Raw genomic sequence first — 57,671 nt, forward strand, 5'->3', positions numbered from 1 at the left:
GACCGGGTGGGCTGCGGGTCGCTGCAGTTCAGGCGGAAACCATCACGGCAAGGACCGGTTCGCCGGTCAAGCCGCTATCACGCGAGGGTTGCTCGATGCGGAGTGGCCCAAGGGACGAAGCCTGGCACGCATGAGCCGGGCGGGAGCAAGGAAGGGGGTGCAGGTGATCCGGCCGCCGACTGAGCTGCCATCGTTCCCGCGATGCGGCAGGGGATGCGCCCCGGCACTGGTGGCATAGGCCCAAAATCCCGGCCGGCCGGCGAGGCGTGAGCCTCATTCATTTGCGGACTACCGCTACGGGGCAAACGCCTCGCCGGTCCCGCTTCGTCTTCCTCGATCACGGGGAAGAGCTCTTTGAAACCTCCGAAGCCCTTGGGGCTGTCGGATGCATCAGTGTGCCTCAGTCACTCCACCGCACCAGCCGTCATCTCGGCAAAAGCCGGGACCCACTGCTCAGACGGCTGTGTTGGTACGGGCCGCGCCGGTCTTTCGCGGCGAGGTGGCAAGGTCGGCGAGTTCCGAGCAATTGGAACGTGCTGTAACTGGGTCCCGGCTTTCGCCGGGATGACGGCCGGTGAGGGTGGAGCTTATGCAAGCGCCCGCAGTCTTCTACCCGCGCCCGCCCTCTTTCATGATGCGCGACTTATCGCGGTTCCAATCCCGATTGCGCTCGGTCTCGCGCTTGTCGAAGCTCTTCTTGCCCTTGCCGACGCCGATCAGCAGCTTCGCCCGGCCCTGCTCGTTGAAATAGAGCTTCATCGGCACGATGGTGTTGCCCGCACGCTCGACGTCCTGGCTCAGTCGGGCCAGGTCCTTCTTCTTCACCAGCAGTTTCCGCGGCCGCTTCTCCTCATGGTTGAAGCGGTTGGCCTGCAGGTATTCCGGGATATGCGCGTTGATCAGCCACAACTCGCCGCGCTCCGGCGAGGCGTAGGCCTCGGTGATCTGGGCCTTGCCGATGCGCAGCGACTTCACCTCGGTGCCGGTCAGGACGATACCGGCCTCGAGCGTGTCGGTGATCTCATAGTCATACCGGGCCCTGCGGTTCTCCGCGATCGGGCCGGTGACGATCATCGCCGGTTTGTTGGGTGTCTTTGCCATAGGGAGTTAGTTGGGGAGCAACCCCGCATGCGACAAGGCGAGATCGATCGCCTTCTCGTTGTCCCTCGACACCGGCACCACTGGCAGGCGGAACTCGTTCTGGCAGAGCCCGAGCTTGAAGGCCGCGTACTTCACGCCGCCGGGATTGTTCTCGAGGAACAGCGCGCGGTGCAGCGGCACCAGCTTGTCCTGGAGCGCCAGCGCCTCGGCGAAGTTGCCCTGCTGGCAGGCATTCTGGAACAACGCGCTGAGCCGCGGCGCGACGTTCGACGTCACCGAAATGCAGCCGTGCCCGCCATGCGCGTTAAAGCCGAGCGCCGTCATGTCCTCGCCCGAGAGCAGGATGAAATCGGCGCCGAGCCGCATTCGCTGCATGCTGGCGCGTTCCATGTTCGCCGTGGCGTCCTTCACCCCGATGATGTTGGGATGAGCTTCGCGCAGGCGGACGATGGTGTCGACGCTCAGGTCGACCACGGTCCGGCCGGGGACGGAGTAGAGAACGATCGGCAGCGAGGTCGCCGAAGCCACGGCGGAGAAGTGCTGGAACATCCCCTCCTGGGTCGGCTTGTTGTAGTACGGCACGACCGAGAGCACCGCATCGGCGCCGACTTCCTCGGCAAAGCGGGCGAGCGACACTGCCTCCGCCGTCGAGTTCGAGCCCGCGCCGGCGATCACCGGAACGCGCTTGGCCGTCACTTCGACGCAGATTTCGATGACCCGGCGGTGCTCCTCGTGACTCACGGTCGGGCTCTCGCCGGTGGTGCCGACCGGCACAAGGCCGTGCGAACCCTCGTTGATTTGCCAGTCGACGAAATGGCTGAAGGCTTTCTCGTCCAGCGCCCCGTTCGCGAACGGAGTGATGAGCGCTGTGATCGAGCCTCGCAACATTTCAGGCAATTCCTCGTCGGTATGGGCGCCGCCCCTGGCGGTCGCGGCTGTGATGAACGGCCAATCGACTACATCGCTGGCCAGAATGTGGCCACATCCCGATCATCGGGGAGCCACAGTCGCGCACCATAGTTTTTCTCGTGCGGCGCGACAAGCAAGCTGTCGACAGAGGGCGCGACGCACACCCACAAGGACCGAGTGGCTAACCAAAAGTTCACGGGCACCGTGCGAACCTATGGCTGCTGCAAGGGTGGGGGCACCTTGTTGGACGTGTACCGAGGACCAACAGGACGGTTACCATGGTCGTTGCGCGGGGCGCTCGTCGCCTAGCCGCCGCAGGTATTCTCGCCGTAGGCGTGATCGGCGCTGCATTGCTGCCGATCCTGTTGTCACGCGCCAACGACAAGCCCACTGCCGACATCGTCGTGCCGGTTGCGCGCCATGCCCTGCAGCCCGCCGTTGAAGCGTCGCTGCTCGACCCCGTCACCACCGGCTCGATCGAAGCCAAGGTGCCCGCCGCCACCACCGACAGCTCGACCCCGTTCAAGCAGGCCCTCGAACTCCTCGCCGACGGCAAGCATGCCGACGCCTATGAGCTCGCCCGCAGCTTCACCAACACGGCCGAGCGTCACGCCATCCAGTGGGCCGCGATCTATAACGGCGAAGGCGATGTTCCCGCCGCCGCAGTTCAGAGCTTCATTGCCGACGCACCGGATTTCGCCACCGCCCCCGTGTTCAAGACCCGTCTCGAGCAGGCGCTGATCAGGGAAAAGGCCGACAACGCGACGCTAATCAAGCAGCTCGGCGGCGCCATGCCCACCACGCTGTCCGCGCAGATCGCTCTTGCCCAGGCCTATGTCGCCGATGGCCAGAAGGACCGCGCGGCGCGCATCGCCCGCGCCATCTGGACCGAGAACTTCCTCGACAAGGCCACCGAGGCCCGGGTGCTCGACAAGCTCGGCAGCCTCATCGATCGCGATGCGCACTGGGCCCGTGCCGTCCACCTGATGATGCACGACCGCGCCACCGGCGTCGAACGCCTGCTCAAGTTCATGACCCCGGCGCAGAAGTCGCTGGCCCTCGCCCGCAACGCCGTTTCCCGCAACGCCAAGACCGCCAAGAAGCTGCTCGACGCGGTCGATCCGTCGATGCACTCGAACCCGGTCTACCTGTTCAGCCGCGCCCAGCGCGCCCGGCAATTCGAACTGTGGGACGACGCCATCAAGTGGCTCGACAAGGCCAAGGGCGTCCCACCCGATTCCGAGGAATTCTGGTACGAACGCCGCACCCTGAGCCGCCAGCTGCTGGCGCTGGGCGAAGTGAAGCGGGCCTATCGCGCCGCCGACGGATATCGCGAAGGTCCGGACGGCCGGCTGGTGGAAGCGCATTTCCATGCCGGCTGGATCGCCCTGTCGTTCCTCCGCGACGCCAAGGCCGCCGCCCCGCACTTCGCGGCGATGGCCGAAAATGCCACCCTGCCCGACTCCGTCACCCAGGCCAACTACTGGCTGGGCCGTGCCCTGACGGCGCTCGGCGACGACAAAGGCGCCAAGGCCGCCTACGGCAGAGCCGCCGCCTACGGCACCATCTACTACGGCCAGCTGGCCCGCTCCGCGCTCGGCCTCAAGCCCGTCGAGATCCGCGACATGCCAGCCTGGAAGGAAGCCGAGGCCGGCTTCGAGAGCCGCGAGCTGGTGCGCGCGGTCCGCCTCCTTGCCGATAACGGCCACAAGGACATGGCGATCCCGCTGCTCGACAGCTTTGCCCCCGGTCTCGAGGACGGCGCCAGCATGCTGCTCGCCGCCCGCCTGGCGCAGGCACTCGGCTCGCATCACGTGGCCATCGCCATCGCGGACGCTGCCGAACGCCGCGGCACGCCGCTGGATCTGTTCAACTTCCCCAAGGACGGCTTGCCCAGCACCAAGCTCGCCTCGATGGACCATGCCGCCATCTACGCGATCACCCGCCAGGAAAGCCGCTTCCAGGTCGACGCCATATCGTCAGCTGGCGCCCGCGGCCTCATGCAGCTGATGCCCGCTACCGCCAAGGAAACCGCAGGCAAGCTGGGGGTCAAATACTCAGCGAGCCGCCTCACCAGCGACGGCGAATACAATGCCCTGCTCGGCTCGACCTATCTCAAGGCGCAGCTCGAGCGCTTCGACGGCTCGCTCCTCCTCGCCGCGGCCGCCTACAACGCCGGCGCCGGCAATGCCCGCAAGTGGATCGCCACCTTCGGCGACCCGCGCTCGGATGCCATCGACCCGGTAGTCTGGGTGGAACTGATCCCGGTGCAGGAAACCCGCAAATACGTGCAGCGGGTGCTCGGCAACTACCTGGTCTACCGCGCCCGATTGGGCAAGGACGACCTCGGCATCGATAGCGCGCTCCGGAAGATCCCGGGCTAGCCACACAGCAAGACGTGGAAGAGCTCACAGCCCTGCTTGGGGTGCCTCGAAAGTCTGCTATCTCTCTGTCGATGATGTTCTCCAGCCCGCGCACCACGCCCGAAGACTACCTCAGCTTCGCCACCCTGCCGGTGACACGCTACGCGGTCGGGCCGGCCGATGAGCTGATGGCGGTGCACGTCTCGGGTCGCCTCGCGACGGGACGCATCCCGCTGGTCTGCGTGCCCGGCTACCAGCGCAACATGACGGACTTCAGCGATTTCGCGAACCATTTCCACCGCGTATTCGGCGACGACTGGCCGGTGGTCTTGGTCGACCTCAAGGGGCGCGGCCGCTCCAGCGATCGCACGGACAAGTCGCGTTACATCTCGACCGTCGATGCGCTCGATCTGATCCAGGTCATGGCTGCCCTCGCCGTCGACGGAGGCATCTTTGTCGGCCAGGGCTATGGCGGCCAGGTGGTGATGGCGCTCGCTGCGGAGCGCCCCAACCTGGTCGCAGGCGCCGTGCTGATCGACGCCGGCCCGGTCTCCGATCCGCGCGGCCTGGTTCGACTGCGCAACAACCTCAAGGATTTGCAGGGCAACCGCTCCGAGGCGGGTTTCCGCGCCATGTCCCGCCGAATGCTGGCGCCAGACTACCCGGCCGCTACGGAAGGGCTGCTGGATGTGCTGGCGGCTCGGACCCACTATCTCGACAAGCGCAACCGGGTCCACGCGCTCTTCGATCCGCACCTGATGGGCCTGCTCGAGGCGTTCGAGCACGACGATATCCTCGTGCCGCAGTGGAAGCTCTACGATGCCCTGGGAAGTGCGCCGCTGATGCTGATGCGCACGCAGCTGACGGAGCAGGTACGGCGTGAGACGTTCGAAGAAATGCTGCGCCGCCGCCGTGATGCCGCGGGCTATGTGATTGAGGGGTCGGGGTCCCCTGCCCTGCTCAACACGCCCGAGGATGTCGGGCCGATCGCCGAATTCGTGCGCCGGCTGGTCAAGCGGCGAGCGAAGGCGCCTTGATCCTACCGCCCCGCGGCCTTCTTTGAGGTGGCCGCGGCCGCAGCAAGCTCCCGTGACTGCTCGCGCCAGTGCTCGCGGCCTATCCGCCCGGCAATGCCAAGATGCACCTCGATCCAGCCGGCGTTCTCATCGGTCAACTCCGCCACCTGATCGAAGTGGTACAGCCCCAGCCGATTCAGCGCCGTCTCGATGATCGGCAGGATACCGATGACATGAGTCAAATCGTCCTTCACGCCGTGTCGGGGAGCGGCGAGGCCGATTGGCTTGCCCGGCATCTCTTCCGGCTCGGATATGATCGTCGCGCTTACCGCCAGAGTGGCTGCGTCAACGGCAACGCCGGATGCAGCAACCGCTTCATCGCCGGACGTTTCCGGAAGCGCGGCTTTGCGTGCCCTGCCGGCGGTGCTCCGACGTGGCGACCAGTTGCCCTCGATAGCCCGCATAGCCGCCGCCTCATCATCCTCCGCAGCGGCATCCGGCGCGGCAGGCTCAGGGACTGGTTGTTCAACGGAAATGGGCGCAGCAGCCACCAGCTCGGGCTCGGACGGCTCGGCGGCAATCGGCGCAACAATCGTAGGCGCTGGCTCCGCCGTAGTCTCCGGGATCGCGGCGACGACGGCCTGTGCTTGCGTGCCCGGAATCTCAGGGACATCGGTAAGATCTTGGGCGACCACCACCTCCGGTTCCGCGACGGCATGGACCTGCTCGACCGGAGCTTCGACTTGAGGCTCCGGCTCCGCAGCCACCGAAGCGGACGGCTCTTCTGCCTTCTCGCCGACCTGCTTCTCAACCGGGAACGGGATCACGTCCGCCCCGGCACCGCTGGCTGTCTCCGTGCGCGCAGGCTCAGCCGCCACGTGCGGATGCGCAATCAGACGTCCGGACGTCGTGGCGCCAGCGGCACGCGCCGGCGCCATCTCTGCTACCGGCTTGGCAGCCTCGGTGCCGGGCAACGGTGCGAGGGTCGGCATCCTGATCGCCCGCAGAGGGGCCGCGCTACCGGGTTTGTCTCCGGCCAAGGCCAGCAACGCCTCGGTGAAATCGACCGCCGGGGTGTCAGCTGGTGCGGCCGGGGCTGCTGGCTTCGACATCGGCTCGATCACGGGAGTAGCGACCAGTGCGGGTGCCGCCGCCTCGACGGGGGCGACGCCCACCACCGGCGATGGCACTGTCACCTTGGGGTGGGTCAGCCGCAGAACAGCCAATCGCGCAACGGAGCCGATGCTGGCGCCGAGCAGGAAGGCGACCAGCAGAAGCAACGCGATTTCAAGGATGTGGGCCGGATTCAGCATGCAGCTCAGCCCTTCCGTCCGCCGACAGACAGCCAGCCGGTACCCAGGCCGATCGCCCCCGCCCCGAGGACGAACGGCCAATACACTTCGAGCAGATAGATCAGCGAATCGAGGGTCATCGTGCGGTCGTTACTCGTCAGCGAGAGTGAAGGCGATGCGGCGGTTGGCCTGCTTGCCGGCGCGCGTCTCATTGCTGGCAATCGGCAGGCTCTCGCCATAGCCGATGGCATACAAGCGCTCGGGGCCAATACCGCGCAGGATCAGCGCATCGACCACTGCCTCGGCGCGCGAGACGGAGAGCGCCAGGTTCGCCTCGTCATCGCCGTCGGCGTCAGTGTGTCCTTCGACGTTCACGGTCGCCTTCGGGCAGATGGCCAGATAGCCCGCCAGCTCATCGACAGCCGGCAGCGATTGATCGGCGATCCGGGCGCTGCCCGACTGGAACAGGATGGCGTTGCGAGCGGCAAACGCTCCGACCTTTTCCTGGCAGACGGCGAGCGCCGGTAGCAGCGTCACGTTGGTCTCCCACTGGTCCAGCGTCGGCACGGCAGCCAGGGCACTGAGAGCAGCCTGCCGGTCCGCTTCGGTCTCGGCGCGTCCTGCGAACACCCACTTATCACCGTCCAGCCCGAACTCGCCGTCTGCGAGCAGCGCCAGTGCGCGGCTGCCGGCATCGGCGCTGCCGACGAAATCGGCGGGCAAGCCGCTACCGATAGTGAGAGCCTCAGACGGCTCCCCACCGGTGATCACCGCAAGGTGCCGGCGCATCGGCTCGGCCGGCACGGATCCGGTGAAGGTGATCGGCCCGCCGAGCGGCTTCTTGGCGTCGAATACGAAGTTGCGAACCGTCGGCGCAACCTCGGGCGTGGCCGGAACTGGCTCGGCTGCGGCGACGTCGGTCTCCGCCGGCGCCGCTTCGGGCTCCGGCTCTGCTGCGGGCGCTTGCTCAGCGGGAGCCGCTGCAATTTCGGCCTCGGGCACCGGCTCTACCGCGACCTCGGGTTCCGCGGACTGCTCGGCCTCAGCAGGCGTCTCAGCGACCGCAGGCACCGGCTCGGCCACGGCGGGCTCGGGCTCGGGCAAAGCGGGCTGGGTCGGCTCGGCAAACGCCTGCTTCCATCCGGCACCACCGTTCGAGGTCGTCGCCAGGGCAGCCTTGGCAGCTTCAAGGGCAGCAGTCGTCACCGGCTGGCCCGAAATCGACCACGTGCTCCCGTCGTATTTGACCTCGCCGCTTTCGAGGCTCAGCAACGCGTCGAGCCCCGCCAATGCATCGGCGATGAACCCTTCCGGCTCGCCCGAACCGACCAGCGTGGTGTCCTTGCTGACCTTGCCCGCGCGCACCGTCGCGAAGCTGCGCAGCTGCTCGGTTGGCACATAGCCGGACAGGGTGAAGCTGCCGTCGGCTGCCTTGACCGCCGACCAGACAAACGGCGCGACAACGGGAGCCGCATCCGCGGCCTGGATAGCCACGTGCCAAGCCGAGATATCTGCTGCGCCACGGAGCGACTTCTCGACGCCGTGACGGTCGGCGGTGGTCGGCACTTTGCCGGTCAGCGACCAGTTGCCCGCAGAAAGCGCGAATGTGCCCTCGTCCATCGCCAGCAGGGCATCGAGCCCGCCTATCGCTGCGGGAATGAAACCTTCCGGCGCGCCGGCCCCAAGCGCCGTCCCATCGACGACGCTCGTGCCGGCATGGCCGGCGAGGTAGCGCTTCAGTTGTTCGGTCGGCACGAACCCTGCAAATGTGATGCTGCCGTTGGCCGACTTCTGGGCACGCCAGATGTAAGGATCCACAACCGGAAGCGCGGCAACATCCGCGGCCCCTGGCAGGTTGACGGTGTAGGTCCAGCCTGCGGCGCGCAGTCCGGTGTCGGCAAAGGCCGACTCAGCCGCGAAGGCCTTCTGCGGCGTATCCACTGCGCCGGTCAGGCTCCAGCTTGCCCCGTCGTAGCTGACCTTGCCGCTATCGAGCAGCGGCAGGACGCTGAGCGCCTTGATCGCCGCCGCCTCGAAATCGGCGGGGTTGCCGTCGGCGATGATCGTCGCATCTTTCGCCGCGGGCAATTTGCCGAGCAGCACCTTGCGAACAGCCGTGCTCGGGACATAACCCGTCAAGGACAGCTGGCCATCGGCCGATTTCTCGGCAGCGAACGTGAAGGGCGTTGCGAGCGGCGGCTTGACGGTCGCGGTGGCCAGGATCAGGCCTTGCGGCGCTCCGAGCTCGAGCGTGGTTTCGATCGCCGTGAAATCCGCCACGGTCGCAGCCCGGCCTTCGAGCGTGATGATCGTACCCTGGATCGCGGCATGACCCTCGCTCATTTGCCGAAGCGCATTGATGACGAAATCGACGCCGGACTCGAACCGCTCGGGTGCTCCCCGTCCGAACTCGAGGCCAGCCGCATCGATGCCGTCCAGCGCCTCGAGCCGGTCCCGCATGGCGGCGTCCGGGACAAACCCATCCAGCACGATGCCATCGGCACCGCGCTCGGCGCTGAGCCAATACTCCCCGACATGCGGCGGCCCCAGGTTGACCGTGGCGCCCGAGGGGGTCATGGCCACACGCACCGCCTCCGCCGTAGCGGGGTCCGCCGGGGAGCCCGACAGCGTTGACGTAGTATCGGAGATTGTGGCGCTACCACTCTCCAGCTTCAGCAGATTCTCCAACAGCACCTTCGCCGATGGCGCGAACTCGGCCGGCGCCCCGGAGGCCAGGACGAGGCTGGTTGAGACGCCCGTGCCCGACGGAACAAGCGCTTCGAGCTCCGCAACGAGCTGCTCGCTGGGTGTGGCACCCGACAGGGTGACCCGCCGCCCGTCATATTCCGCGCGCCACTCGAATGGCGACTGCAGTGCCGGCTGTACATCGCGGAACGACACGTTCACGGCGGGCGGCGCCGCCTTCGCGCCAACTTTCATGAGCGCGTCGTAGGCTTCGGCAGACTTCGCACGTCCAGTAATCGTAAGATCGAGGTCGGCCAGTGCCACCTCGCCTTCGTCGAGCTGCGTGGCATAGCCCAGTGCGTAGTCGACCGCGGCGATCCAACTCGCACGATTGGGCGCTCCCGACATCAGCCGGGTCTTGTCGCGAGCACCCTCTCCCGCTGCGGCCAGGAGTTCGGTGCGCGCCTCTTCGTCGGGCAGACCGCCGGACAGGGTAATCGTGCCGCCTTCTACCGTGGCGATGAAGGGAAATGGGCTAACATACTCAGCCAACACGACATTCGATGTGACCGCTCGGACGCCATGCACAGCCGCGACCCTCGCAACCACCTCATCTATCATAGCCTGGGTGGTCGCTGTGCCGGTGACCGTCGCATCGCGCATGTCGAAACTGAGCTTGGCCCAGTCGTATTCGGGTGCGGCGATGACGGCTGCAGCGCGTGTGGCGAGATCCGGCGGGATGGCGCTGCCGCTCGTCGCGATGGCGGCGACCGTGCCGCCGATCACCGTGACGAAAGCTGGAACACCCCAGCGCAGAAAGATGCCGCTCATGCCGCCCCCGGAAGAAGAATTGCGTCGGCGCCATGCCGACGATGAGCCATAGCGTCAATCAGTGAATCGGAGAAGTGCGACAACGCCACTGACGATTTCAGAATGCTCAGATGAACGGATAATTGAGGCCAGATGAACGGGGGCTGACCACATTGTGAACGTCTCAAAAAGCAGAAAGGCCCGGCTGACGCCGGGCCTTTCCATTCCGATTTGGGCCGTAAGGCTTACTCGAAGGTCTTCTTGAACTCGGACTCGATCTTGTAGCCCTCTTCCGAAGTGACCGTGCCCTTGATCGAGGAGGTGTAACCACCACCCGGAGCCCAAGCCAGCTTGGCCGAACCGTAGAACAGGTCCTCAACTGCACCTTCGTCGTCGTTGACGTAGCCAACTTCGCCGGTGACGGTGATCGTCTCGGTGACAGCAGCCGCGACCGAAGCAGCGACCTGGTAGTTGTCGTCGTCACCGAAGTCTTCGTGGTACCAGCGAGCGCCGAGGTTCAGGGTCACGCCGTCGGTAACAGCGGCGCTAAGGGAGGCGCCAGCGCCGTAATCGGTGTACACGCCGTCGTCGACCGCCTCGAACGAGGCCGCGATCGTGAACATGTCGAACGTTGCCGAAGCCGAAGCCAGGACGTTCCAGTAGTCGCCGGTAGAGTCACCGACAGCGCCAGTGAACTGGTCATCGTGACCGTAGGCACCAGCAAGAACGACCTTGAACATGTCAAAGGTACCGGCGAAGCCAGCGTGGAGTCCCCAAGCTTCGACATCGCCATCGAGCACGCCGGCCGCCGCGAACGTGGCGTGAGCCGAGATGCCTTCACCAGCGTACGAGATCACGCCAACAGCGGTACCAGCTTCGTCGGTGGTGTTGTCCTCGTCGAGCTTCTCAAGACCAGCACCGATCGAGATGCCGTTACCAAGGTCGGAAACGACCTGGATAACGTGACCGCCATCAGGAAGATTGGTAGCGTCACCCCAGTTAACACCAGTGTCGACAGCTTCAGAGTTGAACAGGCCGAGCCAGTTCAGGGGCTCGTCGTCGCCCTTCTTCATGATCGAGCCCTTCTTGCCCGCCATGATGACAGTGGTGTCGCCAATGGAGACATAGGCTTCGTCCAGGATGACGGCGCCACCTGCAGTGTCGTCGTCACCGTTCGTGGTGGAGCCACCGTAGTAGCGAACGCCCTCGTCGTCGACGCGAGCGTCGTCAACTTCCTTGAGCTTCAGGACGGCCTTGGCCGGACCGAAGTCGGAGTCAGCGGTAGCAACGAACTTGATCCAAGCATCGAAGCGCGAGCGCCAATCATTGGCACCGTCGCCCGAGATGAAACCAACCGGACCCGGATCCAGGGTCTCTACGTCAACGAGGAAGTCGTTGTCGAAGTCACCCCAGGTGAACTTGTACTTCACTTCGCCGGTGATCTGCAGGCAGTTGGTGTCGGACGAGATCGTCAGACCCGACAGGCCCAGAGCGTCGCAAACGTCAAGCGACGTCAGAACGCCGAGATCGGCCGCGTAGGCACCGCCGGTCGAGAGACCCGCAACCGCCAAAGAACCCAGAAGAAGGCTCCTGATTTTCATTATTGACCTCCAAAGTCAGTCATTCGTTTTTGCCAGTTGCCCGGCGGTTTGTCGAAACGCGACCACACTCTTGTGTGTGTTGTCGTCGCGTTTGCGACCGACAAACGATCCCATGCATGGATTCGCATTACCCACTCTACGCAGGAGTTGGGGAGGCGCAATCGCAGAATGGCTGAATTGGGGCAGCGCCAAGGTGGTTGCAGATCGGCTGTTGCAGATTCAGCACAGGTTTGGAAACCAACCCTTAACTGTTGTGAACGACCCGTACGCTGACTCGGGCCGGTTTAGTCCCAAAGCTGCGGATGAACCCGACGCCAAGCAGCCAGGTGCTCGGTGCGATTGGCCGCGACGCGTTCGGGGGACCATTCTTGATACTGGGGTTCGGACTGCACGTTCGAGACGTTGGCGGCGTCGGGCTCAATGCCGCAGAAATCCAGCAGTCTTTTGGTGGCGCTCCAGTCGCCATCCCTAAGACCAGCCACGTCGACGTCGCAGATGGCTCCCGGGAAGCGTGAGTGCCACTCGCCCATCATTCGACGATAGGCAGAGAAGTACGCCGACAGATCGTCCAGATCGTTCGAGTACTCAAAGCCGGTCCCTGTGAGGTACTTCTCGAATATGGCAATGCAGTGCTCAGCCCGAGGCCTTACGCAGTGGACGATGCGGGCGTTTGGCAGGGCCATCCGAATGAAGCCAATGTGGTGATAGTTCGACGGCATCGTGTCGATCACTCGTTTGCCCGGGGGAGCAAGCCTTTCGGCCTCACGCATGTAGGCTCTTCCCATTTCGGCGAAGCGAGCGGGGGAAATCTCAGACAGCGGCAAGCCGTTGGCGTCGCGGACCAGTTGCCGTGCCAGTCTTCCCATGGTCGGAAGTTCGCCGGAGGCTGCGAGTGAGGGATGAACCGAGAGTATCCGCTCCAGAGTGCTCTTGCCGCCACGAGGCAAGCCTACGACGAAAATGGGGCCAGCGTCTCCCGAGCCCGCTATCCTTGGGTCATCGTCGACGTCTCGAAATCGATCTACATCCGCCCGCATGTAGCCAACCTCGTCAGCGAGCGAGAAGGGCACACGCTGCCTCTGCATCTTATTGGCTTCAACAAACGTCATGACGGAGCCTTGGTGGTCCCCGACATCAGCCAGCGCCTTGCCCAGCCCAAATCCGGCAAATATCCGATCGCTGACGGTCGCACTCTCCGACCTGAACAATTCCTCCATCGCGTCTATTGATCCATCGCGCTTGTGATGCCGCACCGTGGTGGATCGATAGAGGTGAGCCTCGCCGTAGGTGGGCCTTAAGGCAATAGCTTGATCAAAACCGGCGACGGCTTCGTCGAGCTTTGCCAATGCGTAGAGTGCACGCGAACGTTGGAGGTGAAGCTCAGCATCGTGAGGGAGAAGCACCAACGCTTGATCCAGCAATTCAAGCGCTTCAGCGGCTCGGCCTTGGTCGATCAGCATGAAAGCTAGGCGAACATATGCCTGCCCATAGCTGGGACGCAGCTCTAGTGCTGCACGATAGGCCGACTCCGCCTCTATTGGGTCCCCTGCCAGTCGCAAGGCATTCGCGAGATGGTAGCGAAAGACAGCTTCCCCAGGCTTCAGCGCAGCCGCTTGGCGGTAGGCGCTCACAGCATCATCAAAGCGGCCAAGCAGTCGATTTGTCATTCCGAGGTTTGAGTACGCCTCAGCAAACCGCGGATCGAGTGAGACGGACCGCTTCAGGACACCTAGCGCTTCCAAATTGCGCCCTGCGTTGGTCAGCGCGACTCCCATATTGGCCAGGTACTGTGGATCGGCGGGCCTCGCCTCCAGCGCGATGGCGATGTGTCTCACTGCTGCTTCGGCGTGACCCTGATGCAGTTGCACGAGGCCAAACAAGTGGTTAGCCGCCGGGTGATCCCGGTCGATTTGCATTGCTCGGGAATAGAATTCTGCAGCCTCGCTGCCACGGCCGGATTGATGCAGTTCCAGGCCGCGTCGCACCAACTCCTCGACGGTCCGAGCTTGCGCGCCTTTGGGCGGGGCTTGATTAGATGGTGGCATGGATCTCTGCCAATGGACTGCCTTGCCTATGCCGCAAGTCGTCGTCCATATGACGGCAAAACAGGGCGGGAAAGCGAAAAATGACAGACGGCAAGGTGGCGGTGGTGACCGGCGCGACCTCGGGGATTGGGCGCGCGACGGCGATCGGGTTGGGGAAAGCCGGGTATCGGGTGGCGATTCTGGGGCGGCGCGAGGTGGAGCTGGCCGAGACAGCGCGGCTCAGCGGCGCCCGGTATAGCGGCACTTGCGACGTCACTGACCCGGCGGCGGTGCACCGCTACTTCACTGATCTCAAAGCGAAATTGGGTCGCGTCGATGTGGTGTTCAACAATGCCGGGCGGTTTGCGCCGCAAGCCAGCTTTGGGGATACTGACATCGGGACCTGGCAGGGCATGGTGGATGTGAACCTCAACGGGGCGTTCTATGTGGCCCGGGAGGCGTTCCGGGCGATGCGGGACCAGACGCCGCAGGGCGGGCGGATCATCAATAACGGCTCGATCTCAGCCTATGTGCCGCGACCGGGGGCGGCGGCCTACAGCGCCACCAAGCATGCGATCACCGGGCTGACAAAGGCGATTTCGCTGGACGGACGGGCCTTTAGCATCGCTTGCGGGCAGATAGATATCGGCAATACGGCCACCGACATGACGGCCAGGATGACCACCGGATCGCTGCAGGCCAACGGCACGATGGAGCCGGAGCCGACGTTCGACGTGCAGCATGTGGTGGATGCGATTCTCTATATGGCCGGGCTGCCGCTCGAGGCGAATGTGCAGTTCATGACGGTGATGGCAACGACGATGCCTTACATAGGCCGCGGGTAAGCCACGCCGATGAACGGAAAGTGAACCGCCGTTGTGTGGATTGCATGTGCGGCGTGGACGGTCGCGCGCGGAAGCAATGTGGCTTTCACCGTCACGTGATAGGCGGATGCCTAGGTGATTGATTTCGGCGAGCCACTTGCTACGCACTATTGCGCTGTGTGGCAGTCACGCACCAGCCCGTGACAATTGATCCGTCGATATTGCTGTGTTTGTCGTGGTCGACGATATTGTCCTCAGCAATTTGAGGGGGACAACAATGAAAATTACTAGCGCACTACTGGTTGCCGTTTCGACGCTTGCCTTGGCGGGGGCCGCACACGCAGCCGACCTGGTCGTGATCGATGAGCCCGTGGCGGTAGCGCCGGCGGCGCACGACTGGAGCGGCGCCTATGTAGGCGGCTCGCTCGGCTTTGGCACCGGCACGGTCGACTGGACTGGAGACTTTTACGACGCCGGCACCGACGCCTTCCTTTTCGGTACTGACGGCAGCTTCGATATCAGCGGCTGGACCGTGGGCGTCCAAGCGGGCGCCAATGTTCAGCTCGATATGTTCGTCCTGGGCGTCGAAGGAGACATCTCGTGGGCAAACATTGCAGGCGAGGGCGCTGAAATTGACCCGCAGAACGCGCCCTTCGCGTCTGTCCCGAGTTCCCAGCTTGACTGGCTCGGCACGCTGCGTGGTCGCGCAGGCGTGGCGGTGGACCAGGTGCTGCTCTACGGCACCGCCGGTTTCGCGTTCGCGGGCGGCAGCATGGCGATTACCAATCTCGATGGCCCAGGCGACGACGTGAGCGCCGATATCACGGCGACGGGCTGGACGGCTGGTGTTGGCGCCGAAGTAGCGCTCGACGACAACATCTCGGTAAAGGCGGAGTATCTCTACTCGTCGCTCACCTCCGACGAGCAGCGGTTCGATATCCCGGCCGATACTCAGTACCTCCTGACGAACTCGGATATCGCTCTGCACACCTTCAAGGTCGGCCTGAACTTTTCGTTCTAGTGGCCGCCCAACCTGACTGCGAACCGGCTGTCCACTGGGCGGCCGGTTTCGTTTCGCTACGCGCCGAACACCTTCTCACCGGCGATCCAGGTGGAGCGGACTTTGAGGTCGTCGGTCAGCACAGCGAAGTCGCCGCGGGCGCCCTTGGTCAGATGGCCGCGGTCGGATTCGGCGTGGATGGCGCGGGCGGGGTAGAGGCTCGCCATGCGCAACGTCTCGTCGAGCGGGACGCCGATGGTCTGGTGGACGTAGCGGATGGCGTCGATCATCGCGAGGTCAGCGCCGGCGAGGGTGCCGTCGGCGAGGCGGAGGGCGCCGTCCTTGCGATAGACGGTGCGGCCGGTGAGCTCGAACTGGGTCCAGTCGGTGCCGGTGATCGACATGGCGTCGGAGACGAGGAAGATCTGGCCCGGGCCGCGCTTTGAACGGAGCGCGATGCCGATCGATGTCGGGTGGACGTGGATGCCGTCGGCGATGAGGCCGGCATCGAGCCCGGGCAGGTCGAGCACGGCGCCGACGACGCCCGGCTCGCGGTTGCCGATCTGGCTCTGGGCGTTGAACAGGTGCGTTGCCATCGACGCGCCGGCTTCGGCAGCGGCCGCGACCTGCACGTAGGAGGCGTCGGAATGGCCGACGCTGACGATGATGCCGGCTGCCGCGAGGCGGGAAATCTGCTCCGGACCAACGGTTTCGGCGGCGACGGTAATTAGGAGAGTCGGGAGCGCGCGCTTTGCGGCGAGCAGCCGCTGCAGGTCCGACTCGTCCATCGGGCGGATCAGGTTGGGATCGTGGGCGCCCTTGCGCGCCACCGACAGGTGCGGGCCCTCGAGGTGGAGGCCGAGGAAGCCGGGGATGTGCTGCTCGGTGGCGGCGGCGCCGGCGGCGATGACCGCCTCGTTCTTGGGCACGGTGTCGGTGATCAGCGTCGGCAGGCTGGCGGTGCAGCCGAACTGCGTCAGCGTCGCGCAGATGGTGCGGATGGCATCGAGCGTCGGCGTATCGTTGAGCAGCGCGCCGCCGGCGCCGTTGACCTGCAGGTCGAGAAAGCCCGGGACGAGCATGGCCCCATCGACGGGGACGCGGATGGCATCGGTGGGCGAGTCGGCGGCGATCAGGCCCTCGACCTTGCCGTCGGCGACAACCAGCGCCATGTGGTCGTGCCACTCGGCGCCGTCGAAGATGCGGGCTCCGGTGAAGGCTTGTTTGGTGGTCATTGGGCGATTCCTGCTCGGCAATTGACGATGGGCTGGTGCGGGAAGTGTACCCCCTCCCCTGTCCCCTCCCCGCAAGGGGGAGGGAGACGCTCTCATTCAGGCTCTGCCCGGTTTGGGCAGGAGTTGGGGCCTCGGTGGCTCCGCACCCCCTCTCTTGTGAAAACCAAGGACTTAGCTGCGCCAAGCCCAAGTTTTCACTTTCTCCCCCGCCAGTGGGGAGATGTGCTGTGGCGCGGCCTGCGCCAACCAACCCTAGATCGTCTCCGTCACCTTCTTCAGGTGCGGCGGGCGGTCGGGGTCGAAGCCGCGGCGACGGCTTAGGGCTTCGACGAAGCCGTAGAAGCTGACGATCAGGGCCAGGGCGTCGGTGATGGCGTGGCCGGACGCGGCGAACGGGAGGCGTTCGGCGTTGCGGGCGTTGATCGAGGTGATGAAGACGCGGGCGCCCTGCCCCGCCAGCCGCTCGGCGACCTCGGCGACAGACGCTTCGGCGGCGTCGCGGGCGGCGAGCGCCAGCACCGGGAAGTGGTGCTCGACGATGCGGGCCGGGCCGTGGATGACCTCGGCGGCGCTATATGCCTCGGCGTGGATGCCACAGGTTTCCTTGAACTTCAGCGCCGCCTCGTTGGCGATGGCGAGTGCCGGGCCGCGACCCAGGACATAGAGCGACTGGTGCTTGTCGAGAGCGCCAAGCAGCGGTGACCAATCGCAGTGGACGGCCTCTTCGAGTACCTCAGGAAGTGATTCCAGGGCCGCGAGCAGCGCCTTGTCTTCCAACCAGTTTCCGACGAGGCCGAGGCCGGCGACAACCGAGGCGACGAAGGTCTTGGTGGCGGCGACGGACTTCTCTTCACCCGAGCGGAGCGCGATGGTCTGGTCGGACGCCTGCGCCAGTGGCGAATCCGGCGTGTTGGTCAGCGCGAAGGTGAGCGCGCCATTCCTCTTGGCCGACTGAGTCATGCCGACGATGTCTGGGCTCTTGCCCGACTGGGAGATGGCGATGGCGGCTGTGCCCTTGAGCTTCAACTCGCGGCCGTAGATCGAGACGATCGAGGGACCGACGGAAGCGACCGGCACGCCGGCGAGCAACTCGATGGCGTACTTGAGGAACGACGAGGCGTGGTCGGAGGAACCGCGGGCGATGGTGACGATGGCCGTCGGGTCGGCGGCGCGGAGGGCCTTGCCGGCGGCGGCGAAATCGGCTTTGCCCTCGGAGAGCAGACGGGCGATGGCGGCCGGGGTCTCCTCCACTTCCTGGCGCATGTAGCTGGCGTTGGCGTCGGGTCTGGTCACGGTTCCACTCACGGCTTCGGGTTCACTTGCGGGGGGACTCCCCCACTCTCAATTCGGCGACGAAATCGTAGGTGTCGCCGCGATAGACCGAGCGTGTGAGTTCCACAACCTTGCCGGAGGGAAGGTAGGCGATACGCTCGATGTGGAGCGCGGCGGCGCCCACGGGGATTTCGAGGAGACGCGCGTCGGCTTCCTCGAGATTGGCGGCGCGGATGCGCTGGATGGCTCGGACCGGGCGGTTGCCGGTCTTGTCGAGATGAGAATAGAGCGACGAGCCGACCATGCCAGGATCGGGCAGCGTTTCCGACGAGAGGGCCGCCCGTTCGATTGCTAGCGGCATGTCGCCGGAGAGGCGGAGGCGCGCGACCCGGGCGACGCGCTCGCCGGGTGACAGGCCGAGGATCACGGTTTCGTCCGGCGATGGATCGTAAATGCCGCGATCGAGCCAGATGGCGCGGACGGCCATGCCGCGGCGCGCCATATCCTCGGTGAAGGAGGTGAGCTGGCTCAGCGACTGCTCGACACGGCTCTGCTGCGGAGCGACGAATGTGCCCGAGCCGTGGCGCTGGATCAGCACGCCGTCGCGCACCAGGTGCTGCACGGCCTTCCGCACGGTGACGCGGGAGACCTCGACCTTGGCGGCGAGATCGCGCTCGGATGGCAGCGCATCGCCGGGCTTGATGACGCCACGGGCGACGGCGTTCTCGATCCAACGCTTCAGCTGCAGGTAAAGCGGCCCGCCCTGCGGCAGGATGATGGTTTCGGCGCTGAAAATGGCGTTGCTGTTGCTGCTCAATTGCCTGTCCCGGACCAACCCAATGCTGATCGATCAGCGCCGAGCCCTTGGCGTCCCATAATCGTCGTATAATACCAATAAAAGACCATTTACCAAGCTGATTCTCGTAACCTCCGCAAGGTCAACCCCAAGAGCTGCAAGCTACTTCCCTGCCCACCTTGCCCAGCTGACTTCAACCCGTCGACTTTCGCAGGGTCTCGCTCGACAAGTGGTATGTTTTTGGCATTAATGGCGATCGCCAGACGATCCCACCACACGCAGGGCAGAAACAAATGACGGATATGCCCCAGTTGCTGGCCGGTGCAGCGATCGTCGACATCACGCCGCCTGCCGGGCTGATGATGTCGGGCTACGCCGCGCGGACAGAGCCGGCGACCGGCAGCCATGATCCGCTGACGGCGCGGGCCATCGCGGTCGGCGACACGGCCATCGTGGTAGTCGACGTGATCGGCCTGCACGAGGACAGCTGTGCGCGCATCCGGTCACGCTGCGTGCTGCCGGACGACCGGGTTTCGGTGATCGCTACGCATACCCATGGCGGGCCGGTGAGCATGGCTGGTCGCGGCGGGACGGACTTCGCGCGGCTGGAGGACGGCTGCGTTGAGGCGATCGACCGGGCCGTCGCGGCGCAGCGGCCCGCTGTCCTCTCGGCTGGGGTTGGGGACAATCCCGGGATTGCGTTCAACCGGCGGCACGAAGGCGGGGTGATCGATCCGGCGGTGCCGGTGCTGCGGATCGATGGGGTGGATGGGCGGCCAATCGCCATTCTCACCTCGCATGCGTGCCACCCAGTGGTGCTGGCCGCATACAACCGGCAGTACACGGCCGACTTTCCACACTATGTGCGCGAGGCGCTGGAGGTGGCCGAGCCGGGTATCGTAGCGGTGTTCATGACCGGGTGTGCAGGTGATATCAGCACCGGGCATTCGCCGCATTCTTCGATCAGCACAACGCCGACGCCGGACCGTACCTATGCCGAAGCAGAGCGGCTAGGCCGGCGGATCGCCGAGAGTGCCGCGGCGGCGAAGCTCATGCGGCTGGACGGGCCGGTTCACGCGGCGAGCGGGACGGTGAGCCTCGATCTTGTGCGCAACGAGACGGCGCCCCTCCCGCAGCTGGCGGCGGAATGGCGGGCCAAGGCGAGGGAATCGGACCCCGCCTGGGCGACGCTCTACGACTGCTGGGCCGACTGGGCGCAGACGATTGCGTTGGAGCCTGCCTCGCCGTGGAGCGGGCGGGTGACGGTGCTGGACTGGGCTGGTGTACGGCTCAGCTTCATGCCGGGCGAGATGTTCGCGCAATCGGCGCTGAACGTGCGCGGGGACGGCAAGCGCGTGCATTTCGTCAACAGCTTTGCCGATGGGGTGCCTGGGTATATTCCGCCGGCGGCCGAGTATCCGTTCGGGGGATACGAGGTGCTGGAGGCGCACCGGTATTATGGGATGCCGGCGGCCTTTGCGGCTGGATCGGCGGAGCGGATCGAGGGCTTGGCGGTGGAGTTGAATGTCGGGCTGGATGGCGTGAGATCGTGAGTCTGGCCGCCCCCTCCACCATGCTTCGCATGGTCCCTCTCCCCCGCCACGCGGGGGAGGATCGCCGAGATAGCTGTGTTTGGAGCCAAGAAGAATGACTGTGCGTGTTCTCGTCGCCGGCTTGGGCAACATGGGGCGCAGTCATGCGCTGGCTTATCATCGGCATCCGGGGTTCGAGATTGTCGGGCTGGTGAACCGGCGGGCGCCGAAGCTCGAGTCGGAGCTGGCGGGTTACGCAGTTCGGCCGGACTTTGACGGAGCGCTGCGGGAGCTGAAGCCGGACCTGGTTTCGGTCAATACCTATACCGACACGCATGCCGACTACGCGGTGATGGCGCTGGAACAAGGCGCGCACGTGTTCGTAGAAAAGCCGCTGGCGATGACAGTGGCGGATGCCGAGCGGGTGGTTGCGGCCGCGCAGGCCAATGGGCGGAAGCTCGTGGTGGGCTATATCCTGCGGCATCACCCGAGCTGGATCCGCTTCATCGAGGAAGCGCGGAAGCTCGGCGGTCCCTATGCGTTCCGGCTGAACCTCAACCAGCAATCGAGCGGGGAGAACTGGCGGACGCACAAGACGCTGATGGAGACGACATCGCCGATCGTCGATTGCGGCGTGCACTATGTGGACGTGATGTGCCAGATCACCGATGCGCGGCCGGTCGAGGTGCGCGGCATGGGGGTGCGGCTGTCGGACGAGATTGCGCCGGACATGTACAACTATGGGGCGCTGCAGGTGCTGTTCGAGGATGGCTCGCGTGGCTGGTACGAGGCGGCTTGGGGACCGATGGTCTCGGAGACGGCGTTCTTCATCAAGGACGTGATGACCCCGAATGGCGCGGTGTCGATCGTCATGGAGCCGGGCGCGAAATCGGACGATCTCGATACGCATACCCGGACCGACCAGATCCGCGTGCACCGGGCGGAGCTGGGCGCCGATGGGGCATTTGCGCGGGCCGACGAGTACATCTCGATGCAGGGCGAGCCGCATCACGATGCGCTCTGCGCGCGGGAGCAGGATTATGTGTATCGTGCGATTGTCGAGAATATCGACCTCAGCCGGCACATGAACGATGCCGTGCAGTCGCTCCGGATTTGCATCGCGGCGGACGAAAGCATCCGGACGGGGCTCGCGGTAAAGCTGTAGGTCAGGTGGTCGTGACGGGTGCCTGGACCGGGTGGGCGGGTTTGCGCAGCCGGTGCCACAGAACGATGCCGAGCCAGGGCAACGCGACGCCGAAGGTGATGTAGACAAGCCAGGTCGCGGGCAGGTTGAACTTGGTGTAGACGCCGGTGATCTGCTCGAGCGTCATGAGGCCGGCCGCCACGAAGGCGAAGTTCACCAGGGCGAAGACGAACAGGTGGTGCATCATCACGTGTTTGCTGGCCCGCCCCAGCGAGGCCAGTAATGGGGCCTTCAGAGCGGCGGCCAATTGCAGGGTACAGGCGACGCCCAGCGTGCTGAAGAGCACGAACAGCCCGAGCCCGCGTGGATAATCGCTGAAAACCATGGTCGGGACGCGCGGTGTCACGAGGATGACAGCAGCGGTGAATGCCACCGCCGTAGCCACCAGCGCGACTGGGTGGAACAGCAGCTTCAGCAGGCGGTCGGCGCGCTGCAGCAGGTAGCCGACCAGCATGAATGCCGACCCGACGCAATATTGCGAGAGCTGATTGAAGTACCAGCTCTCCGGATTGTTGCGGAACTGCGGCGCCAGCACCTCGATCCCGACCACCAGCAGCGCGATGGCGGCGAAGGGCAGCAGGCGGGTTTCAAGGCGTGGTGGGACGAGGCGGATGAGCAGCTCGGAGAGCAACGTCGCCCCGGCATAGGCAACGAGGAACCAGGCGGTCAGCGCGAATTTCACGTGATGGCCGGTATAGACGAGGATGTCGGTGGTGAAGGTGCTCAGTTGGAGACCCTCAAAGCGGTGGTAGACGGGCACGAGCGGATCGAGAGCGAGCGCTATCAGCTGGTAGAACAGGGTCGCGGCGGCGGCGAACAGCAACATGTCGACGAGGACAAAGCGCAGCACCTGCCGCCACGAGCGCTCGCGGCTGATGGTCAGGCCGCCGAGCAGGAAGAACAAGGGCATGTGGAAGAGGTAGACGGGGATCCAGTATCCGGGGGCAGCGTGGCCGTAGACGACCGCGACAATGCCGATCCCTCGCGCCCTCGCAATTGCTGACTTGTCCACCGCGACTACCCCTTTGGTGGGGGCATAGCAGTAAAGCCAACAACGATTGGTAAGCGCCGACCCCACACATCAACAGAATCGCAAGCAACTGCTGGCACGTTGCAGCCCACCCGCACTCCGGTTGGAAGCGATGAGCGCATCTCTTGCAGAGGGCAGAACAATGCTGGCTGAAGGGCCGGCGCGAGGGGTTGCCGCCTACCGGCCAGATATCGACGGACTGCGGGCGTTCGCTGTGCTCGCCGTGATCGTGCATCACTTCAATCGCGACTTGCTACCGAGCGGATTTCTCGGGGTCGACATCTTCTTCGTCATTTCCGGATACGTGATCAGCGGTTCGCTGGCTGCCCATGGCGGGGCCAACCTATCGGGGTTCCTGCGGGACTTTTATGTCCGGCGGGTGAAGCGGATCCTGCCCGCGCTCATCGCCTGCGTGTTGCTGACCGGTGTCCTTGTGCTTGCAGTCGACGCGAGCCCGATGAGCTCGCTGAGTACCGGCGGCGCGGCGCTGTTCGGCATCTCCAACATCACGCTTGCACTGGAGGAGACCGACTATTTCTCGCGATCGACGGACCTCAATGCCTTCGCTCAGACCTGGTCGCTGGGCGTGGAGGAGCAGTTCTATCTGGTCTTTCCGGTGCTGTTCTGGATCGGCTTGAGGTCTAGGTGGGCCGGGACGCGGATCTATCCAGTCGCGATGTTGCTGCTGTCCGCCGCTTCGCTGGCCGCATTCGTCGTTGGCACGAACTCTCCGGCGGCGAAGCTGACCTATTTTTCTATGCCGGCTCGGTTTTGGGAATTGGCGGCGGGTGCGCTGCTCTATGAATGGATGAGTAGCCGCAAGCAGGGCGCCGTCGAGGCGCCCCTGCCGCTGGCGCCGGTTTTTCTCGGGGCAGCGCTGGCGCTGCTGTTCGCGCCACGCGACCAGCAGGCGCTGGTGACGATCAGCGTGGTAGGTACGACCCTCGGGCTTATGGCCTCCGTGCATCCGGGCGGGAAGACCTACTCGGTGCTCTCCCACCCCGCGGTGGTCTATGTCGGCAATATCTCATACTCGCTCTACCTCTGGCACTGGAGCGTGCTCAGCCTGAGCCGATGGGTCGTGGGCGTCCACCCGTGGACGGTGCCCTTCCAGATCCTCGCCATCTTCGGGTTGTCGGTGCTGTCGTACACACTAATCGAACGGCCGCTGCGGCACGCGCCCTGGGGCGGGATGAAGTGGCGTACCGTCGGAGCCGGCCTGGCGGCCTCGGGTGTTTGCGCGACGCTGCTGCTGGGATTGCTGGTGGCGAGAAATACGCTTGGCATCGAGACGCTAGGGGCCAGAAACATACCCGCGGCCTTCGTCGCGCTGGCGGGTTCCGATGGGTCTGACTGCGTCGTGGATGCCAAGAAACGGCCGTTGACCGCCGACATGTTCGAGCGGTGCACGGTACCGCCGACGGCGGCCGGCCTGCCAACGATCTGGACACTGGGGGACAGCCACGCGGGTCATCTACGGGGGCTGTTGCGCAGCCTGCATAAGAGGACCGGCGTCGGGGTTCACCTGATCGAGACGGTGGATGTCGCCTTCCCGATGACCCGCGGCAACGAGTTCGAGCCGCGACAGCGCATCTACAATGAGATTCTCAACCGGCTCCAGCCGGGAGACATCCTGCTGGTCTCGCGGCTGATGCTCAACCGGCAGGGCGAGCATGCCCCGCTGCCTGGACTGAACCGATGGGTGGACGATGTAGGCGCCCTTGCGCAGCAGGTGGCGGTGCGCGGTGCGAAGGTCGTGGTGATGGGACCGCCGCCAATGTTCGGCTTCGACGTGATCAATGCGTGCGTCCTGTTATCCCCCTGTGAGGTCAATCGGGAGCAACTTGCGGGACATGTGGACGAGGTCCTGGGCATGCTGCGACCGGCAGCGGCGGCTCACGACAACCTGTTTGTGTACGACAGCTTCGAGGTGCTTTGTCCGCCAGCGCAGGATGTTTGCTCGCCCAAGCGCAACGGGCTGGCTCTGTTCCGCGATAGGGACCACCTGAACGCGGTTGGTGCCGCGGCGCTCGCCGACGACTTCACCAGCTTTCTCGGCAAGAACCGCCTGCTTGTTGCCGGACAATCCGACGAACTGTGAGCAGCCGTGGGGAACGGAACGCTGAGGGGCGATGGCTCGTTCTTCATGGGGAGGATGACATGCCTGTGTTGCGCGCCATTGCGCTGCTCATTTTGGTCTTTTGCGCGGTTCCGGCCCAGGCGCAAAGCTGGCGGCGCTATGTTCATCCTCAGTTGGGGTTCTCGGTTTCGCTGCCGATCGGTTTGTTCGAGGTGGACGAGAACGCGACGGACCGGTTGGAACTGTCGGAGGTGGGCGGCGAGGCTCAGCTCGACGTGTTCGGCGTGAAGAATCCGGAGGCGCTTTCGGCGGGGGAGTTCCGGGCAATGATGGAAACGGCGGACCCGTCGCGCCGCATAACCTATCGAGCGGGTGGTCGGTCGTGGTTCGTGCTTTCGGGCTATCTCGAGAACGAGGGGGTACCCACGATTTTCTACGCCAAATTCATGCTGAGCCGGGATGGAACAGCGGTCTCGGCTTTCGAGATCAGCTATCCGGAAGCTGAGCGAGCGCGGTTCGACGACCTGGTCGAGCGCATCGAGGACAGCCTGACGGCGCCGCGCTAGCCACAGTTGCCATATCGCCCTTGGTACTAGCGTTCCGTCGCCGGCCCCGTGCTAGCTTGCGGCCGCAAACACTCATTCCTCATGGCGATTCATGCGCATTATCGATACGCACCTGCACCTCATTTATCCCGACAGGTTCTCCTATCCGTGGCTCAGCGGGGCGCCAGCGATCAACAAGCCGTGGCATGTCGAGAGCTATTGGCAGGAAGCGGCGCCGCTTGGGATCGAGGCGGCGTTGCATATGGAGGTGGACGTCGCCGAGCCGCAGATCGCTAATGAGACCGAGTTCGTGCTGGGGCTCGACCGGGTGGTCGGGGCGATTGCCAGTGGACGGCCCGAGCATTCGGGGTTCGAGGCGCATCTCGAGAGGATGCAGGCGCTCGGCAGGGTGAAAGGCATCCGGCGTCTGCTGCAGGGGCAGCCGGCGGAGCTCAGCCAAACGCAGACCTTCATCGACAATGTGCGGCTGCTGCCGCGCTACGGCATGACCTTTGACATCTGCGTGAAGTCGCATGAGCTGATGCTGGCGCCGCCGCTGATCCAGGCGTGTCCCGGGACGCAGTTCGTGCTCGACCACTGCGGCAACCCCAAAATTGCCGAGGCGGAATGGGAAAGCTGGACCACGAGGCTCGAGCGGGTGGCCGAGCTGCCGAACGTGGTGTGCAAGGTGTCGGGGATTCTGGCCAATGTGGACGAGACTTGGACCGTGGATACGATCCGGCCGTATATCGAGTTCGTCATCGAGACGTTCGGCTGGGATCGCGTGGTGTGGGGGAGCGACCATCCGGTGGTGACGCTGTTCGCGGATCTGACGAAGTGGGCGAACGCCACGACGGAGATCGTGAGCGGAGCGAGCATGGCTGAGCAGGAGAAGCTGTTCTGGCGCAACGCGGAGCGGGTCTACCGGCTTTAACGGCTTACCCACTCGAACGTATTACTGTGATTTGACGTTCACTGCGGCACGGTGGTCCAGTGTTCGTCGAGGGGACTATGACGCCTAGCAGTCGACTGCCTGCCGACGCCATACACCGGCGCCGCATCTTCATCGCAGCGTTGGTCCTGGTAGGCGCGTGTCTTGTAATCCTGACGGTGGTCGCGTCGATTTACGTGCCGCTCGAGGATGACAGCGACATCGGGGTCGGCCAACAACAGAGCGGCGCACCACGATAACTTGCCGATGGCGTTAGGGGTCGACGCGCCGACCTGTAGTTTCCGGACTTTCGTCTGAACTCAGCCCCTTGCTCGCCTCGCTCGCATCGTCTTTCCTGCGGCCAGGGAGGACTACAATCATGGCGGGGCAACCGCATTTCGTTATCGTGGGCGGCGGCACGGCTGGGTGGATCGCGGCCTTCATCATTCAGGACTCGATCAAGCGGCTGAAGCTCGATGCGAAGCTCAGCGTTGTCGAGTCCAGCAAGATCCCGACCGTGGGGGTGGGTGAGGCGACGACGGCCGCCTTCCACGTGTTCCTGACGCATTTCGGCATTGATATCTTCGAGTTCTTCAGGAAGACCGAGGCGACCTACAAGCTCGGCATCCGGCACGAGGACTGGCGGCGGAAGGGCTTCACCTATTACGGGCCGATCGATGACCCGCACGCGGTCGTGAGGCCCCCGCCAGGAGCGCCGTCGGATTATCTCAACGTCTATGCGGTGTCGGTGAACGAGCCGGTGCAGGACATGCATCTGTTCGGGCCGCTGCTGAAGCAGAAGAAGGCGCCGTGGGCGCAGAAGGCGGACGGATCGCTGCAGCCGCTGGGACCGTTCCTGCCGGCCTATCATTTCGACCAGTCGCTGGTGGGGAAGTTCCTCAAGGAGAAGTCGCAGGGCGTCGAGATCGTCGACAACGTGCTGACGGGCGTCGAGCGGCATGGCGAGACCGGAGATGTCACGGCGCTGGTGTTCGAGGATGGACAGAAGCTCCAGGGCGACTTCTTCATCGACGCGACGGGGTTCCGGAAGCGCCTGATCGTCGGCGAGATGCAGGCGCCGTGGATTTCGTACCAGCACGAGCTGCCGGTGAACCGGGCCCTGCCCTTTTGGCTACCGGTGGAGCCGGGCGAGGAGATTGCCAACTACACCCGCGCCTGGGCGCAGGAAGCCGGGTGGATGTGGCAGATCCCAACGCAGTACCGGTATGGCTGCGGTTACGTGTACTCGGACGAGTTCCGGACGCCCGATGAGGCACATGCCGAGGTGGAGCGGGTGCTGGGCCGCAAGATCGAGGTGCGCGGCGACATCCAGTTCAAGATCGGGCGGCTCGAGAAGGCCTGGATCAACAATGTCGTGGCCGTGGGACTGAGCTCGAGCTTCCTCGAGCCGCTCGAGTCGACCTCGATCCACGGCACAATCGTCCAGATGATGATGTTCGCGGGGCAGTACCTGCGCGAGCCCGGAAAGATGACCCAGGCGCTGCGCGACGACTACAACAAGCGGGTCGGGCGGCAGGTCGATGACTTCCGCACGTTCGTCAACACTCACTACATGACCGAGCGGGACGACACGCCGTTTTGGCGCGAGGTGCGGGAGCACCGGATTCATCCGGAGACGAAGGAGCGGCTGGCGCGGTGGCGGACGGAAATGCCGCGGCGGGAGCATTTCCCGGACTATCTGTTCGGGCTGCCGCACGTAGAGACGCAACTGCACTATCCGGTGCTGGACGGGCTCGGGCTGCTCGATCCGGCGGTGGCGAAGGCGGAGATGGCGCGCGATCCGAAATTGCGGAAGTTCGCGCGGGAGACGCATGAGGGGCTGGTGAAGGAATACAAGCAGGCGGCCAGCAAGGCGCTGGGGCATGCGGAGTTTTTGGAGGTCGTACGGGGGATGGGGTGATGCCCGCCTTCATCTCTCCCCCTGCGGGAGAAAAGCGATTTCTTGGGCTTAGCCCTTCGCTAAGCCTTAGAAATCGCAAGAGAGGGGATACTGGGAGGCACGATGGCTCCGCACCCCCTCTCTTGCGAAAACTAAGGACTTAGCTGCGCTAAGCCCAAGTTTTCGCTTTCTCCCCCGCCGAGGGAGAGATGTCCGAGAGGCTGGTGCTTAGAGCGCGTAGTTCAGCTCGTAATGCACGGTCTTGTCGTGTTCGGCGGCGTAGCTGCCCTGCCCTGTGATGCCCTTCAACTCGCCGGTGCCGGAGCCTTCGACGATCTGCCATTTGCTGGCGGCGATGCCGTTGGTCCAGTCGCCGACCTCGTAGATGATGAACTGGCCGGCCTTGCCGTCGAGCGCGCCGTCCATGACCAGGTAGCCGGAATAATGGCAGGTCTCGGCGGTGGGGTATTGCATCAGGTAGCGACCAGGGCCGGTGGCTTCGATGGCGCCGTGCATGACGATGTCGATCTTCGCCTCGGTCGATTTCAGTGGGGCGGCTTCGTGATAGGGTTTCTCGTCCCAGTTGTTGTGGAGAATCGTGCCTTTGGCGGTCTTCATAGCGGTTCCTTCCGATGATGGGAGGAGCGTAGCGGCCGGGCGGTTCGGGCAATTGTAGTTTCGCGACAGAGGAGATCGGGGGATGATCCTGCGGCAATGGTCGGCCCGTATCCGCACAGCGGACGAGGCGCGCTATGTGGCCTATATCGAGGAAACCGGCGGGGCTCATTACGCAGCGACTGAAGGCAATCTCGGCTTTCAGATCCTGACGAGCGCGGAGCCCGGCGGCCTCAGCACGGTCACGACGCTCAGTTGGTGGACCGACATCGAGGCGGTAAAGCGCTTTGCCGGCGAGGACTATCAGCGGGCTCAATACTACCCCGAGGACGACGAGTTCCTGGTGGAGCGGACGGAGTTCGTACAGCACCATGTAGTGCGGACGTCGCAGATGGGCGGCGTGAGCTGACGCGGGCCGACATGAGACGGAGCGATCCCAAGGCGATCGACCCGGCGGTGAAGCCGGCGCGCGGGCTGCTGCACAAGAAAACCAGCTTCGAGCATTTCGAGTTGACGCGGTTCGAGCCGTCGGAGGACCTCAGGGACTGGATCGAGCACCATTGGATGGTTCTCTACGATCTCGGTGGGCGGCCGCCCTACACGCAGCGCAACCTCAGCCATCCGAACCAGCATGTGGTGGTCGACTCGCGGGGCGAGACCGGGATCTTCGGGGCAGCGACCGGGGTGTTCGAAACGACGCTTGATGGTTCCGGGCGGGTGTTTGCGACGAAGTTCTGGCCGGGGGCGTTCCGGCCATTCTTCGGGCAGGCGGTGAGTGCGCTCACGGATGCGTCGCTGCCGGTCGAGACGGTGTTTTCGCGGACGTCGGGCGAACTGGAGGAGGAGTTCCTGGGGCTCAACGATCCGGTGGGGATGGCGGAGCGGATGGAGGAGATGTTCAGGTCGCAACTGCCGGAGCCGGACGAGAAGGCCGGGCTGACGCGGCGGATCGTGAGGTTTGCCGAAGCCAATCTCGAACTGGCGTCGGCGTCGGCGCTGGCCGAGGCTTTCGGGATGGGCATCAGGGCGCTGCAGCGGTTGTTCGATGAGTATGTCGGGGTGTCGCCCAAGTGGGTGATCGACCGCTACAGGATGCTCGAGGCGGTCGAAACGCTAAATGCCGGGGCACCGGACTCGCTGACCGAGTTGGCGCACCGGCTGGGCTATTTCGACCAGGCGGCGTTCAATCATGCGTTCGAGAAGCTGACCGGAGCGGCGCCGGGGGCGTTTCGAGTGGATAGTCGATAGAGACACCCCCCTCCTTTCCCCCACGAGGGGGAAGGTGCTTCGCCGGTTCGTTGGGCACGATCAGGCAACAGCCTCGACTCGTCACTTCCCTTGGGAGGGGGCCGTCTGCCTCAGTCGCTCTAGTGCTGGCTGTGCATGCCGCCGGGCTCGGAGATTTCCTTCAGCGCCTCGCCGCTGGTGGAGCCGTCGGCGAGCGAGACGTCGCCGAGCGAGATCATGCCGACGAGACGCTTTTCGCGGTTGAGCACCGGGAGGCGGCGGATCTTGTATTCGGCCATCTGCTCGGAGACTTCGTCGATCTCCTCGTCCTCGTAGCACCAGCGCACGTCCTGGCTCATCACCTGCCGAACGCGCGTCTCGGGGCCCATGCCCTCGGCGATGGCGCGGATGGCGATGTCGCGGTCGGTGATGACGCCGACAAGGCGATCGTTTTCGCCGACCGGCATGCAGCCGGCGTCGATCTCGCGCATGGTGCGCGCGACGTCGCGGATCGAGTTATCCGGCGAGGCGATCTCGACGCCGGTGCTCATGCATTCGCTGACCCTCATGTCCGTTCTCCCGTACTGGCGGGACGGCAAAGGGGGCGCCGCCCCTGACAAAAAGGAAACCCGCGGTGACGCCCGCGGGTTCAGTTAGGGAGGAGAAATAGTTTTGCGTGGCGCTCGTTGGGTGGATCCTCCCCCGCCGTGCGGGGGAGGATCCGAAGATCGAGTCCAGCCTTAGGCGACGCGCTGCTTCTTGGCCGGGCGCGCCCATTCCGGGAGCCAGTCGCCGTGGGCGGCGAGGAGGTCGTCGGTGAGGTTCCAGATCTGCTCGAGATCGAGCTCGGCAGCGGTGTGGGGGTCCATCATCGCGGCGTGGTAGATGTGCTCCTTGTTCTCGGTCATCAGCGCCGCAACGGTCAGTTCCTGAACGTTGATGTTGGTGCGGATGAGGGCCGTGAGCTGGGGCGGCAGGTCGCCGATATAGGTCGGCTGGATGCCCGAGCTATCGACGAGGCACGGGACCTCGACGGCGGCGTTGTAGGGCAGATTGGTGATGACGCCGTTGTTGCGCACGTTCCCGTAGATGACGCCGGGCTCGCCGGTCCAGACCGAGTTGACGATCTCGGAGGCATATTCCTTACTCTGCTTGACCTCGATGGTGTTGGCCTTGCGGTACTCCTCGGAGGTGGTCTTCCACTTGGCGATCTGCTCGACGCAGCGCTTGGGGTACTCATCGAGGGGGATGCCGAACTTCTCGATGATGTCCTCGCGGCCTTCCTTGATGAAGTACGGCGTGTACTCGGCGAAGTGCTCGGAGCTCTCGGTGACGAAGTAGCCGAGGCGGGTGAGCATCTCGTAGCGCACCTTGTTGGGGCAGCGCGGGTTCCAGGTGGGCTTGGGCGCCCTGCCCTCGCGGTAGGCGCGAACGAGGTCCGGGTAGAGATCGCGATAGGAGCCGTCGGCCTGGCGGTGCTCGAACTTCAGGTAGAAGGCCATGTGGTTGATGCCGGCCGAGCGGTAGCGGATCTCGGAGTACGGGATGTCGAGGTCGTGGGCGAGCTCCATCGCGGTGCCCTGCACCGAGTGGCAGAGGCCGACCTGCTTGATGGTGGGGTACTTCTCGGCGATGGCCCAGGTGTTGATGGCCATCGGGTTGACGTACTGCAGCATCACCGCCTCGGGGGCGACTTCGAGCATGTCCTCGCAGATCGACCAGAGGTGCGGCACGGTGCGGAGGCCGCGCATGATGCCGCCAACGCCGAGAGTGTCGGCGATGGTCTGGCGCAGGTTGTACTTCTTGGGGACCTCGAAATCGACGACGGTCGAGGGCTCGTACCCGCCGATCTGGAAGCAGACGACGACGAAATTGGTGCCGTCGAGGGCTTCGCGCTGGTTCGAATAGGTGGTCACGGTGGCGGGGACGCCGAGGGTGTTCACCAGCTTGCCGGCGATGATGGCGCTTTCTTCGAGGCGCTGCGGATTGATGTCCATCAGGCGGATCTCGGCGCCGGTCAACGCCTCGCGCTGCAGGATGTCGCCGACAATGTTCTTCATGAACACGGACGAGCCGGCGCCGATGAAGGTGATCTTTGGGTTGGCCATGAAATGAGTCTCCGTAAGGCTGTCGGCGGGCTAGGCCGCGATTTCAAACGCGGCCCTAACGAGCCGCGAGGTGTATTCGGTTTGCGGGTTTTCGAGCACCTGGCTCACCGGCCCCTCTTCGACGATCTTGCCGTACTGCATGACCATCACCCTGTGGCAGAGGGCTTTGACGACCTTGAGGTCGTGCGAAATGAAGAGGTAGCTCAAACCCTTCTCGTCCTGCAGCTTGCGCAGCAGCTCGATGATCTGGGCCTGCACCGAAAGGTCGAGTGCCGAAGTCGGCTCGTCGAGCAGGATGAACTCGGGTTCAAGCGCGATGGCCCGGGCGATGGCGAGGCGCTGGCGCTGGCCGCCCGAGAACTCATGCGGGAAGCGGTTGAGAATGGTGTCGGGCATTCCGGCATCGCGCAGGGCCTGACGGACGCGTTCGCCGCGCTCGCGGCTGTTGCCGCCGAGGTTGTTGACGATCAACCCTTCCTCGATGATCTGGCGCACCGACATGCGGGGGTTCAGCGAAGCGAAGGGGTCCTGGAAGACGATCTGCATGCGGGATCGCAGCGGGCGCATGGCCTGCCGATCCTTGGTGTCGATCCGCTCCCCATCGAACAGGATCTCGCCGCCCTGGTTGGCGATGAGGCGGATGAGGGCCTGGCCGAAGGTGGTCTTGCCCGAGCCGGATTCGCCGACGAGGCCGAGGGTCTCGTGCTTTTTCAGGTTGAGCGAGAGCTTGTCGACGGCGACCAACTCGAAGAAATCGGGATTGAAGAAGCCGCCGCGCTTGAGCGTGAAGGCGACCTTCACGTCCTTGCCTTCGAGCACGGTCGGGGAGTTGGCCTCGATCGGTTTCGCCGCGCCCTTCGGCTCGGAGGCGAGCAGGTGCTTGGTGTAGCTGTGGCGCGGATTGGCGAACAGTGCCTCGGTGGTGTTGTGCTCCTGCACCCGGCCGTTTTGCATGACATAGACGTAGTCTGAGAACTGTTTGACGATCGTCAGGTCGTGGGTGATCAGGATCACGGCCATGCCGTACTTCGACTTCAGATCCTTGATCAGGTTCAGGATCTGGGCCTGCACGGTAACGTCGAGCGCGGTGGTCGGCTCGTCGGCGATCAGCACGTCGGGGCGGTTGGCGAGTGCCATGGCGATCATGACGCGCTGGCGCTGGCCGCCCGAGAGCTGGTGCGGATACTGGCGGAGCCGCGCGCCGGGCTCGGGGATCTGCACCTCCTCGAGCAGCGCACGGGCGCGGTCCATCGCTTCACGGCGACTGATGCGGTTGTGCAGATGCAGGATTTCGCAAAGCTGCTGGCCGATGGTGTAGACCGGGTTCAGCGAGCTCATCGGTTCCTGGAAGATCATCGACAGGTCGTTGCCGCGCAGCTTGCGCATCTGCGGGTCGCTGAGGCTGACGATGTCCTTGCCGCCGAGGCTGATGCGGGTCTGCTTGCCGATCTTGGCGCGCCGCGTCAGGAGGCGCATGACGGTGCGGGCGGTGACGGATTTTCCCGAGCCGCTTTCGCCGACCAGCGCGATGGTCTCACCCTTGTGGAGCTGGAAGGAGACGTCGCGGACGGCGTTGACGATGCCGCCCTCGACCTTGAAGTCGACGGCGATGTTGCGGGCATCGAGGATCAACTCGCGGCCGTGGCTGCCGAGGTCATAGCGCTCAGGGGGAGCGAGATCGACGTTCGAGGTGTTGCTCATGGCCATACTCAATAGGGGTCGATCGCGTCGCGCAGGCCATCGCCCAGCGCGTTGAAGGCGAAGACCGTAATCAGGACGAAGACGACGGGGCTGAGGATCCAGGGATAGGAGCCGATCACCGAGAAGGTGCCGGTATCCTGCAGCATCAGGCCCCAGGAGATCAGCGGCGGCTTCACGGCGAAGCCGAGGAAGCCGAGGAAGCTCTCGAGCAGCACCACGCTGGGGATCGCGATGGTGACCGCGACGATCAGGTGGCTGGAGACGTTAGGCAGGATATGGCGGCCGATGATCCGCATGTCGGACGAGCCGACGGCAATGGCGGCGCGGACATATTCGATACGGGCCAGCGCCAGGGTCTTGGAGCGGACTTCACGGCTGAGCTGGGCCCAGCCGAGCGCCGCCATGACCCCGATGACGAAGGCGATGAAGACGTTGGACGGCGCGGTCACCGGGATCAGTGAGGTGAGTGCGAGGTAGAGCGGGAGCTGGGGGAAGGCCAGCACCAGTTCGACGAAGCGTTGCACCCAGGTATCGAGCTTGCCGCCGAGATAGCCTGAGGCAATGCCGACGAACGTGCCGAGCGTCGTCGTCAGGAGCACCACCACCAGCGCGATGGTCAGCGAAATCTGCGAACCGACGATACCGCGCGACAGGATATCGCGGCCGAACTTGTCGGTGCCGAGGAAGTGGATCGGCCGGCCATCGACGGCGCCGAAGAAGTGGATATCGGTCGGGATCAGGCCGAGCAGATTGTAGCGGTGCCCCCGGACGAAGAAACCGAGCTCGGTGGGGTTGGACTTGTCCGGGCCGGTCATCGGCTGGAAGGTGACCGGATCGAACTCGCCGGTCTCGATGATCGGGTAGACGAACGGGATCGGGCTGAAGCTGCCATCGGGCGCACTGAACTCGACATGGTCGGGTGGTGCGAAACCGATCTCGGCCCGCTTGGGGTCCATCGGGGCGAAGAAATCGCCGAAGATAGCCATCAACAGCAGCGCCACGGTCAGGGTCAGGCCCATCATCCCCATGGTAGAGCGGCGGAAGCGACGCCAGACCAGCGTGATGTAGGTCTCGTTGCCATGGGCGAAACGGGCGGCGATGACCGGCTCTGCCGGCGGCGTGACGGCGGGAGGGGTGACGGTATCGGCCAGGATGGGTTTGTGGGTGATATCGGTCATTCGCGGTTCTCCCCGCCGAGCCGTACGCGCGGATCGACCGCAGCGAGCAGCAGATCAGACAGGATGTTGCCCACCATCAGGGTGACGGCCAGCACGAGGACGAAGGTGGCGGTGACGTACACGTCGCCCACGGCCATCGAGCCGGTGATCGCCGGGCCGACGGTGGCGAGGCCGAAGACGATGGCAACTTCAATTTCGCCGGTGAGCATATAGGGCAGCGCCACGCCCTGGTAGGCGATAAGCGGATGCAGGGCATTGGGGACGGCATGCTTCATGATCACCGCGCCTTCAGACATGCCCTTGGCTCGCGCCGTCTCGACATATTGCGAGTTCAGCACATCGAGCAGATTGGCCCGCATGACGCGCATGTTGTAGGCGAGCCCGCCGAAGGTGGCGATAAAGACCACTGGCCAGACGTGCGAGACGAGGTTGACGAATTTGTCCCAACTCCAGGGCGCGCCGCCGTATCTCGACGAGAAGAAGCTGCCGATCTCCTGCACGTTCAGCTTGAAGGCGAGGATGTAGATGATGATCAGCGCCAGGAGGAAGCGTGGCACGGTCATGCCGAGGAACGAGATGATGCCGAAGGCGGTATCGACCCAGCTATATTGTCGCGTGGCTGCGATGATGCCCATGCCGATGCCGATGACAGACGCGAACAGGTGACAGGTCAGCGCTAGCATAATGGTGCGCGGCAGGCGCTCGGCCACCACGTCGCCGACCGGCTTGTTGTAATATAGCGAATGGCCGAAATCGAAGCGGGTAACGATGCCCCCCATCCAGTTGATGTACTGGACCGGAAGCGGATCGTTGAGACCGTTCTGCTCGCGGTAGATCTCCGCCTGCTTTTCAGCCTCTTCCATCGTAGCGCCACCCTGATTGATCAGCATGGAGCGAATGTAGTCGCCGTAGTCGCCCGGCGGGGCCTGGATGATGGCGAAGGTGACGACGCTCAGCACGAGAAGGATCGGCACGGCTGCCAGTATCCGCATCACCAGGAAGCGCAGCAATTGCAGCATGTTCGAAACTCCTAAGGCCGGGCCAACCTCCACTTCGTGAGGCGGGAGGTGGCGAGGGAGCCAGAGCCCCCTCGCTTTTGGTCTGCAGTTGCGGGCGTTACAAGGATTCCGCGCCGGCAGAACCAGGGGCACCCGGGAGGGTGTCAGGATGCAGCTCGTAAGCCTGCTGCTTGTCAGCCGGAACGTAGACGCGCTCGCGGATGATGTTGTCTTCAGCCCAGTTGAACATGAAGATCGGAGCACCCGGCGGGATGTTGGCGAAGCGCTTGTTGATGATGAGCGCACCAGGGTACTGCGTCAGGCCGATACCGAAGAGGTTCTCGGTATAGATCTTCTGGTACGTCTTCATCAGATCGAGGCGCTTGGCGGAATCATCGGTAGCGATGAACGCGTTGACGGTGTCGACCAGGTCCTTCTCCCACGGCAGCAGATCTAGCGTGCCGTCAGTGCCGGCGCGGTGCGAACCGCTGACCTGCGGACCAGTCGGCGCGAGCGCCGTCGTATTCTGGACCACGGAGATCAGTTCCGAACCGTTACGGGCAACACGCCAGTCGAACTTGCCCGACTGGTAGGTTGCATCGTGCTGCGTACCGGTCAGGAAGTTGGCGATGACACGGATGCCAAGCGGCTCCATCATCGCGATGACGCCTTCCGCCAGGTTCTTGTCGGTCTGGTAGTCGGCGTTGGCGAGCAGCGTGATCTCGACGTCGCCACCACCAGCGGTGCCCGCGGGGAAGTTCACGACGCCGTTGCCGTCCGTATCCACGAGGCCGGCCTTGGCCAGCAGTTCCTTAGCAGACTCGAGCGAGTACGGGTAGTAAACGGTCGAGTCCTTGTCGTAGTACGTCGTGCCGGCATAGAGGCCGCCCGGGTAGATGGCGGTGAACGGGCCCTTCACCAGAGCTTCGCCCAGACGCTGCCGATCAATCGCGTAGGTGACCGCCTTGCGGAAGTCTTCGTTGCGGTTGAGCTCGCGGACCGCCTGCTGACGCGCATCCGGTTCGCCCCAGCCATTGCCAGAGAGGTTCGGATAGAGCGTGTAGCCGATGGTGCGGGCACCGAAGGCAAGACGGGCGGGAGCGTTGGGATCGGCAGAGCGCTTCAGCGCCTCGACATAGCTTTCGGCCTGTTCGAGGTTTGAGAAGTCGCCGGTGCCGGCCACGGCCTGCACGTCACGGTCGGCCCAGGTGCTCAGGCGATACTGGACTTCGTTGAGGTAGGGCAGCTGATTGCCCTGATCGTCGACCTTCCAGTAGTACGGGTTGCGGCGCAGGACGACGATGTCGTCAGGCCGATACTCGACAGGCACCCAGGCGCCCATCACCGGGATGTTCATGTACTCGGGCTTGATGGCGTTCTTGTACTCGTCGTACGTGGCGCCGGCCTTGTACTTGGGATGCAGCGGCTTGAAAATGTGCGCCGGGCCGGGGCAGAAGTTGCCGTAGGCCATCTGGTACAGGTACTGGCGCGGGAACGCTTCCTTGAAGGTCCAGACCAGCGTGTACTTGTCGGGGGCCTCGAGCGTGGTGCCCTCGCCGAACATTTCCGGCGACGCGCCGTTAAGCGGCGTCACGTTCGGGTCGACGACGTTGTCTTCCCAGTAGAACATGGCGTCTTCCGAGGTGAACTCGACACCATCCGACCACTTGGCGCCTTCGACGAGGTGCATGGTCAGCTTGTGGCCATCCTCGCTCCATTCCCAGCTCTTGGCGAGGTTGGGCATGGGCGCCAGGTCTTCGGCCTTGACCTCATACAGCAGCGCCGTACGCGTCAGGCACTCCATGGTGCCGATATCGATGCCGCCCCAGCCCTGCGACTGGCCGGCCATATAGTTCCAGCCTTCCGGCCGGCCGCCGATCACATGGCGCATGACGTCGCCATAGACGCCGATGCCGTCGGGCATGTTGGCCGACTTGAAGACCATCGGCTCCTTGGGCAGGCGATCGACCAGCGGCGGCAGTTTGCCTGCAGCCTCGAAGGCCTTCACATACTCCGGCTCGTTGTAAGCCGGCAGCGCCTTGTACTCATAGATGTCACCGATGCCGACGAAGTTGGGCGTGCCCTGGGCATCGAACTTCGGCGGATCGGGCGGCGTTGTGGGCGGAACGATCTGGGCCTGTGCGGCGATGATCGAGACGCCAAGCAGAAGCCCTGCCCCGCCAAGGGCAAATAGGTGTTTACGCATGTTTCCTCCCTAGGCTCGAGGCCGACACAACACGTGTCCGACGGCAGGCCTCCAACCCACCGTCACTTGCCCCAGCCTCAAAATGGTAGACCTTGCGCGGGACCGTACAATCCGATTATCTGAATGAGTATTTCCGGTTTTTACAGATTGTCACAGAGACCGATGACCGAGCAGCCCCAGCACTTTTCGCCAAACAAGCCACGGGAGAAGGCGACTGCCCCGGTGCCGCGGCCTGACCGGCGATTTTATGCGCAGATGCAAGCCTTTGGCCGCTTCGGCATCCGCTGGTTCGATCCGCAGATCATGCCGGAAGAACACTTCCACGGGCATATCGAGCTCAACTGGCTGACCGCCGGCAGCATGAATTACGTCATCGACGGGCGGCCGCTCAAGATCCCGCCGCAGCGGCTGGTGCTGTTCTGGGCCGGCATCCCGCACCAGACGGTCGGGCTGGATACGGGGCCTCACGCCGATAGTCGCCAGTGTAATGTGTACCTGCCGCTCGACAGCTTCCTGCACATGCCCAACCTCGGAAAGCTGACCGAAACGATGATGGGCGGCGGCGTGGTGATGCTCCCCCCCGAGACGATCGGCGACGACACGCTCCGACGCTGGTACCACGACTATCGCTCGGGCGATGCGGAGCGGACCGACATCCTCAAGGAAGAAATCGCGCTGATGCTGCGCCGCGCCGCGGTGACGGGCTGGGACGTGCTGATGGAGCCGTGGATCGAGAGCGTCGGATCGTCGACGCGCGCTGCCTCGCCGCTGCGCTATGTGGTGGCGATGATCCGGCACATTCTCGAGAACCTGTCGGAGCCGCTACGGGCGGAGGACGTGGCGAAGGTCGTGGGGCTGCACCCGAACTATGCGCTGAACCTGTTCACCGAGGTGATGCGGGTGCCGATGCACAAGTTCGTCGTGCGGATGCGGCTGATCCGGGCGCGCTCGCTCCTGTTCGAGGGGAGCCTGTCGATCGAGAACGTGGCGTTCGAGAGCGGGTTTACGGCGCTGAGCCAGTTCTATGTGCAGTTCCGCAACGCCTATGGGCTGACGCCGCGGCAGATGCGGGCGCACTACCTCCGCTGAGGGTCTTGCACGCCAGCCGCCGATCGGCTGGACTCACGCGTGACGCGAGGGCGACTATCGAATGACTGATCCGATCCTGTTCTTGCTGGCCGTGCTGACGATCCTGGGCACGCCCGGGCCGACCAATACGCTGCTGGCAACGTCCGGCGCGATGGTGGGCGTGCGGCGCTCGCTGCCGCTGCTCGTCGGGGAACTTGCCGGTTACCTGATTGCGATTGCGGCGATCCGCATCGTACTGGGGCCGGTGATCCATGCTTATCCGTTGGTCGGGGTCGGGTTGAAGATCGCGGTGGTGCTGTACCTGGGCTGGGTGGCGATCCGGCTGTGGCGGCACAATGAAGCGCTGACCGGGGCGCAGACGGTCGGCGTGCGCAGCGTGTTCATCACCACGCTGCTCAACCCCAAGGCACTGATCTTTGCGCTGAGCATCCTCCCGGCCGAGCACCCTGCGCTTGCCTGGTTCATCGTGGCGTTCGCTGTGGCAGTACCGAGTGTGGGGTTCGCCTGGATCCTGGTGGGCCGCGCCATTGGGGCGGCGTCAGGCGAGCGAAATGCGGGGATCGTCCGGCGGGTGGCTTCGGTGGCACTGGTCGGATTTGCCGGGGTTATCGCGGCGTCCGTGCTCGGTTAGGACGCTGCTTCGTACACTACCACCCTGCCCCGACCCAGCGCCTTGGCGGTGTAGCAGGCCTCGTCGGCTCGACGCATGAGTTCGTCGGTGGGCGGGGCGTTTTCGTCGACGCAGGTAATGCCGATGCTGGCACCGATCCCGTAGGCCGCACCGCCCGCCTGGAAATCGATGTCGGCGATCGCGGCGGCGATCTTTTCGGCGACGCGGCTGGCGGCATCGAGCGGGCAGTCGGAGAGCAGGATCGTGAACTCGTCGCCGCCGATGCGAGCGGCAAAATCCTGCCGGCGGCAGCTGCTGCCGATGACTGCCGCCACCTTGCGCAGCAGCGCGTCACCCGCGGCATGTCCGGCACCGTCGTTGACCGGCTTGAAGTGATCGAGGTCGATGAAGCACAGCGCGTGCTGGCGGCGCTCGCGGGCGGCTTCCACGGCTACCGTTCCGAGCGCCTTTTCGAAGGCGACCCGATTTGGCAGGCCCGTCAGACCATCGTGGGTGGCCGAGTGGGCCAGCTGGCGCTGCAAGGCACGGCTCGAGCTGACGTCCTGGAACACCAGCACGGCGCCAATCACGGCGCCCTCGGGGGTGCGCAGCGGCGCGGCCGAGCAACGGATATCGCGGCGAGCCCCATCGCGCGACTCGAGCACGACGTCCTCGTCGACATAGGTGACGTCCCCGGTGAGGAGGCAGCGGGCGACCGGGCTGGCGGCGATGCGACCGGTCCGCTCCTCGGCCATGGGAATGATCTGATCGACCGGGCGGCCGATCGCCTCGTCGACGGTCCACCCGGTCATCGTTTCGGCGACGGTATTCATGAAGGTGACGCGGCGCTTGTCGTCGGTGGAGATGACGCCGTCGCCGATCGACTGGAGCGTGACCTTGAGCCGCTCCTTTTCCTCGGCGAGCTCAGCCTCGATGGTCTTGAGGCGCGTGATGTCGGTGTCGGTGCCGATGGTGCGGGTGGAGACGCCGTTCTCGTCCCACTCGACCGGACGGCCGCGGCTCAGGATCCAGATCCAGTGGCCGTCGCGATGGCGCTCCCGGTACTCGAGGGTTTCGAAGCCCTCCTCGCCGAGATCCTGCTTGTCGACATTGGCGCGGATGCGCGGCACGTCGTCGGGGTGGACGCGCGCCAGCCAGGCTTCCTGGTCGGGATCGACCCACTCGTCGGGGCGGTAGCCGCGCATGGTTCGCCAGGTGCGCGAATAGAACATGTCGTCGTTGGGCTTATCGTGATCCCATACGCCCTGCCCCGCCGCCTCGAGGGCGAAGCTCCAGCGGCTTTCGGCATGGACGAGTGCAGCCTCGGCGCGTTTCTGGCGATCGATATTGGTGGTCTGGAGGATGACGTAGAGCGGCCTGCCGGTCGTATCCGAGCGCAGGACCGAGGCGACGGCGAGGACCCAGATGGCGCTGCCGTCGGCGTGCTTCAGGCGGCACTCGGCGCGATGTTCCTCGGCCTCGCCATCGACCAGCCGGCCGAGGTGAAGCGGCAGCGCGGCGTCGCAGTCGGGATGGGCGAAATCGGCTAGCTGCGCACCTGTGAAATCGTCAATGCTGCCGCCGACCATCTCAGCGAAGGCGCTGTTGAGATAGAGTAGCCGGCCATCGACGCCGACCAGCGCCATGCCGACGGCGGCGCTCTCGATGACCTTGCGAAGCAGCGCGCCGCCTTGATCGAAGCGGAGCAGCTTCGGCTCATCTTCCGGCAGGTTCTGGATGCGTCCCATCGGAGTACAATAGTCGCCCGATCGTTAACATCGGCTTCAGCGGACGTCGCGGGACTGCGCGGAAACTACTTAAGCTCCAGCACGAACCGGGCCGCAAAGCGGTCGGTGCCCCACCACATGGGGAAGTTGGTACCCCACTTGTTGTTGTGGAGGTTGAAGCGCAGACCGGCGGAGAAATCCGGTGGGTTGGGGTTGAAGGGCATGAACACGGTCGCCGCGGGGGCGACAAGCGGGGTGTCGAGAGGGCGGAGTTCGATGCCGGGCGCGCGGACGGCGGCGACGGCCTGCAATTGGCCACCGCCCTTGGGGGCGACATGGCTGGAGTTCAGCCATTGGCCGGTTTTGAGGAACTGCCAGTCGTGCGGGCCTGCGGGCGTGAAGGTGACGAAGCTGGCTTCCGGCATGCGATTGGCGGGCTTGTCGATGAGCTCGACTGAGATCTCGAGATGGCGGTCGTCGAGCGCGCGGAAGCGGTAGACGACGCGGGCTGGCGCGCCGAGTTGGGCGTGGGCGGCCGGGTCGAGTTCGAGCTGGCCGTTGGGGGCGAAGCTCTGCGAGCGGGCGGTGGCGGCGCGGTCGAGGCCGGGCTTGGTGTGGTCGAGGATGGCCCACTCGGCGCGGTGCGTCAGGTAGGTGTCCATGTGGGCCGCGATGTCGGCGGCGTCGTAGCTCTCGTAACGGTAGCCGAGGAGGCTGTGGTTCTCGCCGCGCAGTTCGACGCCGGCGGGGGAGCGGATGAGGATGACGTCTCCGGTGGCGGGATCGGTTTCGACGAACCAGCCGCTGCCTTCGATGGACGGATCCTCGGGGGCCTCGGCGAGGGCGCGGTCGGCGGGGTCGAGTTCGGCGACGGCGGCGTCGAGATAGGCGCGTTGCTCGGCCCACGAAGCTTCTGAGTACTGGAAGCGGTGATCAGTCTTGCGGGCGGCTTCGAAGGCCGGGCGGTCCCAGGCCTTGTCGTCGCGCAGGTAGGACTTGATGTCGACGCCCCAGGTGTGTTCGGCGACCATGGTGAGGCCGCGGCCGAAGGCGAGGCGGCTGGGGGTGAGCTCGGTCTCGGCGAAGCGATCGTAGAGGCGCTGCAGGTGCAGGAAGCGCTTGATCTTGTCGGGGTCGGTGCCGGCGCCAAAAATCCAGTTGTCGCCGAGTTCGAGGTCGACGACCGGGAATTCCTCGCGGCGGGCCCAGAGGATTTCGCCATAGGCGTCGAGGGTCGAGGCGACGATCTCGGCATCGGGGTAGTGGCGCTGCAGTTCCCGCCAGGCGTCGGCGGTCTGCGGGACGCTCTGCGGTCCCATGTTGTCGTTGGTGTGGGCGAAGCTTAGGCCGGTATCGAACCCTTCCGGGAAGGAGGTTTCGCCGTAGGTCTTCTGGTACATGACGACGACTTCGCTGCCATCGGGGGCGCGCCAGCGGAACACGTCCGGGACGTCGGGCGGCGGCGAGGCTGAGTTGACGCCGAGATGCAGGAATTTGACGCCGGCCTCGGCGAGCAGCGGCACGATGCCGATGGTGTGGCCGGGGACGTCGGTCATCTTCGAGGCAATGGTGGTCTTGCCGAAGCGCTTGTCGAGCTCTTGGCTGTAGCTGAGGCCAGCTCGGAACACCGCCGGGGACATCAGCTCGGAGTGGGTGGTGAAGGGCAGCGCGTGCCAGCGGATGAGGCCGCGGTCGATGGCGCGCTCGAGGCGCTGCACGCGCTCGGGTGACTGCGAGTTGAGATGGTCCCAGATCAGCCAGGCGCCGGTGGTCCAGATGAATTTCGGGTTCGCCGGATCCTCGGCGAAGAAGTGCTCGCCGGTGTCGATCGCCTGCGGGATGAAGCGGTCGTGATACTGGGCGCGGACTTTCGCCGCGTGGTCGGTGAAGCCGATGTCGAGGTGGGTCTTGAAGACCAGGTGGATCTTTTCGGTCATAACTCTGGCGATCAGCCCACGGTGCCGCGGACGACCAGGCGGGTCGACACGGTTTCGGTGAGCGAGGGTGAGGTGGGGTTCTTGAGGCGGCGGAGGATCAGGCGCAGCAGGGCCTGGGTGCGCTCGGGCAGATCGAGGTGCACGGTGGTGAGGTTGTAGCTTTTCCAGTGCGACTGGTGGATGTCGTCGAAGCCGACGACCTTGACGTCCTGCGGGACACGCAGGCCGAGTTCGTGGCGCAGCGCGTCGATGGCGCCGAACGCACCGACGTCATTGGCGGCGAAGATGGCATCGACCGGCTCGCCGACGCGGAACTGGTTGATCGTCTCACGATAGGCGGTGTCGTAGGTGTAATCGCCCGGGATGCGGATGGGCGGCGGCAGGCCGCGCTCGGCGAGGACCTTGCGGACCATTCGCTCGCGCGAGTGGGTGGCGAGCGAGTTGGTCTTGCCGGCGAGGAAGGCGAACTTCCTGGCGCCGTAGCCCTGCATCAGCGCGACAGCCTGCTCGATGCCCTCCCGCTGCAGCACGTCCAGCCGGTCGAACAGTGGGGCGGCTTCGGCCTCGCCGCCCTCCTCGTCGGGGTAGCCGATGTAGATCGGCACGGCGCGATCGAGCACGCGGGCGAGCGTGGTGGGGCGGACGTTCTCGGCATAGGCGATGACCGAGTCCGGGTTGAAGCCCTTCATGTAGGTGAGCAGTGTTTCGTCGAGCGACAGGTCATCGCGGGTGCGGAACAGCAGGGTCGCAAAACCCTCGGCCTGCAGCGCCGTGGTCATGGCGTCGAGCTCCTGGCTTTCCCAGGGCCCCGAGATATCCGGCACGATGATACCGACGAGGTGCGAGCGGCCGGTGACCATCGAGCGGGCCGCCATATCAGGCGTGTAGTTCAGCTCCTGCGCGACCTTCAGAATCAGGTCGCGCTTTTCGGGCTTGATCGAGGCATGGGGATTGAAGGCACGGCTGACGGCGACGCGGGAAACATTGGCCGTGCGGGCCACCATATCGGCGGTGGCGCGGCTGCGGTTGCGGGTTGCCGGATCGCTCAAAAGGTCTGCCTTGCTGCCCTAGATTGAAATCGTGTGCAAAGCTGTTCTGCCGGTTCGTTTCGGCCCCTGTCAAGCCGATCCAGCGCACGAATAGGCTAAACCCATGATGTTACGGAACAATTACCGACGCCACCGCGAATGGAACAAACATTCTACTGACGCGTCATACCGCTGTCATTCGCAACAGGCATTCTACGGCTTGACGATGAATGAAAGCGTGTTCATTCTGAGATCGTGAGCTGCGGCGGGGAGGATTGACCGTCGCTATCGCCAATTCGGCGCCCGAAAAGCGGCGCCACATGGGAGGAATTTAAGCGATGAGCAATCGTCTGCGCGCCCTGTATTTGGGCCTAGCTACTGCCACTACGATGATCACGCCCGCATTCGCGGTCGACTTGACGGTGATCTGCCGCTGCGTCGTCGGCGGCGTGAACAGCGAGACCGCGACCTGGATCAAGGAAAGCGTGATCCCCGGCTTCACCGCCAAGATGAAGGCCGACGGCAAGGACGTCACCGTGTCGCTGAACGAGTTCGGCGGCAAGGACGAGCAGATGACCCAGCAGCTGGCGCTCGATTTCTCGACCGGCGCGGGCGCTGACGTTGCGGCGTTCGATGGCTTTCTGATCCCCTCGTTCGTCGAAGGCGGGCTGTTGAAGCCGCTCGACGAAGTGGCCGGCGCTGATGTCAACAGCTGGGAAGGCTGGAGCCACATCTCGGAAGGCGCCAAGTCGCTGATGAGCTATGGCGGCAAAGCCTATGGCCTGGCGCTCGGCACCGACGTGCGCGCCATTTTCGTGCGGAAGGAGTTGCTGAAGTCGGCCGGGCTCGACCCGGACACCTTCCAGCCGAAGTCGTGGGCCGAACTGCTCGACGCCGCCCGCGCCATCAAGAAGGCCAACCCCGACTCGTTTCCGCTGCAGCTCAATGCCGGCGTGAACATGGGCGAAGCCACCACTATGCAGGGCTACTACATGGCGATCCTCGGGACGGGCGAAAGCGTCGTCGACGAGAACGGCAAGTACATCGTTTCGAGCCAGGGCATCCTCGACACCCTCAACCTCTACAAGACCATCTATGTGGACGAGCAGCTGGGCGACCAGCGTGCGCAGCTGCTCGGTGACGGCCGCAACCGCACCTTCACCAACTTCCGCGACGGCAAGACGGCGCTCTTGGTCGAAGGCGACTGGTTCTTCAACTCGGTGATGGCGCCCGGCGCCGAATTCGGGCTCGAGAACCGCGACGCTGAAGTGACCTGGGCCTCGATGCCGGCGCAGGAACCGGGCAAGGGCTATCGCGGGCAGGACTACGTGACGGTTTCGGGCGGTACGGGCTTCGTGCTGAACCCGGCGACCAAGAACCCGGCCGAGGCCTGGGCGCTGCTCAGCTACATGAACAGCCAGGAATCGCTGACCGCGTTCCAGGGCTTCCGTGAGGCCCGCCGCATCCGCGACGACGTGGCGACGCCGAACAACGTCTACCTGCAGAAGACGCAGGAATCGCTGCTGCCGATCACCACGGCCCGGCCGAACGACCCCAACTACAACAAGGTCTCGGCCGAGATCCAGCGCATGACCGAGAGCGTGGTTTCGGGCGAAGCCAGCCCCGAGGACGCAATGGCTGCGTACAAGGCGGCGGTGATCGCAATCGTTGGCGAAGCCAACACGGTCTCGAAGCTCTGAGTTCGGCGGGCCGCCTCCCCGCGGCCCGTCCTCCCACGCCTGGCCCTCCCTGAGCCGGGCGCTCCCTGGGAACGCCTCCCCGGCTTACTGTCTGCGGCCGGGGAGGTCTTTTTCGATTGGGGTTGTCATATTGAGACGGTTGGCTGAGATGCACGGCGAGACGCTGCCGGCGGTGCGGGAAACGCTCCCCCCACCCCGTCCCTCCCCCGCAAGGGGGGAGGAGACCCTCCCGAGCAGTCTTCGTAACCTCATGCTCGGCGCCAGCGTTGGCGTCTCCCTCCCTCTTGTGGGGAGGGGACAGGGGTGGGGGTATCTTTTGCGCTCCGAGTTATCCGCATGAAGAAGCGCAACTTCTCCCTACTCTCCCACCGCGCTGGCGCCGCATTCCTCGCGCCCGCTGCGGCCCTGGTTGGCGTGTTTGTGCTGCTGCCGTTCTTCTGGGTGATCTTTGTTTCGTTCACCAATCGGACGCTGCTGGGCAAGACCGCGCTCAGTCCCGAGTTCGTCGGCTTGGGGAATTACCTGCAGCTGTTCGACCCGGCGACGTTCTTCACGCGCGGGCAGTTCGGCTTCTCGCTGATCCTCACCACGCAGTTCGTGCTGCTGTCGGCGCTGGTCGGGCAGGCGCTGCTCGGGCTGCTGCTGGCCTGGCTGATGCAGACCATCCCCGCTGCCCTCAAGCGCATCGTCGAAGCCTCCGTCATCGCGGCGTGGATCCTGCCCGAGGTGGTGATCGGCTTCGCCTGGTTCGCCTTCCTCGACTATGACAACGGCACGCTGAACATGATCCTCAGGGGTCTGGGCCTGCCGGCGGGGGATTTCCTGCTGCAGCAGCCGTTCTGGGTGATCGTCATCTTCAACACGTGGCGCGGCGCCGCGTTCTCGATGATGCTGTTCAACTCGGCCTTCGCGTCGATCCCGCCGAGCTACTTCCAGGCGGCCGATGTGGCCGGTGCCTCGAGCTGGCAGAAGTTTCGCGATATTGGGCTGCCACTGATCCGCGGGCACGTGATCACCGACCTGATCCTCATCACCATGTGGACGTTCAACGTGTTCACGCCGTTCATCCTGACCAATGGCGGGCCGAGCTACCGGACCGAGCTGCTGTCGATCTACAACTACCGCATCGCCTTCCGGGAGTTCGACTTCGGCAAGGGCGCGGCCGTGGGCGTGATCATCATGCTGATCAACCTGGTGTTCGCGCTGATCTACCTGTCGTTCGGGCGCAAGAAGGTCAAGGCGGTGCAGGAATGAGGCTCAGCTTCCCGCAACTGCTGGCCCGTATCGGCTTTTCGGCGCTCGCCGCGATCATAGGCATCCTGTTCGCGCTGCCGCTGATCTGGTTCATCTTCGCGCCGTTCAACGCGCGAGCCGAACTGGGCATCGCGGTGCCCGATCCGTGGACGCTGCAGAACTTCATGACGGTGTTCGGCAATGGCTTTGCCATGCGCGGGCTGCTGAACAGCCTGATCCAGAGCGTCGGCGGAGTGATCCTCGTCGCGGCTGCGGCGACGCTGGCGGCCTATGCGCTCAGCCGTTCGTCGCTGCCAGGCAAGGGCGTCGTCACCTATGTGCTGCTGCTGTTTTCGTCAGTGGTGTCGGGGACCGCGGCGATGGTGCCGATCTTCCTCATCATCTCGTCGGTCGGGCTGATGGACACGCATATCGCGGTGATCCTGGTGTTCGCCGGCGGGCTGCTGCCGACGGCGATGTTCATCCTGCGCGATTTCATCGACGGCATCCCGAAGACCTACGAGGAGAGCGCGATGGTGGCCGGTGCGTCGCCGGTGCAGGCGTTCTTCGATGTGGCGCTGCCAGTGATCCGGCCGGGCATCGTGGTCGTGGTGGTGTGGGCGTTCGTCAACATCTGGGGCTCGTTCCTGATCCCCTTCATCCTGCTCCGCTCGGACGACCTGATGCCGTCCTCGGTCGCGATCTACTCGTTCTACTCCGAGGCGGGGACGCCGATCGTGACGCTGCTCGCGGCGTACTCGCTGATCTACTCCCTGCCCGTCGTCGCCCTCTATCTCTTCGTCAGCTGGAAGTTCGGCTTCCGCTTCTTCGGTGGAATCAAAGCCTAATGGCCTCGGTCGAATTCCAGAACGTCACCAAGAGCTTCGGCACCTTCAATGCCGTCTCGGACATCAGTTTCAAGGTCGCAGATGGCGAGTTCATCTGCCTGCTCGGCCCATCGGGTTGCGGCAAGACCACCAGCCTGAGGATGATCGCCGGGCTCGAGACGCCGAGCTCGGGCAAGATCATGATCGGGCCGGATGACGTGACGCACCTGCATCCGAAGGATCGGCAGATCTCGATGGTGTTCCAGGATTATGCGCTCTACCCGCACATGAACCTCGCCGACAACATCGCGTACCCGCTCAAGGTGCGTGGCGAGAGTGTAGAGAAGCGGCATAAGCGGGCCAAGGAAGTGGCCGATGTGCTGAAGATCGGCGACCTGCTGCAGCGGCTGCCGAGCCAGATTTCGGGCGGGCAGCAGCAGCGCACCTCGCTGGCGCGGGCGCTGGTCTATCCGAGCCGGGTGTACCTGTTCGACGAGCCGCTCTCGAACCTCGACGCGAAGCTGCGGCTCGAGGCGCGCGGCTTCCTCAACCACCTGCAGCGCGACATGGGGATGACCGCGGTCTACGTGACCCACGACCAGGCGGAAGCCATGGCGCTGGCGACACGGATTGCGGTGATGGACCGCGGGCGGATAGTGCAGTTCGCACCGCCGATCGAGATTTACCGGCGGCCGGCGACGACGTTTGTCGCGAACTTCGTGGGCAATCCGCCGATGAACATGATCCCCGTCGAGGGGACGATCGAGGGCGAGACGCTGACGCTGCGCGCGCACAGCGTGCTGGTTCGCGACGTGCCGCTGTCGCAGGGGATTAAGGCGGCGCTCGGCAAGGGCGCGGGCGTGACGCTGGGGGTGCGGCCGGAGCATCTCAGCATGGGCACGATCAACGACGTGAACATGGTCAGCGGCAAGCTGTTCGCGAACGAGAACATGGGTCCGGAGAAGCTGGTGACGTTCGAGCGCCAGGACGGCGGGCGGGTGACCGCGCGGATCTTCACCGACGATGTGGTGGAGACGACGGAGAACGTGGCGTTCACGTTCGATGGGGCGCATGCGACATTGTTTGACGCGGAGGGGAAGCGGATTGCGGCGGATGGGGAGAGGCCGCTGTGAGGGGGCTGACTGAAGCAGACGGCCCCCTCCCGGCCTCCCCCACAAGGGGGGAGGTGAAGAGTCGAGTTCGTGGCTCGATGGTGCCAAGCGCTGGATGCGGCACCTCCCCCCTTGTGGGGGAGGATGGGAGGGGGCCGTCTGCTGATGGCGGCGCGCCATGAGCCAGATCGTCAAAGCCCACATCACCCAGGCCGATCAGGCGCGGGACCCGTATTTCTACGTCCCGGTCAGCGTGCCCGCCGGCACAACGCGGATCGATGTGAGGCTGGCCTACCCCAAGGCGGATGACTGTGTGATCGACCTGGGGATGTTCGATCCGCGGATGACGCCCTACCCGTCGGAGGAGGGTTTTCGAGGCTGGTCGGGCGGGTTTCGGGACCGGTTCTTCGTTGCCACCGACAACGCGACGCCGGGATACATTCACGGGCCGATCCAGGCGGGTGATTGGAACGTCATCCTGGGGCTGTACAAGGTGCCGGCCGATGGCGCCGAGGTGACCGTTACCATCGAGCTCGATAGCGCCGAGCGGCCGACCAATCCGCAGCCGGTGCGGACGTTTCCGGTGCGGGCGGGGGCTGGGTGGTATCGGGGCGATCTGCACTGCCATACGTTCCATTCGGACGCGGCTGGGTCGCCCGAGACGCTGCATCGGGCGGCGCAGCAGGCGGGGCTCGATTTCCTGGCGATTGCCGACCACAACACGATTTCGCAGCGGCGGTATTTCCATCCGGCGTCGTCGCCGGACCTGGTGTTCGTGCGCGGCATGGAGGTGACCACGGCGGTGGGGCACGCCAATGTCTATGGGGTCGACGAGTGGATCGACTTCCGCATGACCAAGCCGTCGGACGCGCATGTGCTGGCGGAGATGGTGCACCGGAAGGGCGGGCTGCTGTCGATCAACCACGACAAGCCGACCATTCCCTGGGACTACGTGTTCCCGGCGGCCGACTGCCAGGAGGTCTGGCAATCGACCTGGATGGCGTGGAACTGGGTGTCGCTGGCGCGCTGGCAGGAACGGCTGGCGGCTGGGCTTCGCATCTCGGCGATCGGCGGCAGCGACTATCACCAACCGGCCAAGCTGCAGCCGGAGGGCCCGCTCGTGTTGGCGCGGCCGACCACGGTGCTGTGGCTGCCGGAGCTGAGCGAGGACGCAGTGCTCGCGGCGATGAAGGCTGGGCGCGGCTATGTCACGGAAGGGCCGAAGGGGCCGCATCTAGAGATTAGCGTCAATGGCGAGCCGATGGGTTCGTCGGTGACGGCGCCGCTGCATTGCGAAGCGCTGGTGCGAGGCGCGCGGGGCGATGTGCTGGCGTGGATCGATGCGCGCGGGACGATCACCGAGCAGGAGATCACCAGCGGCGAATGGCGGGGCGAACTGGCGCTGCTGGATGGCGCTGAGAAATTCGTGCGCGCCGAGATCATCGCCAAGGCCAGCCGGCGGTGGCTGGTGGAGGAGTTCACCAAGGCGGCGAGTGAACGCGGCGAATTGCCGTGGCAGCTCAAGGGGTCACACCTCACGGACGAGCCGATCCGGCGCGCCATTTCCAGCCCAATCTACATCGATCAGGACTAGCTCATGTTTATCGGCAATGCCCCGTGCTCCTGGGGCATCAACTATCCCACCGGCAACGCCTACACGTGGCAGGAGTATCTCGACCAGGTGGCGGCGTCGGGCTATCGCGGCACGGAACTGGGGCCGTTCGGGTTCCTGCCCAAGGACAAGGCGGTGCTCGGGCCGGAGCTCGAAAAGCGCGGGCTGACGCTGATCGGGGCGACGCATGTTCACACGTTCGGCGACCGGGCCTCGGCGCCAGTGCTGATGGCGACGCTGCGGGAACTGGCGCCTCTGCTGAAGGATCTTGGCGCCAGGCACCTCGTCATCATGGACGAGAGCAACTGGTACCCCGAGGGCCAGGAAGGTGTGCTGGATCGCGACGGCTGGAACGGGCTCGTCGCCACGGTGCGCGAGGCGCAGGCGGTGATCGAGGGTGAGTTCGGGCTGAAGGCGAGTTTTCATCCGCATATCGGGACGGCGGTGGAGTTCGAGCGACAGATCGACCGGTTGCTCGAGGAGACGGAAATCGACCTCTGCTTCGACACCGGGCACCACGCTTTTTGGGGCCAGGACCCACTCGCCTACATGGAGAAGGTGTGGGGGCGGATCGCTTACATGCACCTGAAGAATGTCGACGCGGTCGTGCGGCAGCGCGTGCTGGACGGCCAGCTTTCGGTGGCGGCGTCGTATGGCGCGGGGGTGATGGCTCCCCTGCCCGATGGCGCGGTCGATATCCAGGCGGTGATGCGGTTCCTCGATGCCAAGGGCTTTGATCGCCCGATCGTGGTCGAGCAGGATATCGCCGAGAACGCTGCGGAGACGCCGCTGCAGCTGGCAAAGCGGAATTTCGTCTACATGCAGGCGATCGCGTGATGGCAAAGATCAGAGTTGGCCTGATCGGCCTCGGTGAAGTCGCGCAGTTGATGCACCTGCCGCTGCTGGCGGACGATCAGCGCTTCGAGATCGCGGCGGTGACGGATGTGAGCCCCAGCCTCGTGGCGCATGTGGCGGAGCGCTATGGGGTGAAGACGCGGCATGGGTCGGCGGAGGCGCTGATCGCTGACCCGAACGTTGATGCGGTGTTCATCCTGACGCCAGATTTCCTGCATGCGCCGCTGCTGGAGAAATCCATTCGCGCGGGCAAGCACGTGTTCATCGAGAAGCCGGCGGCGCTGACGGCGGCCGAGCTGCGGCCACTGCTGGAGCTCGAGAAGCGGAACACCAAGACGGTGTTCGTGGGCTACATGCGGCGGTTTGCGCCGGCGTTTACGGCGCTGAAGGAGCGGCTGCCGCCACGCGAGGAAATCCGGCACGTGCGGATTCGCGACCTGATCCGCGAGAGCCAGTTCTTCGTCGACCAGAGCCGCAACATCTTCCGGCCCGATGACGTGCCGGCGGACGTCATCGCGGACGGGCGGACGAAGACGCAGGCGCTGCTGAAATCGGTGATGGGTGAGGCGGCGCCAGACCAGTTGCGGGCGTATCAGGTGCTGACCGGGCTTTCCTCACATAGCTTTTCGGCGATGCGCGAGTTGTTCGGCGCGCCGAAATCGGTCGCGGCGGCGCGCCAGCACCGGGGCGAGAACGTGCTGGTGATGTTCGACTACGGGACGTTCACGGCGCTCTATGAGGCGGTGATCCACGACGTGGCGCGGTTCGATGCGGGGATCGAAGTGCTGACCATGAACCAGCACTTCAAAATCAACTACGACACGCCGTATGTGCGGAACCTCCCTACTCGGTTGGAGATCACCACGTCGGATCTGCACTCGACTGGGACCGAGATCATCGGGCCATTCTATGAGGATGCTTTCCGGGTCGAGCTCGGCGCCTTCCATCACTCTGTCACGACCGGCGAAAAGCCGAAGACATTGCTGACAGACTCGCTTGCCGACCTCGAATTGTTCGCGGAAGTCGGCCGCCATTTCTTGCTGCAGGAACGATCCCAATAGGGGCCACAAGCCCCGGAAATCGGACCGATATCGATGTCATCTGAGTGTCACCGGAGTAGGCTTTAAGCGGGGCAGAAAGCCTCGCGGAATAAAACGGACGCGACGCTGTCACAATGGAATTTCCATTCCATTTTTTGCTTGCCAGCGGGCCCGCCGAGATTAGTCTGGGCTCCTACGGTCGGCGTCAGATTGACCTGCCGCGGGGATAATCCCGCAGGCGAACCCAGGGAGAAAACGATGAAACGTCGTGCGTTTATGCTTTCGGTCGGCGGTGCTGCCGCCGGCATGGTGTTGCTGCCGCGTATGGCCTTCGCCGAAGCGGGCCGGATCGACTGGTACACTTCATCGGACCAGAACATCCTCGACTTCTGGACCAACATCGTGAAGCCGAAGTTCGAGGCCGCCAATCCGGGCGTCACCCTGAACCTGGTGGACGCCGGCGACGCTGCCGGGCAGACCGCGATCGGCGAGCGCGCTCTGGCCGCGATGCAGACCAAGACCGACCCGCAGGCCGACTATTTCGAATCCGCCGACTGGCGGCTGCCGGCCGGTGCGGCAGATGCCGGGCTTTATGTGAACATCAAGGAAGCCGGGCTCTCCAACTATTCGAAGATCAACCCGCTGGCTTTCGACGGCGACTTCTCGGTGCCGTATCGCGGGTCGCAGGTGCTGCTCGCCTATGACACCACCAAGCTCGACCCGGCAAATGCGCCTAAGACCTTTGCCGACCTCGTCACCTGGATCAAGGCGAACCCGGGCCAGTTCATCTACAACCGGCCGGACAAGGGCGGTTCGGGCGGCAACTTCGTGCGCCGCGCGATCCTCGAGGCCAACGGCAAGGACCTCGGCAAGTTCAAGATCGACAACTACACGCAGGAAGCCGGCGAGGCCGCGCTGAACCCGGCCTGGGACATCCTCAAGGACCTCTCCGGCTCGCTGTTCGACAACGGCGCCTACACCTCGGGCAACACCCAGTCGATCCAGTTGCTCGGCCAGTCGGCGGTCACCATGATCCCGGCCTGGTCGGACCAGGCGATCCAGGCGATCAACACCGGCGTGCTGCCGGAGACCACCGGCCTCGTTCAGTTGCAGGATCTGGCGCTGCCGGGTGGCTTCTCGCGATCGGTCGTGCTCTCGAACGGCGTCAACAAGGATGCGGCGCTAAAGCTCGCCGACTTCATCCTCACCGAGGAAGTGCAGTCGGCCGTGCTGAGCGAGCTCGGCGGCTTCCCGGGCGTGGCGTGGGACTATGTCAGCCAGGACCTGCGCGAGAAGTACAAGGACGTGATCCCGACCACTATCCCGGCCTTCCCGGGCGGTGACTGGGAGAAGGCGATCAACGACGGCTGGTACCGCAACGTAGCACCGAACGTGGACCGCAGCGCGTGACGATCACGCCGGCGAGCGACATCGTCGGAACGAAAAAGAGCGGGAGGCCGGTTGGCCTCCTGCTCGTAGCTGTTCCGGTCTTGCTGGTGTGCTGGATGGTGATCTGGCCGATCATCTCGGCGATCACCCGCACCGTGTGGCTGCCCAATGAAGGCAGCGGGCGGAGCTTCTCGCTCGACACCTACAAGTTCTTCTTTTCCGATCAGTACAGCCTGAACAACCTGAATGTGACGCTGTGGACGACAACGGTCACGGCGCTGCTGCTGCTGCTCGTCTGCCTGCCCATCGCGCTGTACCTGCGCTTTGCCAAAGGGCGGCTTGCCGCCTATGTGCAGGGGCTGGCGATCTTTCCGATGTTCGTGCCGTCGATCATCCTGAGCTACGCGATCATCCGTGTGCTGGGGCCGAACGGCACGGTGGACCTGCTGTTCAATGCCGTCGGGCTGCCGCATATCCGCTCGCCCTACCTCACCCCCTGGGGGCCCGTGATCGGGCTGGTGTGGGACAATATTCCACTGACCGTGCTGATCCTGCTCTCGGGACTGGGGAACGTTTCCAACCAGTCGATCGAGGCGGCGCGGGATGTCGGCGCGGGGCGGCTTGCGCTGCTGTGGCACATCATCCTGCCGCGCATTTCCAATTCCATTCTCGTGGCGGTCAGCTTCACCGTTCTCGGGATTTTTTCAGCCTTCACCCTGCCTTACGTGCTGGGACCGGCGGCGCCGGAGATGATGGGGCCGTTCATGCAGCGGACGTTCCGCGACCTGAACGATCCGACCAACGCCATCACGCAGGCGGTGATCGCCTTCTGCTTCTGCCTCGTGTTCGGGCTGTTCTACGTCCGCTCCGTCGCCAAGAACCGGGCACCCTGAGATGGCGCGCGCACTCGTTGAACGGCGAACCGACTGGACCGGCATCTTCTTTGCCGTGGTGCTGACTGTTGTCATCGTATTTCCGCTGCTGGTGGTGGGCACCTGGGCCTTCACCAATGTGTGGCGCTACCCCTCGGTGATCCCCCAGGAATTCGGGCTGAAGTTCTGGCAGCAGACGCTGGCGCGCGCCGACGTGTGGAGCGCCATCACCACGAGCCTCAGCCTCGCGACGATGGTGACGCTGCTCTCAGCGATCATTTGCCTGCCGGCGGCCTATGCCTTTGCGCGGCTGGATTTTCCGGGGCGGAACATCCTGTTCTTCTCGTTCCTCGCCGGGCATGCCTTCCCGAAGTTTGGGCTACTGGTGGCGATCGCCGGCATTTTCCTCAGCCTCAACCTGATCGGGACGTTCTGGGGCGTGGTGCTGATCCAGCTCGTCGGCACGCTGCTGTTCATGATCTGGATTCCGGTGGCGGCGTTCCAGTCGGTCGACCGACGGATGGAAGAGGCAGCGCGCGATGTGGGCGCCGGGCCGTTCCGGGTGTTCTGGTCGATCACCCTGCCCCAGGCTGGGCCGACCATCGCGGCGGCTGTGCTGCTGAGCTTTGTCGGGACGTTCTATGAGACGGAGGGAGCCTGGCTGATCGGCGCGCCGCAGATCCGCACCCTGCCGGTGCTGATGATCAGTTTCATCAACAACCAGCCGGTGATCCAGTATGGCGCGGTCCTTTCCGTGCTGCTCTGGGTGCCGAGCTTTATCGCGCTGCTGTTCGCGCGCCGCGTCATCAGTTCGGGCAGCTTTGCCCGCGGCTTTGGCGGTTAGGAAAGTCCCCGCATGTCCGTGCTCGACATCAAGAACGTCACCAAGAGCTTTTCGACCACCAAGGCGGTGGACGACTTCACGCTCACGGTAGGCGACGGCGAGCTGGTGTGCCTGCTCGGGCCGTCCGGCTCGGGCAAGTCGACGCTGCTGCGGATGATCGGTGGGTTCGAAACCCCGACCTCAGGGCATGTCGCGATCGACGGCGAGGACGTGACGCGGGTGCCGCCGGAGAAGCGGCCGACCGGCATGGTGTTCCAGAGCCATGCGCTGTGGACGCATATGAACGTGTTCAAGAACCTGGCGTTCGGGCTGAAGTTGCGGCGATTGCCGGAGGCCGAGATCAAGCGCAAGGTCGAAGCCGTGCTGGAGCTGGTCGGGCTCGGCGGCTTTGGCCACCGGGCGACGACGCAGCTTTCGGGCGGGCAGCAGCAGCGCGTGGCGTTGGCGCGCTCGCTGGTGCTGGAGCCGAAGATTCTGCTGCTCGACGAGCCGTTCGCGAGTCTCGACCAGCACTTGCGCGAACGGCTTCGCGAAGAGGTTCGGGATATCCAGCAGCGGCTGAAGATCACCACACTGTTCGTGACGCATGGGCAGGACGAGGCGCTGGCGCTGGCCGACCGGATCGTGGTGATGCGCGACGGGCGAACCGAGCAGGCGGCGGCGCCGGACGTGGTCTATCGCGAACCGGCGACGCCGTTCGTCGCGGGCTTCATCGGGACGATGAACCTGGTGGAGGGGACGGTCTCCAATGGCACGTTTGCACATTCCGGCTTTGTCGTGCCGGTGCCGGTGGGCGATGGGGCGGCAACGCTGGCAGTTCGGCCCGAGGCGTTGGAGATCGTGCCGGCGAATGGCGCGGGCATGGCCAGGATCCACCGAGTTACCGACTACGGCACGCATGCGATCGTCGATATCGAGCTGCCGGATGGGGCGCGGCTCAAGTCGATGACCAGCGAGGCGCGAGACTGGTCGCATGGGCAGTCGATCGACCTCAGGCCGCGGGCCTTCGCGGCCTATCGCGACAACGCGGCGATCCACCGGAGCAACTGACGATATGGCCGACGCGATTTCGGTGACCCGCGAGGGTCATCGCACGTTCTTCAAGTGGCACCGCGGACGGCGGAGGGCGACCGATCCGGTGTTCACCGGGCGGCGGATCATCGAGGGGATGAAGCTGGGCGCTAGCGTCGAGGTGGACCTTGTGATCCACGCCGACGACGGCATGGCGGTGCTGCATAACCTGTCGCTGGAGCGGGAGACGACTGGGTCCGGGCTGGTGCGAGAGACGTCGGCCGAAGTGCTGCGGGGGCTGCACTTGCGCGACAATGCCGGGCAGCCGATCGACGACAAGGTGATGCTGCTGGAGGATCTCGCGGCGCTGATTTCACGGGACGGGGCGCATCCCGAGGGGTTGCTGCAGCTCGACTACAAGGAAGATGCAGCGGCGCTCAATCCGGCGGTGGTCGCGAACTTTGCTGGGGCCTTGGGCCCGGTGGCGCGCCATTTCATCCTGTCGTCGGGGGATGCGGAGTCGGTGCGCTTGCTTTCGGAGAACGTGCCGGGGCTGCGGATCGGGTATGATCCCTGCCACAAGGGCGCGCTGGAGCGGCTGA

General features: G+C 64.7%; 46 protein-coding genes (1 of these 46 running past the window's edge). 26 read left to right on the plus strand and 20 right to left on the minus strand.

Going from position 1 to position 57,671, the window contains the following annotated elements:
* Positions 1-609 precede the first annotated feature (609 nt).
* Together smpB and dapA are read right to left on the minus strand one after the other, a co-directional pair.
* A complete protein-coding gene (gene smpB / locus AC1DWU_RS17120; RefSeq protein ID WP_477151375.1) occupies positions 610-1,074 on the minus strand; it encodes an SsrA-binding protein SmpB in 465 nt (154 codons plus the stop codon).
* Positions 1,075-1,107: 33 nt separating this feature from the next.
* Positions 1,108-1,989: a 4-hydroxy-tetrahydrodipicolinate synthase gene (dapA, locus tag AC1DWU_RS17125; RefSeq protein ID WP_477151214.1), complete on the minus strand. Its 882-nt coding sequence runs from the start codon at positions 1,987-1,989 to the stop codon at positions 1,108-1,110.
* 299 nt (positions 1,990-2,288) lie between these two features.
* Between dapA and AC1DWU_RS17130 the strand changes: the two genes are divergently transcribed.
* Both AC1DWU_RS17130 and AC1DWU_RS17135 read left to right on the plus strand, forming a co-directional pair.
* Complete coding sequence (locus AC1DWU_RS17130) at positions 2,289-4,394, plus strand: lytic transglycosylase domain-containing protein (protein ID WP_477151215.1); 2,106 nt, start codon at positions 2,289-2,291, stop codon at positions 4,392-4,394.
* A gap of 14 nt (positions 4,395-4,408) precedes the next feature.
* Positions 4,409-5,410, plus strand: a complete 1,002-nt coding sequence (locus AC1DWU_RS17135; RefSeq protein WP_477151216.1) for an alpha/beta fold hydrolase — start codon at positions 4,409-4,411, stop codon at positions 5,408-5,410.
* A gap of 2 nt (positions 5,411-5,412) precedes the next feature.
* Here AC1DWU_RS17135 and AC1DWU_RS17140 read toward each other — a convergent pair whose 3' ends face one another.
* The 4 genes from AC1DWU_RS17140 to AC1DWU_RS17155 form a co-directional block, all read right to left on the minus strand.
* Positions 5,413-6,702, minus strand: coding sequence for a hypothetical protein (locus AC1DWU_RS17140; RefSeq protein ID WP_477151217.1), 1,290 nt, complete (start codon positions 6,700-6,702; stop codon positions 5,413-5,415).
* A 129-nt stretch (positions 6,703-6,831) separates the two neighbouring features.
* Entirely contained in the window at positions 6,832-10,197 is a 3,366-nt protein-coding gene (locus AC1DWU_RS17145; protein WP_477151218.1) for an OmpA family protein, read from the minus strand.
* Positions 10,198-10,421: 224 nt separating this feature from the next.
* Complete coding sequence (locus tag AC1DWU_RS17150; protein WP_477151219.1) at positions 10,422-11,777, minus strand: porin family protein; 1,356 nt, start codon at positions 11,775-11,777, stop codon at positions 10,422-10,424.
* A gap of 284 nt (positions 11,778-12,061) precedes the next feature.
* A complete protein-coding gene (locus AC1DWU_RS17155) occupies positions 12,062-13,762 on the minus strand; it encodes a tetratricopeptide repeat-containing sulfotransferase family protein (RefSeq protein ID WP_477151220.1) in 1,701 nt (566 codons plus the stop codon).
* Positions 13,763-13,902: 140 nt separating this feature from the next.
* On the opposite strand from AC1DWU_RS17155, the gene AC1DWU_RS17160 reads away from it, so the two are divergent.
* Complete coding sequence (locus AC1DWU_RS17160) at positions 13,903-14,646, plus strand: SDR family oxidoreductase (protein ID WP_477151221.1); 744 nt, start codon at positions 13,903-13,905, stop codon at positions 14,644-14,646.
* A gap of 256 nt (positions 14,647-14,902) precedes the next feature.
* Positions 14,903-15,646: an outer membrane protein gene (locus AC1DWU_RS17165; protein ID WP_477151222.1), complete on the plus strand. Its 744-nt coding sequence runs from the start codon at positions 14,903-14,905 to the stop codon at positions 15,644-15,646.
* 56 nt (positions 15,647-15,702) lie between these two features.
* Here the strand turns inward: AC1DWU_RS17165 and nagA are convergent, their stop codons facing one another.
* The 3 genes from nagA to AC1DWU_RS17180 all read right to left on the minus strand — a co-directional run bounded on the left by nagA (position 15,703) and on the right by AC1DWU_RS17180 (position 18,949).
* Positions 15,703-16,860, minus strand: coding sequence for an N-acetylglucosamine-6-phosphate deacetylase (gene nagA / locus AC1DWU_RS17170; protein ID WP_477151223.1), 1,158 nt, complete (start codon positions 16,858-16,860; stop codon positions 15,703-15,705).
* Positions 16,861-17,112: 252 nt separating this feature from the next.
* Positions 17,113-18,123 carry an SIS domain-containing protein gene (locus AC1DWU_RS17175; RefSeq protein WP_477151376.1) on the minus strand — a complete coding sequence of 337 codons (1,011 nt, stop codon included), beginning with the start codon at positions 18,121-18,123 and terminating at the stop codon, positions 17,113-17,115.
* A gap of 52 nt (positions 18,124-18,175) precedes the next feature.
* Complete coding sequence (locus AC1DWU_RS17180; RefSeq protein ID WP_477151224.1) at positions 18,176-18,949, minus strand: GntR family transcriptional regulator; 774 nt, start codon at positions 18,947-18,949, stop codon at positions 18,176-18,178.
* Between the two features lie 272 nt (positions 18,950-19,221).
* Between AC1DWU_RS17180 and AC1DWU_RS17185 the strand changes: the two genes are divergently transcribed.
* Positions 19,222-20,481: an alkaline ceramidase gene (locus tag AC1DWU_RS17185; protein ID WP_477151225.1), complete on the plus strand. Its 1,260-nt coding sequence runs from the start codon at positions 19,222-19,224 to the stop codon at positions 20,479-20,481.
* Between the two features lie 94 nt (positions 20,482-20,575).
* Positions 20,576-21,625 (plus strand): Gfo/Idh/MocA family protein, encoded by a 1,050-nt coding sequence (locus AC1DWU_RS17190; RefSeq protein ID WP_477151226.1) that lies wholly within the window; start codon positions 20,576-20,578, stop codon positions 21,623-21,625.
* A 1-nt stretch (position 21,626) separates the two neighbouring features.
* Here AC1DWU_RS17190 and AC1DWU_RS17195 read toward each other — a convergent pair whose 3' ends face one another.
* Positions 21,627-22,676 (minus strand): acyltransferase family protein, encoded by a 1,050-nt coding sequence (locus tag AC1DWU_RS17195; protein WP_477151227.1) that lies wholly within the window; start codon positions 22,674-22,676, stop codon positions 21,627-21,629.
* 160 nt (positions 22,677-22,836) lie between these two features.
* Here AC1DWU_RS17195 and AC1DWU_RS17200 point away from each other — a divergent pair, with 160 nt between their 5' ends.
* From AC1DWU_RS17200 to AC1DWU_RS17215, 4 genes are all read left to right on the plus strand, one after another.
* Positions 22,837-24,795, plus strand: a complete 1,959-nt coding sequence (locus tag AC1DWU_RS17200; RefSeq protein ID WP_477151228.1) for an acyltransferase family protein — start codon at positions 22,837-22,839, stop codon at positions 24,793-24,795.
* A 59-nt stretch (positions 24,796-24,854) separates the two neighbouring features.
* Positions 24,855-25,340 (plus strand): hypothetical protein, encoded by a 486-nt coding sequence (locus tag AC1DWU_RS17205; protein WP_477151229.1) that lies wholly within the window; start codon positions 24,855-24,857, stop codon positions 25,338-25,340.
* A 91-nt stretch (positions 25,341-25,431) separates the two neighbouring features.
* Complete coding sequence (locus tag AC1DWU_RS17210; protein ID WP_477151230.1) at positions 25,432-26,253, plus strand: amidohydrolase family protein; 822 nt, start codon at positions 25,432-25,434, stop codon at positions 26,251-26,253.
* A gap of 376 nt (positions 26,254-26,629) precedes the next feature.
* Positions 26,630-28,171, plus strand: a complete 1,542-nt coding sequence (locus tag AC1DWU_RS17215) for a tryptophan halogenase family protein (protein WP_477151231.1) — start codon at positions 26,630-26,632, stop codon at positions 28,169-28,171.
* Between the two features lie 207 nt (positions 28,172-28,378).
* Here AC1DWU_RS17215 and AC1DWU_RS17220 read toward each other — a convergent pair whose 3' ends face one another.
* Positions 28,379-28,768, minus strand: a complete 390-nt coding sequence (locus AC1DWU_RS17220; protein WP_477151232.1) for a DUF3224 domain-containing protein — start codon at positions 28,766-28,768, stop codon at positions 28,379-28,381.
* 82 nt (positions 28,769-28,850) lie between these two features.
* Between AC1DWU_RS17220 and AC1DWU_RS17225 the strand changes: the two genes are divergently transcribed.
* Both AC1DWU_RS17225 and AC1DWU_RS17230 read left to right on the plus strand, forming a co-directional pair.
* Positions 28,851-29,174: a hypothetical protein gene (locus AC1DWU_RS17225; protein WP_477151233.1), complete on the plus strand. Its 324-nt coding sequence runs from the start codon at positions 28,851-28,853 to the stop codon at positions 29,172-29,174.
* Between the two features lie 11 nt (positions 29,175-29,185).
* Positions 29,186-30,013 (plus strand): AraC family transcriptional regulator, encoded by an 828-nt coding sequence (locus tag AC1DWU_RS17230; protein ID WP_477151234.1) that lies wholly within the window; start codon positions 29,186-29,188, stop codon positions 30,011-30,013.
* Between the two features lie 119 nt (positions 30,014-30,132).
* Here AC1DWU_RS17230 and AC1DWU_RS17235 read toward each other — a convergent pair whose 3' ends face one another.
* From AC1DWU_RS17235 to AC1DWU_RS17260, 6 genes are all read right to left on the minus strand, one after another.
* Entirely contained in the window at positions 30,133-30,561 is a 429-nt protein-coding gene (locus AC1DWU_RS17235; protein ID WP_477151235.1) for a CBS domain-containing protein, read from the minus strand.
* A 171-nt stretch (positions 30,562-30,732) separates the two neighbouring features.
* A complete protein-coding gene (gene melA, locus AC1DWU_RS17240; protein ID WP_477151236.1) occupies positions 30,733-32,100 on the minus strand; it encodes an alpha-galactosidase in 1,368 nt (455 codons plus the stop codon).
* A gap of 30 nt (positions 32,101-32,130) precedes the next feature.
* Positions 32,131-33,801 carry an ABC transporter ATP-binding protein gene (locus AC1DWU_RS17245; RefSeq protein WP_477151237.1) on the minus strand — a complete coding sequence of 557 codons (1,671 nt, stop codon included), beginning with the start codon at positions 33,799-33,801 and terminating at the stop codon, positions 32,131-32,133.
* An 8-nt stretch (positions 33,802-33,809) separates the two neighbouring features.
* Positions 33,810-34,955, minus strand: a complete 1,146-nt coding sequence (locus AC1DWU_RS17250) for an ABC transporter permease (RefSeq protein WP_477151377.1) — start codon at positions 34,953-34,955, stop codon at positions 33,810-33,812.
* A gap of 20 nt (positions 34,956-34,975) precedes the next feature.
* Positions 34,976-35,989: an ABC transporter permease gene (locus tag AC1DWU_RS17255; RefSeq protein ID WP_477151378.1), complete on the minus strand. Its 1,014-nt coding sequence runs from the start codon at positions 35,987-35,989 to the stop codon at positions 34,976-34,978.
* A gap of 106 nt (positions 35,990-36,095) precedes the next feature.
* A complete protein-coding gene (locus tag AC1DWU_RS17260) occupies positions 36,096-38,183 on the minus strand; it encodes an ABC transporter substrate-binding protein (RefSeq protein ID WP_477151238.1) in 2,088 nt (695 codons plus the stop codon).
* A 162-nt stretch (positions 38,184-38,345) separates the two neighbouring features.
* Here AC1DWU_RS17260 and AC1DWU_RS17265 point away from each other — a divergent pair, with 162 nt between their 5' ends.
* On the plus strand, positions 38,346-39,272 hold the full coding sequence (locus tag AC1DWU_RS17265; protein WP_477151239.1) for a helix-turn-helix domain-containing protein: 927 nt from the start codon (positions 38,346-38,348) through the stop codon (positions 39,270-39,272).
* A gap of 61 nt (positions 39,273-39,333) precedes the next feature.
* Positions 39,334-39,903, plus strand: a complete 570-nt coding sequence (locus AC1DWU_RS17270) for a LysE family translocator (protein ID WP_477151240.1) — start codon at positions 39,334-39,336, stop codon at positions 39,901-39,903.
* On the opposite strand, the gene AC1DWU_RS17275 is transcribed toward AC1DWU_RS17270, so the two are convergent.
* The 3 genes from AC1DWU_RS17275 to AC1DWU_RS17285 all read right to left on the minus strand — a co-directional run bounded on the left by AC1DWU_RS17275 (position 39,900) and on the right by AC1DWU_RS17285 (position 44,595).
* On the minus strand, positions 39,900-41,630 hold the full coding sequence (locus AC1DWU_RS17275; protein WP_477151241.1) for a PAS domain S-box protein: 1,731 nt from the start codon (positions 41,628-41,630) through the stop codon (positions 39,900-39,902). The two genes, AC1DWU_RS17270 and AC1DWU_RS17275, sit on opposite strands and share 4 nt — an antisense overlap.
* Positions 41,631-41,695: 65 nt before the next feature.
* Positions 41,696-43,546 carry a DUF5054 domain-containing protein gene (locus AC1DWU_RS17280; protein ID WP_477151242.1) on the minus strand — a complete coding sequence of 617 codons (1,851 nt, stop codon included), beginning with the start codon at positions 43,544-43,546 and terminating at the stop codon, positions 41,696-41,698.
* 11 nt (positions 43,547-43,557) lie between these two features.
* On the minus strand, positions 43,558-44,595 hold the full coding sequence (locus AC1DWU_RS17285) for a LacI family DNA-binding transcriptional regulator (RefSeq protein ID WP_477151243.1): 1,038 nt from the start codon (positions 44,593-44,595) through the stop codon (positions 43,558-43,560).
* A 317-nt stretch (positions 44,596-44,912) separates the two neighbouring features.
* Here AC1DWU_RS17285 and AC1DWU_RS17290 point away from each other — a divergent pair, with 317 nt between their 5' ends.
* The 12 genes from AC1DWU_RS17290 to AC1DWU_RS17345 all read left to right on the plus strand — a co-directional run.
* Entirely contained in the window at positions 44,913-46,274 is a 1,362-nt protein-coding gene (locus AC1DWU_RS17290; protein WP_477151244.1) for an extracellular solute-binding protein, read from the plus strand.
* Positions 46,275-46,610: 336 nt separating this feature from the next.
* Positions 46,611-47,528: a carbohydrate ABC transporter permease gene (locus tag AC1DWU_RS17295; protein WP_477151245.1), complete on the plus strand. Its 918-nt coding sequence runs from the start codon at positions 46,611-46,613 to the stop codon at positions 47,526-47,528.
* A complete protein-coding gene (locus tag AC1DWU_RS17300; protein WP_477151246.1) occupies positions 47,525-48,355 on the plus strand; it encodes a carbohydrate ABC transporter permease in 831 nt (276 codons plus the stop codon). Before AC1DWU_RS17295 ends, AC1DWU_RS17300 begins: the two co-directional genes overlap by 4 nt.
* Positions 48,355-49,467 (plus strand): ABC transporter ATP-binding protein, encoded by a 1,113-nt coding sequence (locus AC1DWU_RS17305; RefSeq protein WP_477151247.1) that lies wholly within the window; start codon positions 48,355-48,357, stop codon positions 49,465-49,467. The genes AC1DWU_RS17300 and AC1DWU_RS17305 overlap by 1 nt, the downstream gene beginning before the upstream one ends.
* 157 nt (positions 49,468-49,624) lie before the next feature.
* The gene (locus AC1DWU_RS17310) at positions 49,625-51,040 is read left to right on the plus strand and encodes a CehA/McbA family metallohydrolase (RefSeq protein ID WP_477151248.1); all 1,416 of its coding nucleotides are present in this window, start codon (positions 49,625-49,627) and stop codon (positions 51,038-51,040) included.
* 3 nt (positions 51,041-51,043) lie between these two features.
* Positions 51,044-51,895, plus strand: a complete 852-nt coding sequence (locus tag AC1DWU_RS17315; protein ID WP_477151249.1) for a sugar phosphate isomerase/epimerase family protein — start codon at positions 51,044-51,046, stop codon at positions 51,893-51,895.
* Positions 51,895-52,974 (plus strand): Gfo/Idh/MocA family protein, encoded by a 1,080-nt coding sequence (locus AC1DWU_RS17320; protein ID WP_477151250.1) that lies wholly within the window; start codon positions 51,895-51,897, stop codon positions 52,972-52,974. The genes AC1DWU_RS17315 and AC1DWU_RS17320 overlap by 1 nt, the downstream gene beginning before the upstream one ends.
* A gap of 237 nt (positions 52,975-53,211) precedes the next feature.
* A complete protein-coding gene (locus AC1DWU_RS17325) occupies positions 53,212-54,363 on the plus strand; it encodes an extracellular solute-binding protein (protein ID WP_477151251.1) in 1,152 nt (383 codons plus the stop codon).
* On the plus strand, positions 54,360-55,235 hold the full coding sequence (locus tag AC1DWU_RS17330) for an ABC transporter permease (protein ID WP_477151252.1): 876 nt from the start codon (positions 54,360-54,362) through the stop codon (positions 55,233-55,235). Before AC1DWU_RS17325 ends, AC1DWU_RS17330 begins: the two co-directional genes overlap by 4 nt.
* A 1-nt stretch (position 55,236) precedes the next feature.
* On the plus strand, positions 55,237-56,058 hold the full coding sequence (locus AC1DWU_RS17335) for an ABC transporter permease (protein WP_477151253.1): 822 nt from the start codon (positions 55,237-55,239) through the stop codon (positions 56,056-56,058).
* A 12-nt stretch (positions 56,059-56,070) separates the two neighbouring features.
* Positions 56,071-57,108 (plus strand): ABC transporter ATP-binding protein, encoded by a 1,038-nt coding sequence (locus tag AC1DWU_RS17340; protein WP_477151254.1) that lies wholly within the window; start codon positions 56,071-56,073, stop codon positions 57,106-57,108.
* A gap of 4 nt (positions 57,109-57,112) precedes the next feature.
* Positions 57,113-57,671: the 5' portion of a glycerophosphodiester phosphodiesterase gene (locus AC1DWU_RS17345; protein ID WP_477151255.1), read on the plus strand. 275 nt of this gene lie beyond the right edge of the window; 559 of the gene's 834 nt are visible here — the first part of the coding sequence; it begins with the start codon at positions 57,113-57,115; its stop codon lies beyond the right edge, outside the window.

Source organism: Devosia sp. P2_G7 (assembly GCF_056403495.1).

What these genes read in the sequence shown, in the direction of transcription:
- AC1DWU_RS17185 (WP_477151225.1), top strand. Translation starts at nt 19,222, where the DNA reads ATGACGGATATGCCCCAGTTGCTGGCCGGTGCAGCGATCGTCGACATC.
- AC1DWU_RS17260 (WP_477151238.1), bottom strand. Translation starts at nt 38,183, where the DNA reads ATGCGTAAACACCTATTTGCCCTTGGCGGGGCAGGGCTTCTGCTTGGC.
- AC1DWU_RS17315 (WP_477151249.1), top strand. Translation starts at nt 51,044, where the DNA reads ATGTTTATCGGCAATGCCCCGTGCTCCTGGGGCATCAACTATCCCACC.
- AC1DWU_RS17225 (WP_477151233.1), top strand. Translation starts at nt 28,851, where the DNA reads ATGATCCTGCGGCAATGGTCGGCCCGTATCCGCACAGCGGACGAGGCG.
- AC1DWU_RS17290 (WP_477151244.1), top strand. Translation starts at nt 44,913, where the DNA reads ATGAGCAATCGTCTGCGCGCCCTGTATTTGGGCCTAGCTACTGCCACT.
- AC1DWU_RS17130 (WP_477151215.1), top strand. Translation starts at nt 2,289, where the DNA reads ATGGTCGTTGCGCGGGGCGCTCGTCGCCTAGCCGCCGCAGGTATTCTC.
- AC1DWU_RS17335 (WP_477151253.1), top strand. Translation starts at nt 55,237, where the DNA reads ATGGCGCGCGCACTCGTTGAACGGCGAACCGACTGGACCGGCATCTTC.
- AC1DWU_RS17300 (WP_477151246.1), top strand. Translation starts at nt 47,525, where the DNA reads ATGAGGCTCAGCTTCCCGCAACTGCTGGCCCGTATCGGCTTTTCGGCG.
- nagA (WP_477151223.1), bottom strand. Translation starts at nt 16,860, where the DNA reads ATGACCACCAAACAAGCCTTCACCGGAGCCCGCATCTTCGACGGCGCC.
- AC1DWU_RS17140 (WP_477151217.1), bottom strand. Translation starts at nt 6,702, where the DNA reads ATGCTGAATCCGGCCCACATCCTTGAAATCGCGTTGCTTCTGCTGGTC.
- AC1DWU_RS17220 (WP_477151232.1), bottom strand. Translation starts at nt 28,768, where the DNA reads ATGAAGACCGCCAAAGGCACGATTCTCCACAACAACTGGGACGAGAAA.
- AC1DWU_RS17265 (WP_477151239.1), top strand. Translation starts at nt 38,346, where the DNA reads ATGACCGAGCAGCCCCAGCACTTTTCGCCAAACAAGCCACGGGAGAAG.
- AC1DWU_RS17200 (WP_477151228.1), top strand. Translation starts at nt 22,837, where the DNA reads ATGCTGGCTGAAGGGCCGGCGCGAGGGGTTGCCGCCTACCGGCCAGAT.
- AC1DWU_RS17175 (WP_477151376.1), bottom strand. Translation starts at nt 18,123, where the DNA reads ATGCGCCAGGAAGTGGAGGAGACCCCGGCCGCCATCGCCCGTCTGCTC.
- AC1DWU_RS17165 (WP_477151222.1), top strand. Translation starts at nt 14,903, where the DNA reads ATGAAAATTACTAGCGCACTACTGGTTGCCGTTTCGACGCTTGCCTTG.
- AC1DWU_RS17280 (WP_477151242.1), bottom strand. Translation starts at nt 43,546, where the DNA reads ATGACCGAAAAGATCCACCTGGTCTTCAAGACCCACCTCGACATCGGC.
- AC1DWU_RS17275 (WP_477151241.1), bottom strand. Translation starts at nt 41,630, where the DNA reads ATGGGACGCATCCAGAACCTGCCGGAAGATGAGCCGAAGCTGCTCCGC.
- AC1DWU_RS17160 (WP_477151221.1), top strand. Translation starts at nt 13,903, where the DNA reads ATGACAGACGGCAAGGTGGCGGTGGTGACCGGCGCGACCTCGGGGATT.
- melA (WP_477151236.1), bottom strand. Translation starts at nt 32,100, where the DNA reads ATGGCCAACCCAAAGATCACCTTCATCGGCGCCGGCTCGTCCGTGTTC.
- AC1DWU_RS17215 (WP_477151231.1), top strand. Translation starts at nt 26,630, where the DNA reads ATGGCGGGGCAACCGCATTTCGTTATCGTGGGCGGCGGCACGGCTGGG.
- dapA (WP_477151214.1), bottom strand. Translation starts at nt 1,989, where the DNA reads ATGTTGCGAGGCTCGATCACAGCGCTCATCACTCCGTTCGCGAACGGG.
- smpB (WP_477151375.1), bottom strand. Translation starts at nt 1,074, where the DNA reads ATGATCGTCACCGGCCCGATCGCGGAGAACCGCAGGGCCCGGTATGAC.
- AC1DWU_RS17235 (WP_477151235.1), bottom strand. Translation starts at nt 30,561, where the DNA reads ATGAGGGTCAGCGAATGCATGAGCACCGGCGTCGAGATCGCCTCGCCG.
- AC1DWU_RS17270 (WP_477151240.1), top strand. Translation starts at nt 39,334, where the DNA reads ATGACTGATCCGATCCTGTTCTTGCTGGCCGTGCTGACGATCCTGGGC.
- AC1DWU_RS17305 (WP_477151247.1), top strand. Translation starts at nt 48,355, where the DNA reads ATGGCCTCGGTCGAATTCCAGAACGTCACCAAGAGCTTCGGCACCTTC.
- AC1DWU_RS17310 (WP_477151248.1), top strand. Translation starts at nt 49,625, where the DNA reads ATGAGCCAGATCGTCAAAGCCCACATCACCCAGGCCGATCAGGCGCGG.
- AC1DWU_RS17295 (WP_477151245.1), top strand. Translation starts at nt 46,611, where the DNA reads ATGAAGAAGCGCAACTTCTCCCTACTCTCCCACCGCGCTGGCGCCGCA.
- AC1DWU_RS17320 (WP_477151250.1), top strand. Translation starts at nt 51,895, where the DNA reads ATGGCAAAGATCAGAGTTGGCCTGATCGGCCTCGGTGAAGTCGCGCAG.
- AC1DWU_RS17150 (WP_477151219.1), bottom strand. Translation starts at nt 11,777, where the DNA reads ATGAAAATCAGGAGCCTTCTTCTGGGTTCTTTGGCGGTTGCGGGTCTC.
- AC1DWU_RS17340 (WP_477151254.1), top strand. Translation starts at nt 56,071, where the DNA reads ATGTCCGTGCTCGACATCAAGAACGTCACCAAGAGCTTTTCGACCACC.
- AC1DWU_RS17325 (WP_477151251.1), top strand. Translation starts at nt 53,212, where the DNA reads ATGAAACGTCGTGCGTTTATGCTTTCGGTCGGCGGTGCTGCCGCCGGC.
- AC1DWU_RS17245 (WP_477151237.1), bottom strand. Translation starts at nt 33,801, where the DNA reads ATGAGCAACACCTCGAACGTCGATCTCGCTCCCCCTGAGCGCTATGAC.
- AC1DWU_RS17210 (WP_477151230.1), top strand. Translation starts at nt 25,432, where the DNA reads ATGCGCATTATCGATACGCACCTGCACCTCATTTATCCCGACAGGTTC.
- AC1DWU_RS17145 (WP_477151218.1), bottom strand. Translation starts at nt 10,197, where the DNA reads ATGAGCGGCATCTTTCTGCGCTGGGGTGTTCCAGCTTTCGTCACGGTG.
- AC1DWU_RS17205 (WP_477151229.1), top strand. Translation starts at nt 24,855, where the DNA reads ATGCCTGTGTTGCGCGCCATTGCGCTGCTCATTTTGGTCTTTTGCGCG.
- AC1DWU_RS17230 (WP_477151234.1), top strand. Translation starts at nt 29,186, where the DNA reads ATGAGACGGAGCGATCCCAAGGCGATCGACCCGGCGGTGAAGCCGGCG.
- AC1DWU_RS17190 (WP_477151226.1), top strand. Translation starts at nt 20,576, where the DNA reads ATGACTGTGCGTGTTCTCGTCGCCGGCTTGGGCAACATGGGGCGCAGT.